Origin of the sequence: Pseudomonas sp. IT-P253 (genome assembly GCF_949768125.1) — a bacterium.
Lineage (GTDB): Bacteria > Pseudomonadota > Gammaproteobacteria > Pseudomonadales > Pseudomonadaceae > Aquipseudomonas.
The window spans coordinates 1-57,229 of the sequence record NZ_CATKPT010000018.1 but is presented as its reverse complement, the minus strand read 5'-3'; the positions used below and the strand labels follow the sequence as shown (position 1 = coordinate 57,229).

Below are 57,229 nucleotides of genomic sequence, written 5' to 3'. Positions count from 1 at the left end.
TGGTGAACCCCTGATCGTAAAGAAGCGCGCGGATCTGCCGGATCATCAGCACGTCTTGTCGCTGATAATACCGGCGGTTTCCGCGGCGTTTCACGGGGTTGAGTTGAGGAAACTCCTGCTCCCAATAGCGCAGCACGTGCGGTTTTACGGCACACAGCTCGCTGACTTCACCAATGGTGAAGTAGCGTTTGCCTGGGATGACGGGTAGCTCGTCGTTATGACTTGGTTCCAGCATAAGCCTCAACTCGGGCCTTCAACTTCTGCCCTGGACGAAAGGTGACCACACGGCGAGCCGTGATCGGGATTTCTTCACCCGTTTTCGGATTGCGGCCAGGCCGCTGGCGTTTGTCCCGAAGGTCGAAATTGCCGAAACCGGACAATTTGACTTGTTCGTTGTCCTCAAGAGCGTGCCTGATTTCCTCAAAAAACAGTTCGACCAATTCCTTGGCCTCCCGTTTATTCAGGCCCAGCTCTTCATACAGACGTTCCGCCATCTCAGCTTTCGTCAGAGCCCCCATACGTCACTTCCTTAACGTGGCGTTCAACCTTTGTTCGAGCGAGGTGAGGATGTTTTGCGTCGTGGTATTCACCTCATCGTCATTAAGAGTGCGCGATGGATGCTGCCAGGTCAAGCCAACTGCAAGGCTTTTTCTATGCGGATCAATACCTTTACCCTGATACACGTCAAATAGCCTGAGGTCTGTCAGCCATTCACCTGCATTTTCACGGATTACGTCCAGTACCGCACTGGCTGCAACGCCTGTATCGGCCAGCAGGGCCAGGTCACGACGCACTTCAGGAAAGCGCGATAACTCCTGGAATTTAGGCATTTTGCCCAATGCCACTTCGGCCAGAACCATCTCGAAAACGAAGACCGGACGGTCGAGACCGAGGGTTTTCGATAGTTCAGGGTGGATTGCGCCGACGAAACCGACCAAGCGGCCTTCACGCTCGATGCGTGCGGTTTGCCCCGGGTGCAACGCAGGGTGTTTGCCCGGCACAAACGTGAACGAATCCAGTGCACCGGCGAAGCCCAGCACCGCTTCCACGTCAGCTTTGACGTCGAAGAAGTCCACGACATCGCGACCTTGCGCCCAACCTTCCGGCAGACGGCTACCGCAAACAACGCCCGCCAGCATCGGCTCTTGCTTCAGGCCTTCCAACTGACCGACGAAGCGCAGGCCGCTTTCGAACAGACGGACGCGATCTTGCTGACGGTTCAGGTTGTGCTGAAGTGCCTTCACCAGGCCCGGCCACAAGGACGAGCGCATGGCCGCCATGTCGTTCGAAATCGGGTTGGCCAGTAGCAGCGGTTCAACACCTGGATTAAACAATTCGAACTGTTTCGGATCGATGAAGCTGTAGGTAATCGCTTCCTGGTAACCCCGAGCCACCAGCAGACGGCGCAGTTCAGGCAGATCGCTACGGGCTTCAGCCTTGGCTTGCGGCGCCAGACGGGCTTGCGGGTAGCGAACCGGCAGACGGTTGTAACCGTACAAACGGGCCAGCTCTTCGATCAGGTCGACTTCCAGGCTGATGTCGAAGCGATGGCTTGGCACTTCTACGCGCCATTGCCCTGCCCCATCGGCCGAAACAGTCAGACCCAAAGCGTTGAGCAGACGCTCGACTTCGGCCGAATCCATTTCCATGCCCAGCATCTGGGTGATGCGTTGCGCACGCAGCGTTACCGGCGCGATTTTTGGCAGATGCTGCTCGCTCACGGTTTCGATGATCGGGCCGGCTTCGCCGCCAGTGATTTCCAGCAGCAGGCCAGTGGCGCGCTCCATGGCTTCGCGGGCCAGTTGCCAGTCCACGCCACGCTCGTAGCGGTGCGAAGCGTCGGTGTGCAGACCATAGGAACGCGCCTTGCCAGCGACAGCAATCTGATCGAAGAACGCGCTTTCCAGGAAGATATCGCGAGTGGTCGCGGTGTTGACGCCACTGTGCTCGCCACCCATCACGCCGGCGATTGCCAGGGCGCGAGTGTGGTCGGCGATCACCAGCGTATCGCTACGCAGACTGACTTCCTGACCGTCGAGCAGCACCAGCTTCTCGCCTTCTTCAGCCATGCGTACGCGGATGCCGCCGTTGATTTCGGCGAGATCGAACGCGTGCAGCGGCTGACCCAGCTCCAGCATCACGTAGTTGGTGATGTCGACGGCAGCGTCGATGCTGCGCACGTCAGCACGACGCAGGCGCTCGACCATCCACAACGGGGTCGGTTTGGACAGGTCGACGTTACGGATTACACGACCCAGGTAACGTGGGCAAGCGGCTGGCGCCAGCACTTCAACCGAACGCACTTCATCGTGCGCGGCTGGAACGGCAGCAACGACCGGGCGGGTAACTTTAGCGGCGTACAGCGCGCCGACTTCGCGAGCCAGACCCGCCAGGGACAGGCAGTCGCCGCGGTTCGGGGTCAGGTCGACCTCGATGCTGGCGTCGTCCAGGTTCAGGTATTCGCGAATGTCCTGACCGACCGGCGCATCGGCCGGCAATTCCATCAGGCCATCGTTGCCCTCACCGACTTGCAGCTCGGCTTGCGAGCACAGCATGCCGTTGGACTCAACGCCACGCAGCTTGGCTTTCTTGATTTTGAAGTCGCCTGGAAGCTCGGCACCGATCATGGCGAACGGGATCTTCAGGCCCGGGCGCACGTTTGGCGCGCCGCAGACTACCTGGAAGGTCTCCGAGCCATTGCTGACCTGGCAAACACGCAGCTTGTCAGCGTCCGGGTGCTGCTCGGTGCTCATCACCTCGCCCACGACCACGCCACTGAATTCACCGGCGGCCGGCGTAACGCTATCGACCTCAAGACCGGCCATCGACAGACGAGCAACCAGCTCGTCGCGACTTACCTGCGGGCTTACCCAGCCACGCAGCCATTGTTCACTGAATTTCATCCTGCTCTCCTAAGAATTCGTTACGACTAGCGAAATTGCGCGAGGAACCGCAAGTCGTTGTCGAAGAACAGACGCAAGTCGTTCACGCCGTAACGCAGCATGGCCAGACGCTCAACGCCCATGCCGAAGGCAAAGCCCGAAAACTCTTCCGGGTCGATCCCGGACATACGCAGCACGTTCGGGTGAACCATGCCGCAGCCCATGACTTCCAGCCAGCCAGTCTGCTTGCAGACACGGCAGCCTTTACCGCTGCACATCACGCATTCCATGTCGACTTCGGCGGATGGCTCGGTGAACGGGAAGTACGAAGGACGAAAACGCACGGCCAGTTCTTTTTCGAAGAACACCCGCAGGAACTCTTCGATGGTCCCTTTCAGGTCGGCGAAATTGATGTCGCGATCGACCAGCAGGCCTTCGACCTGGTGGAACATCGGCGAGTGGGTAATATCGGAGTCGCTACGGTACACACGGCCTGGGCAGACGATGCGGATCGGCGGCTGTTTCGATTCCATGGTGCGGACCTGTACCGGCGAGGTATGGGTGCGCAGCAGCATGTTCGCATTGAAATAGAAGGTGTCATGCATCGACCGGGCCGGGTGATGACCTGGGATGTTGAGTGCTTCGAAGTTATGGTAGTCGTCTTCGACCTCAGGGCCTTCGGCAATGCCGTAGCCGATGTGGGTGAAGAACTGTTCGATACGTTCCAGAGTGCGGGTAACCGGATGCAGACCACCCGAGCTCTGGCCACGGCCAGGCAGGGTCACGTCAATGGACTCGGCAGACAGTTTGGCGGCCAGGTCGGCCTCTTCAAACAGCGCCTTGCGGGCATTGAGAACCTCTGTGACACGCTCCTTGGCAACGTTGATCAGCGCACCGACTTGCGGACGCTCTTCTGCCGGCAAATTCCCCAGGGTCTTCATCACCTGAGTCAATTCACCCTTTTTGCCAAGGTAGTGAACCCGGATTTGCTCCAGGGCATTGATATCTTCAGCGCTTTGCACAGCCTCTAGTGCTTGAGAGACGAGCGCATCCAGGTTTTCCATGTACAGACTCCAGATACAAAATAGGGGAAGAGCTTGAAGGCTCTTCCCCTATTTATGACGTTTAACACCTGGCCCCACAGAGGTGAGGCCGGGTGACTGTCGGGGGTACTTAAGCCAAGGTGGCTTTAGCTTTCTCGACAATCGCAGCAAACGCCGCTTTTTCGTTCACTGCCAGATCAGCCAGAACCTTACGGTCGATCTCGATGGACGCTTTTTTCAGGCCGGCGATGAAACGGCTGTAGGACAGGCCGTTGATACGTGCACCAGCGTTGATACGAGCGATCCACAGAGCGCGGAACTGACGTTTTTTCTGACGACGGTCACGGTAGGCGTATTGGCCTGCCTTGATTACCGCTTGCTTGGCAACACGGAATACGCGCGAGCGAGCGCCGTAGTAGCCTTTAGCAAGTTTCAGAATTTTTTTGTGACGTTTACGGGCAATGACGCCACGCTTTACACGAGCCATGAGTTACTTCCTCTATTCTTGACTAAATTAACGAAGGCGCAGCATGCGCTCGACTTTTGCCACGTCACACGGTGCCAGCAAGCTGCTACCGCGCAGTTGACGCTTACGCTTGGTCGACATTTTAGTCAGGATGTGGCTCTTGAAAGCGTGCTTGTGCTTGATACCGTTAGCAGTTTTCAAAAACCGCTTAGCAGCACCACTTTTAGTTTTCATTTTTGGCATGTTCGGATACTCCGCATTCAGTTGATAAACATAATCAGAAGGCCTGCCGTGCCCTATTGATTACTTCTTCTTTTTCGGGGCGATGACCATGATCAGCTGGCGTCCTTCCATCTTAGGATGCTGTTCGACCGAACCGTACTCGAGCAAGTCACCTTCAACTCGCTTGAGGAGTTCCATCCCCAGCTCCTGGTGGGCCATCTCACGGCCGCGGAATCGCAAGGATACCTTGGCCCTGTCCCCATCACTCAGGAAACGTACCAGGTTGCGCAGTTTTACCTGGTAATCCCCTTCCTCCGTCCCTGGACGAAACTTGATTTCTTTAACCTGGATCTGCTTCTGGTTTTTCTTGGCCGCGGCAATCTGCTTCTTCTTTTCGAAGATCGATTTGCCGTAGTCCATCAGTTTGCAAACAGGGGGTACTGCATCAGCGGAAATTTCCACCAGATCCAGTTTGGCCTCTTCAGCCTTAAGAAGCGCGTCTTCAATTGACACAATCCCAAGCTGTTCACCTTCAGCCCCAATTAACCGAACCTCGCGTGCCGAGATATTCTCGTTGATCGGGGCCTTCGGTGCAGCTCGTTTATCTTGTCTCATTTCACGCTTAATAGTAATTACTCCGAATCTGGGCGACCACGCCGGGAAACCGCTTGAGCGAGGAACTCGGCGAACTGGGCGACGGGCATCGAGCCCAGGTCAGCACCTTCACGAGTACGCACAGCGACAGTCTGCATCTCGACTTCCCGATCTCCGATAACCAAGAGATAAGGAACCTTGAGCAAAGTATGCTCGCGGATTTTAAAGCCGATCTTTTCATTTCTCAAGTCAGACTTGGCACGAAATCCGCTTTCGTTGAGGGTTTTTTCAACCTCAGCGGCGAAATCTGCCTGTTTATCAGTGATATTCATGATCACTGCCTGGGTCGGAGCCAGCCACGCAGGGAATGCACCCTCGTAGTGCTCGATCAGGATTCCGACGAAACGCTCGAAGGATCCAAGGATCGCCCGGTGCAACATTACCGGGTGCTTGCGACTGTTGTCTTCGGAGACGTATTCGGCTCCCAGACGGATAGGCAGGTTAAAATCGAGCTGCAGGGTACCACACTGCCAGACGCGGCCAAGGCAATCTTTCAGCGAGAACTCGATCTTCGGACCGTAGAACGCACCCTCGCCCGGCTGTAAATCGTACGGCAGGCCAGCGCTATCAAGGGCTGCAGCCAAAGCAGCTTCGGCGCGATCCCACAGCTCGTCGGAACCGACGCGTTTTTCCGGACGAGTGGACAGCTTCATCTCGACGTCTTTAAAGCCGAAGTCGGCATAAACGTCCATGGTCAGCTTGATAAACGCAGCGGACTCGGCCTGCATCTGCTCTTCGGTGCAGAAGATGTGGGCGTCGTCCTGAGTGAATGCCCGCACGCGCATGATGCCGTGCAACGCACCCGACGGCTCGTTACGGTGGCAAGCACCGAACTCGGCCAGACGCATCGGCAGTTCGCGGTAGCTCTTCAGGCCTTGATTGAACACCTGCACGTGGCAAGGGCAGTTCATCGGCTTGATGGCGTAGTCGCGGTTTTCCGACTGCGTGGTGAACATGTTGTCGGCGTAGTTGGCCCAGTGCCCGGATTTCTCCCACAGGCTGCGGTCAACGACTTGCGGAGTCTTGATCTCCAGATAGCCATTGTCGCGCTGAACCTTGCGCATGTACTGCTCGAGCACTTGATACAGGGTCCAGCCGTTCGGATGCCAGAACACCATGCCCGGCGACTCTTCCTGGGTGTGGAACAGGCCCAGGCGCTTGCCGATCTTGCGGTGATCGCGCTTTTCAGCTTCTTCGATGCGCTGGATGTAAGCCGCCAGCTGCTTCTTGTCAGCCCATGCTGTGCCATAAACGCGCTGCAACTGCTCGTTTTTGGCATCGCCACGCCAGTAGGCGCCGGACAACTTGGTCAGCTTGAAGGATTTCAGGAAGCGTGTGTTCGGCACATGCGGACCACGGCACATGTCGACGTATTCTTCGTGATAGTACAGGCCCATGGCCTGCTCGTTCGGCATGTCTTCGACCAGGCGCAACTTGTAGTCTTCGCCGCGAGTCTTGAATACTTCGATCACTTCGGCACGCGGAGTGACTTTCTTGATCACGTCGTAATCTTTTTCGATCAGCTGCTGCATGCGCTGTTCGATGGCCGCCAGGTCGTCCGGAGTGAAAGGACGTTCGAAGGCGATGTCGTAATAGAAGCCTTCGTCGATAACCGGACCAATGACCATTTTAGCGGTCGGGTACAGCTGCTTGACCGCATGGCCAACCAGGTGGGCGCAAGAGTGGCGAATGATCTCCAGCCCCTCTTCATCCTTTGGCGTAATGATTTGCAGCGTGGAATCGCTGTCGATGATGTCGCTGGCGTCGACCAGCTTGCCATTGACCTTGCCGGCCACGGTGGCTTTGGCCAGACCGGCACCAATGGATGCGGCGACCTCGGCTACGGAAACCGGGTGATCGAATGAACGTTGACTGCCGTCGGGAAGAGTAATAGTTGGCATGGCGCCTCCTCTCCTAGTGGTGACCCCTACCAAAGGTCACGTGGGTTGGGATGAGCCAGTACAAGATCCGGTCCAGGCCATTCAATAACGAACGCCTGCCTTACAGCGGCAGGAGCCTTGCGGCCAACCGGAAAACCGAACCAGAGTGACTGGGATTCAAATCAGGGTTATTCGTGCGTTTGCCGCTACCGGGACTGAAGGTCTTCCGGAGTCTGCAAAAGCACGAGCGAAGAATCCTAGCACAGATGAACGGTCATCGACGCTCAAGGATGCGGACTGTGAATATTTCTGCGTTTTTGCGGCGCATAGTGAACTTGAGATATACGCACTGCCTCAAATAGGCTGAGAATTGCCACAGAATTATCGACCCGAAGGAGTTCCAGTCATGCGTCTTATCCGTCTTATCGCCCTTGCCGCCCCGCTGGCCATGCTGTTGCCGCTGAGCGCACAGGCCGCCTGGCCAGCCGGTGTGAAAGCCAAATACATGCAAGATTGTACGATCGCTGCCAGCAAGAGCGTGAACCCGTCTGAAGCCCAGAAGCACTGTGCGTGCGGCGCCGATGTCCTGGAGAAGAAATTCACCACGCAGGAAATCTCGCAGCTGATGGATCCTAACAACCCTCCAACACAAGCATTGGGTCAGCGGGCACTGCAAGAAATCTCGGTGTGCAAAACCCAGAAATAGGGTATCGAGGCGCTGATTTGGAGTGTTTCGAACAGCAAAAACAGGCAAAAAACCACTGATTTGTATTATTTACGCAGCTTTTACGGCTTTTTTTAATCCCCTTTTTTTAAGCGCAAAGCCGCTGAAACCGGGGCTTTCAGCCATGCAAGGCTGCGAAAAATACGCAATATGAGAGCAAACAATCCCTCCGGGGGGCTCCCAAACCGAACATTTCGACTATGATAGTCCCGTGTGCCCAGTTGGCCTGAGCAGCACAGTACTACTGAAAATATATGTTTCTTGGAGATACACCATGTCTAATCGCCAAACCGGCACCGTTAAATGGTTCAACGATGAAAAAGGCTTCGGCTTCATCACTCCTCAAGGTGGCGGTGACGACCTGTTCGTACACTTCAAAGCTATCGAAAGCGACGGTTTCAAAAGCCTGAAAGAAGGCCAAACCGTTTCCTTCGTGGCTGAGAAAGGCCAAAAGGGTATGCAAGCTGCTCAAGTTCGCCCAGAGTAATTTCCAGGCGCACTAAAAAAACCCCGTCCATGTGACGGGGTTTTTTATGGGTGAAACAAAAGCCTGAGGTCAGCCGCAGTTAACGCGGGTGACAACCCGATTGGCATCGGTGTTCAAATTCAGGCGATCGGAGCGGTACTCCAGCGTCACCATGTCGTCAGGCATCAGGAAACGGGCATTCTGTGCACCTGCACGGGTACGCGCCTGCTCCAGCAGTTCGGGCGAAGCGGCTTTACCCAAGGTGAATTCAGCTGCCTTTGCATCACAACGGCTGTGGCCAGTGTCAGTCGTCGTAACAGGGTCTGTTGCCGATTCCGAAGTCGTACTGCTGCAACCGGCCAGCAGAGTGACGGCAAACAAAGTACCCAATGACGCGAGCTTCCAAGGCATGAAGCCTCCTTTTTTCAATAGTTAAGCAGAGATCTTGCGACCGCCAATCTGAAGTTTGGTTTCAAGGTGCAAGCCATCACCCTGCCCTCGATCCGCACAAGCGGCGAGTTTGCCTGAGCATCGCCTGCCGTTCATCACGCAATCGTGACTGAATATGAACAACACTCAATAGACATCGATGTAGTCGAACGGCGGAGTCGGCCAGTTCTCTGTCAGTGCATTGAAAATCTGCATGACCCAGACCTCATCGCTGGCCGCGACCAATCCTACATAACCGGAACCCTTGGCCCACGTCTCCAGACGAAACAGCAGCCCATTGATATCGGTCCCTCCGACGATGCCTGACGAAATGTAGGCAATGCCGCCCTTGGTCACCCGCAATTGGGTGTGTTCATCGTCGCTGGCGGAGGCCAGCAACTGACGTACCGCCTCAAGCGTTAAACCGTCAGGCGTGTTCAAATCGATCTGCACAGGGCGATCCTTGATAAATCGTTAAAGTCCAAGTGTCGCATAGCCCTCCCCTCATGCCTAAGTCGGAGTGCCAAACGTCGCGCAAAATGGTTAACTCGACATTCAGACTTTCCCGACTGCACGAGCACCATCATGACCACCGTAAGTATCGACGCCGACATCAAAGCCAAGTGGCCAGAAGGCCATAGCTCCTACAGCCCTGGCAGTGCGGAGGAGTTGGCGATCATCAGTATCGATATCCTGGTCAAGGAACTGGGAACCGAAGCCGCCCAGACCTTCATCAAACAGATATTCGAGAAATATCCGGCAGGGCTCAAATGCGCAGTGGATACCGAGAGGACGTAAAAACCCACAGGCTGGCACCTGCGGGCTTGCCGATTACTTCAGACGAGCCAGGCACTGGGTCAGTAAGTCGAAGAATCCCTGGGCGTCGCCGCTCTCGACCCAGAAGGCATTTTTGGGTGCCTTCAGGCTGTCATGCCAGTCGACAATGGTTTGACCAAAGGTCGGACCTTCGCGACTATCAACCACCACGCTGACCGAACGACCACTGAACAGCTCCGGTTTCAGCAGATAAGCGATGACCGTGGCGTCATGCACAGGCCCACCCGGAATGCCATAGTGCTCCATGTCGCCCTTGATGTATTCATTGAGAATATCGCCTACCAGCTTGCTGGCATTGTTGTTCAGTGCGGCAATTTGCTTCAGGCGCCTATCGCTGGTGAGGATCTTGTGGGTCACGTCCAACGGCAGGTAGGTCAGCTTCACACCACTGTTGAGCACTACTTCAGCCGCCTGCGGGTCAGCGAACAGGTTGAACTCGGCCACCGGGGTGATGTTGCCACCATTGAAGTGCGCCCCACCCATGACGACCACTTCCTTGATGCCCTGAGCGATTCCAGGTTCCTGGATTAGCGCCAGCGCCAGGTTGGTCTGTGGCCCCAGCATGGCGATAGTGATGCTGTGTGGCTTGGCAGCTTTCAAGGTATCGATCAGGTAATTGACTGCATCCCCCTTGGCCAGGCCCTTCTTGGGCTCGTGGACGGCGACGCCTGACAAGCCTTCCGTGCCATGAATGTCCTCGGCATAGATCGGCGTGCGCATCAGCGGTTTCGGGGCGCCCGCATAAACCGGTACCTCTTCGCGCCCTGCCCACTCTCGAGCCAGCCGCGCATTACGCGAGGTTTTGTCCAGGCGCACATTGCCGGCGACGGTGGTCAACGCGCGAATATTCAGTTCTTCAGGCGATGCCAGGGCGAATAGCAAGGCAACCACGTCGTCGGCGCCTGGATCAGTGTCGATGATCAAGTCGATTCTTTGCGCCGCTTGGGCGTTTGTTGCGCTAATCAGGGACAAAAGCAGCAGGCTCCGGAGCAGGTGGTGCAGTTTCTGAGCATAGCGGTACATGGCACACTCCTTGTGCGTGGAACAGTAAAGAGACAACAGAGAATTAAAACGTTACCCCCGCCACCAACACAATGTTGCAGTACGGCTGGCATTCGCCTGTACGAACAATCGCCCGTGCCTGTCGGCAGAGGACTTTGAATTGGTCATGGCTGAGCAGCTCACGCTGACCCAGCACACCGTCGGCATCCAACTCATTCAGTGTTGTCAACACCGACGGTTTTTTGTCCAGGATCTCCCTGGCGAGCACATGGCTTTCAACTTGCATTTCACTGAGCACGACTTTCAAGGTGCTGACGAAATCGGGTATGCCTTGGGTCAGGGCCAGGTCAATCAATTCAACGCCTGGCGGCACGGGTAGACCGGCATCGCCGATCACCACTATGTCTCCATGGCCAAGGGATGCGATTAGCCGCGACAGGGCAACGTTGAGCAAAGGTGTCTTTTTCATGGTGCTTTAAAGGCCTGGACGTCGGACAAGGTAGGAATCGAAGGTTGCGCGCCAGCACGGGTGACTGACAGCGCGGCGGCGATCTGGCCGAACCGGATGGCCTGGGCTTCGCTCTCGCCAGCTGCCAGGGCCGCGGCGAAACCACCGACAAAGGTGTCGCCCGCCCCCGTGGTGTCGACAGCCTTCACTTTCAACGCCGGGAAATGCTCGAAGCTTTTGCCGTTGGCAAAAAGCGACCCTTGGGCGCCGAGGGTAATGATCACCTTGCCGGCGCCCATACCGATCAACCGAGTTGCGGCAGTTTTGGCGGCTTCCACAGAGTCCACTGGCACTCCGCTCAGGGCCTCGGCTTCGCTTTCGTTGGGAATCAGGTAATCGATGGACGCATACCAATCCGCCGGCAATGGGCGACTGGCCGGTGCCGGATTGAGAATCACGATCTTGCCCAGTGCACGACCACGCGCAAGCGCATGGCCGACAGTGGCATCCGGCACTTCCAGCTGACAGATAATCACGTCCGCGGCCTGCAATACCGAGTCGAAACGGTCGATGACCTCTGACGTCAGCGCACCGTTGGCACCAGCGACGATCACGATTGCGTTCTGGCTGTTGTCATCGACAACGATCAATGCCACGCCACTTGAGCCATCAACCGTGCTGACCGCCTGACAATCGATCTGCTCGGCCAACAGCGCCCCCCGCAGTTCTTCGCCATAGGCATCGCGGCCTACGCAACCGACCATCGATACCTGCGCACCCAGCCTTGCGGCGGCGACCGCCTGGTTCGCGCCCTTGCCTCCGTGGACCGTCGCAAACGACTCACCGATCAGCGTTTCGCCACCACGTGGCAACCTTGGTGCGCGAGTCACCAGGTCCATGTTCATGCTGCCTATCACCACTACTTTCGCTGGCATACGTCCCCACTCATCAATTCTGTTTCAGCGGTGCTTTTGGTTCAGCGGCTATCTCTTTTCAACGGAACTGAGCGAACACGCCGGCCAGAGGCGCGGTCGACTCTCGCAGGACAATACTGGGCGTCACAATCCTTTGATCGATGACCCTATCCGGCGTGGCGATCCGTCTTAACAGTACTGCCGCCGCCATCTCCCCCAGTTGCAGGATCGATTGGCCAACCGTGGTCAGCGCCGGATAGACGTAACGGCTCATCTGGATATCGTCGAAGCCGATCACCGACAGCTCGGTCGGCACCCGAATATTGCGCTCGGCGGCGGCCCGCAGCACGCCGATGCCGATCATGTCATTGCCGGCAAAAATAGCGCTGGGCGGGTTCTTTTCCAGCAGGATTGCGGCGGCGCTGTAACCGCCGGTGCTGGTAAAGTCACTTTCCAGCATCCGCTCGCGAGGCACTTCGACACCCGCCTCCTTCAAGGCTCGGCAATAACCGGACAGGCGCATCTGTGCCACGCTGGTACTTGCCGGACCGCCAATGGTGGCGATATCCCGATGCCCCAACTCCAGAAGGTGGCGGGTCGCCAGATAAGCGCCATATTCGTGATCGATTCGCACCAGGTCGGCATTCACGCCGTCCAGTCCACGGTCGACGATTACCATCGGCGTGCGCACGCCGGCCAGGCCTTCCGCCAACCCTGCGTCGCCACCGGCCGATGCCACGATCAGCCCGTCGATACGTTTCTCAAGCAATACGCGCAGGTAGCTGCGTTGCTTGTCCGGGTTGTCGTCGGAGTTACAGAGGATCACGCAGTAGCCGTGACGCTCGCAGTAATCCTCGATGCCGCGAGCCAGTTCCGCGAAGTACGGGTTGAGGCTGTTAGGCACCAGCAAGCCAATGGTGGCAGTGGTTTTGGCTTTTAACGAGCGGGCTACGGCGCTGGGCACGTAGTCGAGGCTTTTGATGGCCGCTTCGACCTTGATCCGCACTTCTTCACTGACCGGCCGGGTCTTGTTCACCACGTGGGAAACCGTGGTATAGGAAATTCCCGCGAGGGCCGCTACATCCTTGATTGTTGCCATGACTCAGGTCCGCCGGCTTGCGCGCTGACTGCGATAAGTATCAAGCACCACCGCCACCACGATCACCGCGCCAGTGATAATGCGTTTGGTCGGTTCGGTCGCGCCGATCTGCGCCAGACCGGCTGCCAATATGGAAATGATCAAGACGCCAAAGAAGGTGCTGATGACCGAACCACGACCGCCCATCAAACTCGTGCCGCCAATCACCACCGCGGCGATCACTTGCAGCTCCAGACCGGAACCGGCATTCGGATCCGCCGCTTCCAGGCGAGAAATCTGAAACAGCGCAGCAATACCGGCCAGCAACCCCATCAGACTGAACACCAGGATCTTGTAGGGTTTTGGGTTGATCCCCGCCAGACGCACCGCCTCTTCGTTGGTGCCAATACCAATCAGGTAGCGACCGAACACCGTCCGGGTCAATACGGCCTGGGCAATGAAGATGATCAGCAAGGCAATAATGAACGAGGGCGAAATGCCGAACGCTATCGGATTGGACAGCCACGCGAAAGCATCACCGATATAGGCCGTGCGTGAACCGGTCATCTGATACGCCACGCCGCGAGCCATTTCCAGCACGCCGAGGGACACAATGAACGAAGGAATCCGCCACGCCACGGTGATCGAGCCGGTAATGGTGCCGGCCAATGCCGCTACAGCCATGCCTAGCAGCGCTGCGGGCAATACGCTCCAGCCCCAGCCAAGTATCGCCACGCTGACCGTCGACGCTGCGAGCGCCAATACCGAGCCCACCGACAGGTCGATACCGCCGATGATCAACACGAACGTCATGCCGACCGCCAGGACCATCAAATCCGGAATCTGGTTGGCCAGGGTGCTGAAGGTGTCGTAAGACAGGAAATGGCTGCTCAGGACCGAGAACAGCGCGACCATCGCCAGCAAGGCACCGGCCAGGCCCAGATAGGTGCCGAGGCCGTAAAAATTGCCACTACGTTTGCCAGCAAGCGTTGCAGTTTTCATGGGAGATCCCTAGGCGCTGCTTCATTGAGCAGCGCATCACGTTTTTGGTAGCCGGCGAAAGCGGCAGCCAGCAAATCATCCTGCGTCCAGCTGTTGCGTTCGAAGGTGTCGATCAGACGCCCTGCCGACAGCACGCCGATCCGGTCGCAGATCAACATCAGTTCACGCAAGTCGCTGGACACCACCACCAGCGCTTTGCCCTGGCGGGTGAGCTCACCGAGCAGTGCATAGATGTCGAACTTGGCACCAACGTCGATGCCGCGGGTCGGCTCGTCAAACAGCAGCACCGCGCAATCGCGCTCCAGCCAGCGACCGATCACGACTTTCTGCTGGTTGCCACCGGACAGTTCCGACACCCGTTGCGTCGGACTGGAACTGCGGATGTGCATGGCGTCGATCTGACGCTGAGCCAGGGCCATCTCGTCAGCGTTGTTGACGAAGCCACCACTGGAAATCACCGGCATGTTGCCCAACGCAATGTTGGCGCTGATCGATTGGCTCAACAGCAAGCCTTCACCCTTGCGGTCTTCGGTAATCAGGGCGATGCCATGACCGACCGCATCGGCCGGTGAACGAATACTCACCACTTGAGCCGGCGAACCCAGCGCAACCGTACCGCTGTCTGCGACATCGGCGCCGAAAATCAGGCGCAGCAACTCGGTGCGCCCTGCTCCGATCAATCCTGAAATCCCGAAAATCTCGCCGGCGCGCACTTCGAAAGACACGTCGCGGACCTTGTCGGAGCGGGTCAGTCCTTTGACCGTCAACGCCGGAGCGCCAATCTTGCGCCGGCCCATGTCGATGTGTTCGCCGAGCTCGCGACCGACCATCAATGTCACCAATTGCTCGCTGTTGTAATCGGCCATCGGCTCGACGCAGACCAGGTGGCCGTCGCGCAGTACCGCAATGCGTTGAGCGACCCGCGCGAGTTCTTCGAGGCGGTGCGAGATATAGATGATCGAGACGCCGCGAGCTTGCAGGCGAGTGATCTGCTCGAACAGCATCTCGACTTCACGGGCCGTCAGCATCGCGGTGGGTTCGTCGAGGATCAGTACACGGCAATCGCCAATCAGGTTGCGGGCGATTTCGACCATTTGCTGGTGACCGATGCCCAGCTCGCCGACCAGGATATCCGGGTTGATCGCGTCGAGCCCGACCTGAGCCATGGCCTCGATCGCGACCTTGCGCAGTTGCTTGCGGCTGATCCAGCCACCCTTGCTCGGCAGATTGTCGAGAAACAGGTTTTCCGCCACCGACAGGGTCGGCAACAGGTTAAGTTCCTGCATGACCATGCGGATGCCCAGGTCTTCAGCCTGGGTCCGGCTGCCGGGGCGGTAATCCTGCCCCTGAAACTGCATGTGGCCGGTGGTCGGCGTGACCAGGCCGCCAATGATTTTCGACAGCGTGCTTTTGCCGGCACCGTTCTCGCCGGTCAGGGCGAGCACTTCGCCACGCATGAGCGTCAGGTCGATGCCGGTCAGGACCGGTTGGGCGTAGGTCTTACCGATACCGCTGACCGAGAGGACAGCGTTCGGGGCGCAAACTGACATAAAAAACTCTCCATGTGCTCGCCCGGACGGGCAAGCACCTTGTGTCGCCAGAAGGACTACTTGGTCACCAGCTCTACTGGAGTTTCGATTACGCCGTTGATGCCGCTATCGACCTTCCCACCTTTGATGATTTTCAGTGCAGTCTCAATGCCGAATACGGCTTGCTTGGCTGCAAACTGGTCAGCGGTGGCCAGAACGCGGCCATCCTTGAGCATCGGCTTGATGGCGTTGATGTTGTCGTAGCCGACCACTTGCACCTTGCCCGCCTTGCCCGCCGCACGCACGGCAGAAACGACCCCGACGGCCATGCTGTCGTTGCCGGCCAACAGGGCCTTGATGTTCGGGTATTCGCTCAGCATCGAAGCGGCGACTTTATTACCCTTGTCGATTTCCCAGTCGCCAGACTGGACGGAAACGACCTTGATTTGCGCAGCCTCCATCGCGTCCTTGAAGCCAGCGGTGCGGGCCTGTGCGTTGGTGGTGGTGGAAACGCCTTCAATAATGCCGACTTCATCCCCGGCCTTCAGCTGCCTGGCCAAGTAGTCACCCACCAGACGCGCGCCTTTGCGGTTATCCGGGCCTACAAACGGGACGGTGATGTTTTTGCTTTTGACGACACCTGGGTCCAGCTGGTTATCAATGTTGATCACGGTGATACCGGCATCGACGGCTTTCTTGATCACCGGCACCATGGCCTTGGAATCAGCCGGTGCGATGACCAGTGCATTGACCTTGGACACGATCATCTGCTCGACGATACGGATCTGGTTGGCGGTGTCTGTTTCGTCCTTGATGCCGTTGGAAATCAGTTCGAATTGGTCGGAGTGGTCTTTCTGGTAAGCCTTGGCGCCATCTTCCATGGTCAGGAAGAACTCGTTGGCCAGCGATTTCATGACCAGCGCGACTTTGGGCTTTTCAGGCGTATCGGCGAAGGCCGAAGAGACAGGCAACGCGGCGGATGCGGCAGCCAGCATAGCGACAGCGAGAAGACGTCCAGCGAATGGCAGCTTCATGGGTTCACTCCGATCTTATGATTATTATGAGCAACGCTTGCACTGGCATAGGTTTCATCGGGTTGCCGATGGATTGAGCCACTGACAGAGCCTCGCAAACGTTTGCGTTGACCAAACTATGCGAACCCGGCCGACATTGTCAACGGCCGGAAAGTTTCGTTTTGCGTTTAAACGGTCAAAAAACAGGACACTACGCGGTGGTGCTGATCAGCCCGCCAGAACTGGCATTCTTGACTAATTCCTTGACCAGACTGCCAGCTACCTGTGCCAGCGCGGCACTGGTTTCGGCGATCTGCGACTGGATCGACATCACAGCGGTTGCCTTGGCTTCCGGTGTCGGATAAGACGCGACTTGAGCCGCCACGAGCTGCTGCTGTTGCTCGCGAAGTTGCTTTTGAAGCTCTTGCATACGCTTGAGCAGCATCTTCACCGCAATACTTTGATTGCTGCCTGTCTCGGATGTCGCTGCGTCTTGAGCACCACCACCTGCCTTGACCCTGTTATCGCCACTCTCTTCCTTGCCCGGCAAAGGCGCGCCTGTCTCCGACGCCCCGTCACTCAAGGTGCCGACAGTCGCGGGCGACTTGCCACCGATCATGATTGCAGCGGCATTAGGAAAACCGACGGTTAACGACATGTGAACTCCCTTTAAAAAAGATCCTTTAAGGAAGCATCGACCTGCGCCCGGATTTCTTTAGCGCGGTTTTACGATCTTACAAGACGACTAGTTCAACAGAAGCTGTAGTCCTTTTCGGAGAGCCGAACGCGAATGCAATACATATTCGGAAACCCGGACAACAACCTGTTTAAACCGCATCTGGTGCAACGCTAATAATTGATATAAATCATCATGTTAGAGATTTTTTTTCAACACTAGACATGGCTGGTACGGATCCTGCTCCTTCTCACTCACCCCAAGCGTTCAGATCGTCCTGGGGCGTATCTAGATGAACCTGCATCAGCACTGTCTCACTACTAGAGAGAAAAATAATGACATCTGCTTTCAAGACCTTAGTTCCGGGCGCTTTGGCCCTGCTGCTCCTCCTGCCTACCGCCCTTCAGGCAAAAGAAGTCGAAACCAAACAAAAACTGGCGAACGTGGTGATCCTGGCCACTGGTGGCACCATCGCCGGCGCGGGCGCCAGCGCCGCCAACAGTGCAACCTATCAAGCGGCGAAAGTCGGCATCGACCAATTGATCGCCGGTGTTCCGCAACTGAGTCAATTAGCTAACGTTCGTGGCGAACAGGTTATGCAGATTGCGTCCGAAAGCATCACCAACGACAACCTGCTGCAATTGGGTCGTCGTGTGGCTGAACTGGCCGACAGCAAAGACGTCGACGGTATCGTCATCACTCACGGCACCGACACCCTGGAAGAAACCGCCTACTTCCTGAACCTGGTGGAAAAAACCGACAAGCCGATCATCGTCGTTGGCTCGATGCGCCCAGGCACCGCAATGTCGGCTGACGGCATGCTGAACCTGTACAACGCCGTGGCTGTGGCCAGCAGCCAGGATGCACGCGGCAAAGGCGTGCTGGTGACCATGAACGATGAAATCCAGTCGGGTCGTGATGTCAGCAAAATGATCAACATCAAGACCGAGGCGTTTAAAAGTGCCTGGGGCCCGCTCGGTATGGTGGTCGAAGGCAAATCCTACTGGTTCCGCCTGCCGGCCAAGCGTCACACCATGGATTCGGAATTCGACATCAAGAACATCAAGAGCCTGCCAGACGTCGAAATCGCTTACTCCTATGGCAATGTCAGCGACACCGCCTACAAAGCGCTGGCTCAGTCAGGCGCCAAAGCCATCATCCACGCCGGCACCGGCAATGGCTCGGTCTCTTCGCGGGTCGTTCCAGCGCTGCAAGCCCTGCGCAAGGATGGCGTGCAAATCATTCGCTCTTCCCACGTCAACGCCGGTGGTTTCGTACTGCGTAACGCTGAACAGCCTGACGATAAGTACGACTGGGTCGTCGCGCATGACCTGAACCCACAGAAGGCTCGCATCCTGGCGATGGTCGCTCTGACCAAGACCAACGACAGCAAAGAGCTGCAACGGATGTTCTGGGAATACTGATTCGCCCTCGCCCCGGTCGACTCCGACCGGGCTCCGCGGTTACCACTCGCCATCATTGGTGAGTGGTTCGCGCTTTTCATCTGACAACAACACTCCTTTCTTCCTGCACAAAACGGAAAAAACAGATGTCAGAGGATTTTCTGGAATTTTAAGCAGTTGCGAAAATGCTTACAGTTAAATACTGTATGCACGTACAGCTTAATAAGGATAATCCCGTGGCATCCACCCCTGTCTCTGCTGGCACCTATGAACGCATGGGCCTGCGCGTTCAGAAAATCATCAATTCCCCCTCCGCTCAGAAAGCCAAAGCCGCACTGATCTTCCGGCTGCCGGACGAACCCGTGGATGAGTGGGAACAGTTGCTCGAAGAAATCGATGAGAACGACAACGTCACCCTCGCCTATCGCGATGACGGCGGCGTGCAGATTTTCTGGGTTGTGCCGACGGAAGATTGATTCAATGAGTGCCCGTTGTTTTGCTTTGCTGTTCCTGTTCTTCGCCATGGGCGCACAGGCCGATGCCCCACGCACCTTCGACGAAGCCAAGAAAGTCGCCTGGAAGCTGTATGCGCCGCAATCCACCGAGTTCTATTGCGGGTGCAAATACACCGGCAACAAGGTGAACCTGTCAGCCTGCGGCTATGTGCCGCGCAAAAATGCCACGCGTGCCTCCCGCATTGAGTGGGAACACATTGTCCCGGCCTGGCAGATTGGCCATCAGCGTCAATGCTGGCAAGCAGGCGGGCGCAAGAACTGCACGCGCTACGACCCGGTCTATCAAAAGGCCGAGGCCGACCTGCATAACCTGGTGCCGAGCATTGGTGAGGTGAACGGCGATCGCAATAACTTCAATTTCGGTTGGCTGCCGGTGCAGTCGGGTCAATATGGCTCATGCCTGACCCAGGTCGACTTCAAGGCGAAGAAGGTCATGCCCCGCCCTTCCATTCGCGGCATGATCGCCCGGACTTACTTTTACATGAGCAAGCAGTACGGCTTGAGCTTGACGAAACAGGATCGCCAACTGTACGAAGCGTGGAACAAGACCTATCCGGTACAAGCCTGGGAGCGTCAGCGTAATCAGAGCGTGGCGTGCGTCATGGGACGCGGCAACGATTTTGTCGGCCCGGTGGACATGGAAGCCTGCGGTTGAACGCTCGCTGAAACACAAAGGCCTCGGGCGTGATACCCGAGGCCTTTGTTCGTTTCAAATCGCTTTATTCGAGCACCTACCGGGCAGCAGGATGCTCGAGGACCAGCAATTGAATGTTCTGTTTCTTCGCCCGAACGAGCGCTGCGTCGACCTCTGCCTGTTTGGCCTCGGCCTCGGCTTTCGTATTGAATGGCCCCATCAGGATACGAGACTTGCCATTTTCCATGACAACGTTCGAAATAAAGCTGTGTTCGATCAACCAGCCGCTCAGGTCGCTGACCGCCTGTGTGGTTTCGCCTCGCACTTCGAGATCCCATTGCGGCCCGGTTGTTGCCGCCGCCGATGCCGACGTTGAAACGATCGCCGGTTTCGGCCTTTGAGCGTCTACACCCTTGCCCTCACCGCATCCCGCCAACGCCAGTACCGCGATTACCAAGACCATTTTGCACACAACGCGTCCCTCTGAAGGCTTAAAGCAACGATTTTAACATTCATGAATACTTCCCGAGTGCCGCAAAATCGGCTGAAAACAACGAGAATGATGGTTGCGGCCTCTGTATAGTTACGCCTTGGGAATTAATGCAGCATCTGCGCGTCAGAAAGAGGCACCCAAACTGTGAGACTTCGCACTAATCTATACATACCACCGACCTCTGCACTGTTCGAATCAGGTGCCCTACAAAGCAATCAAGGAGAAGACCATGCTGATACTCACCCGCAAAGTCGGTGAAAGCATAAACATAGGTGACGATATTACGATCACCATTCTGGGCGTTAGCGGCCAACAAGTCAGGATTGGCATCAACGCTCCGAAAGACGTTGCAGTGCACCGCGAAGAAATTTATCAACGTATTCAGGCCGGTCTGACCGCTCCGGACAAGCCGCAAACTCCCTGAATCCTGTTGCAGTCAGTAGCCAGCCCGTTCGTTTTGGAATCACGGCTGGCTAAAGATTCAAGCGCCGCATCGCCCATCATTTCTGTGTCTCTGTGTCTCGAGAGGTCACGGCCTTCTTTGTGATGACGTCAGTTTCCGAAGCCGAGACTACCGACAAGCCTCAGGTGACGGTCAGACGTTTCGGGTTAACCCCGAGACTAACCAAACACCACTCCACGCGCCATGCCTGTGGCCGCCACCATGATTAGCAACACCAGCAACGCTTCGGTATGACTGATCCGCGCGAACAGCTTCGCACGGCCGGCATCTATAGCCGCACCCCGCCCCAGCGCAATCCGCCATTTGATCAGCGTCATCATCGGTGCAACCTCAAGCAACAGGATGCAGACGAACAGCGCCATCTTCAGATGGAACAGCGGCTGATGAAGATAGTAATCAGCGCCCTTTTCATACCCACCAAAAGCGCGCATCCCGCCAGTGATCAGGAGAATGACTGCAGAGATCCCCCATAGGTTATCCGCGATCAATACGCTGCGAGGCTCCCCCGTTCCGGCTGCCAGGCGCCGAAACGCCGTACCGCGAGTGAGCACGGCCCAAAAAGCCAGGGCAAAAGCTAACAGGTGAACCGCCGCAAAAAACCAGTGAACCAGCATCGAGATACTCCTGTCAGGACGAAGTTGAGTCAGCCCGTCAGTAGTAGCCCATGAAATGAAGGCTTGCATCGCCAAGGGATAACGTTGCCCAACGTCTAGACTCCCTACCAGTGCTGAAGACTCCTCAACGCACTAGCCCCCCAACCGCAGTCACTCCACGCAACCAACCTGAGTACACAAGATCATGTGTAAATCATGTGATTCAAACCCACTTGAAAACGCGAGTGGTCGTCGTAGATTCCTCCGGCTTGCCGGACTGGGCGCCGGCGCGCTGCTACTGGCCGGTGCGCTGCCCGACAATATCATCCAGGCGGCAGAGAAAACGGCCCCACCCCCGAAACCCCAAAACTCAATCAGCCCTGAAATGGCCCTCAAAAGGCTTATGGCGGGAAATAAACGGTATGTTACCGGCACCTCCAAGACACACAATTTCATGGATGAGCGGGAAGCCCTGGTCTCCGGGCAGAACCCGTTCGTCGCGGTACTGAGTTGCTCGGATTCCCGCATCGCCCCTGAGTACGCTTTTGACACCGCACGTGGCGATCTTTTCGCCATACGCGTCGCTGGCAATTTCGTCACCGATGAAGGGTTGGCCAGCCTCGAATACGCTGTTGCAGTGCTCGGGGCACCCCTGATCCTCGTACTCGGCCATGAGAGTTGCGGCGCTATTAGTGCAGGAATAAAGGCAGTCAAAGACCACACCGTTTTCCCTGGACAGATCCCGAAATTGACTGACGCACTCAAGCCAGCTATCGAAAAAGTGCTTTCTGAGCCTGGGAACCTCATGGAAAACGCGACCGCACAAAATGTCAAAGACTCGGTCAAGCGCCTTGAAAATGCCTCACCGCTGCTGACTGATGCGCTCGGCAAAGGAACATTGAAAATAGTGGGGGGCGTCTATCGCCTGGCTACCGGCAAAGTAGAGTTGATTGCCTGACTCAAAGGATTTTTTCATCAGGAAATGCGGCATCGCGCCGAGCCCCAGATGCAAAGAGCCCAGCGCAATGGCTGGGCTCTGGCGCCCTAGCCTCACGTATGAAAAAAGACCGGCCAACTAAGGCATTGCCCTATAGACAGCGGATTCCCAGGGGCTTATTTTCGCTCACCGGCAGGGACGCACCACAACCACTCACGCCCAGGGCAACCGAATGGTGCGTTATCTAGTCTTCATCGTCATAGCTATAATCATTTCGACTCTTGGTCTAGCGCTGTATGGCTGGTATCGCCACCTTCGAGACGACGATGACATTTTTTAGCCTGCACGCTATTTGTTTGCAACCATCGCTTTCGCCCGACAACCCTATCGACTTAACTTTTGCGCTTACACCAAGCCCCGGCAAATGCCAAGGCTCATAGAACTGTAGAAAAGCAAAAAGCCCGACTCAATGGCCAGCTCCGCTGTCACTCTTGAGTTGGAATACCAGCCCGCAGTCCAGTGTGAACGAACCCCATACTTTGTGAACGTTCCGCATGAAATCCAAGAATCGAGTAGGAGGCGGATTTACATCCGCCGTCCTCTCACACCACCGTACGTACGGTTCCGTATACGGCGGTTCAGGTTATGCGGCTAAGCCGGTTTATCGTATCCAGTATTGAGACCAGTCCGAGGTTGTCCCAAAGCCTCTTCGGTAGCGCCTGATTAATATGGGAAGCTCCCGAGTTCCACCATGGACCTCGACCATTGAACGCGGAGTTGCAGGCTCGGTATGCGGTTTTCCCCAACACTATTGCAGAGTTTATATCGCCAACCTCGGGAAGCTGGGCTACCTCTCGCCAGAGGACGCTCAGTTGGTTGCGAGCTTCTATCAATACGTCGAAAGCGACGTACGGGACGTCACAGAAGGCGGAATCATCTACGAAGGGACGAATGGACCCAGAAGCTTTTACAGAGGCTGCAAACGCCCTCAAATTCGCGTTAGACGTTGCACAACCCCACCTGCTCGCCTGCCTGTACAACAAAGTGAATACGCTTCAGTCAGTAGCTGATTGCCTCAACTCCAAAGGCTTGCGTACAGCTCCTGGCAGCGAGTTCACACCAACGGCAGTACGTCGCTTGATGCTCGCCTTCAACGTCTCGTTCTGAGGCTGTAAGAGCTCCCAGCAGCCTAGTGTTATTTTGTGATTTGTCAGCTTTCTGGTTGAGCCACTCGTGCAATGCTAAGTGCCTGGGCCACGCCGACCGTTTTCAGAATGGAGGGGGGTGCCTCCCAAACGCGAGGCCATTATTTTTCGCGGGATTTTGGGAGTTCACATCAGAAGTGCTATCCCGATTTTCGCGGGATTTGGAAATCGCCACAGCTATAGAAAAGCTGCGTCGAAATTATCTATAGCCGAAACCAGATGGCCAGATATGAAAAACCCCACCGGAGTGGGGCCTAAAGCCTTTTACTTCTGGAACCGCAACAACCCCTCTAAGAGAGGGTTTGTTGCGCTCTTCTTCCACTCGACTGGCGGAGCTTCACTAACTGATACGAAAGCTTCGTAGGTGGAAATCCCTGCGGACGCAGCAGCATCAATACTTTCTCGAACGTAATTTTCGGCCCACGCCCTCGAAGTGCCGGGCGTAAACGTAACCGTCCAAAGCGTTGTGAGTTTGTGCTTCGTAAACTTCTTTTTCTTCAGCTCTTCGTTGAATTTGCTACGAGCTGTCGAGCTTACGAAGTTATCCAAATCAACTGTCGCGGATGCATGAAGGGAAATGATTCACTCCCCCCGTGCTTTGTTGGCTTGGGAGACAACAGACGCAGCGAGGGCCTTTGTTTCCTCACTGTATTTGTCGCTCTGGAGAACCTTGCCCGCAACCGTTTCCATTTCAGCACTTGTCTGTTTTGCGGAGTGGGTTTGAGCTAACGCCGAAGCGGCGAGGCGTTTAGCAATCGCGGATGCGTTCGAGTTACTGAGGGTTTCGGAGGCCAATTTGGCCACCTTGGATGAGGTCTTCTTACTATTGATGGTCATGCGGTGATACTCCAAATTTAGGTTTTGTGTCAGCCCTAATGGAGTACCGGCCAGCAGAGAACCGTTGACGATCCCGTCAATGTTTGGCTCAATGCAATCCCCCTAGGGCTAACGTAATCGCTACTGTTTAGCTTTAGTTGGTGCGGGTGGTTGTGATCTAAGTTGTCCAGACCGAACACGACCACTCGCAGACTTTTCTAAGCACCTCGTTCGAGGTCAGCAGCTAACGGAAATCCCTACATGTAGGGTTTTTTCGCCGTCGGAATACAAGATAATGGGTTTTACGGGGTGTTGCAACGTACCACCTGTGGATAAACCTGTGCGTAATTTGTGTGTGAAAGGTGGAACGAGCGTGTAGGCCGCGACCTAGCTGGAGCGCACCATTTTTCACTGATTTTCAGCGATTGAAAACAGTCATTCGGATTTTTAAGGGCGCGAACCCTATCTCAAAATTCCGCTGTATATAGTTGCGAGCCAAGACCCTTTTAGAACCACCGTTTACCGCTCAACCTGATGATGGCAAAGTGACCCCACTCTAACCACGCAGGAAGCAAAGACAATGAAAGACATCGTGATTACCGTAGTGAATTTCTTCGCTTGGGCAGGAATCATCGTTGCAACGGTTGTGGGTTACTTCGCGATGAAAGGCAACTATGAGTACATCGGCGCCCTGATTGGCTTCGCCGCTGGGTGCCTAGGTTCTGGAGTGTGGTTTGTACTCTCAGCAATCCATCAGAATATCCAGACTATCCGAGACATTGCCATCAAGCAGTCGCAAGGCTGATCACTACTTTCAACACCCGCCCCAACCACATCGACGCAGAGCAGAACCCCACCCAAGAATGAGCTGATATCGGCGTTCACATTGCCCAGTGTGAACGAACCCGATATTTTGTGAACGTTCTGCATGAAATCCACAGCACAAAAAAGGGCCCACCTTTCGGTGAGCCCTTCTAGACCGCCCAGCAGAGCGGATTTTGTTTGGTAGGCGCGATTGGACTCGAACCAACGACCCCCACCATGTCAAGGTGGTGCTCTAACCAACTGAGCTACGTGCCTGCTGTGAGGCGGCATTCTACGGAATTCCGGAGGGGTGTCAACACCTTTTTTCGAGCTAACCCTATGAATATGCAAAATATTTAATTTCGCAGCTGCAAAGAAGATTTTCCGGTGGCTGGCGGTCGATTTTTAACTCGGGTAGGATCGACGCACTCGTAAAATATATTAAACAGAGGCGGCAGGATGGCGAACACACCTTACCCAGAGTCCTATTACGCCGCATCGGCCAATGCGGTTCCGCCGCGCCCGGCCTTGCTGGATGACGTAGAGACTGATGTCTGTGTAATCGGCGCCGGTTACACGGGTCTGTCCTCTGCCCTGTTTCTGCTGGAGAACGGTTTTCGGGTGACGGTCCTGGAAGCGGCCAAGGTGGGTTTTGGTGCGTCGGGGCGCAATGGCGGCCAGATCGTCAACAGCTATAGCCGTGATATCGATGTGATCGAACGCAGTGTCGGTCCAAAGCAGGCTCAGCTGCTGGGGCAGATGGCGTTCGAGGGTGGGCGGATCATTCGGGAGCGGGTTGCCAAATATAATATCCAGTGCGATTTGAAGGACGGCGGCGTGTTCGCCGCCATCACCGCCAAGCAGATGGGCCATCTGGAATCGCAAAAACGACTGTGGGAGCGTTTTGGTCACACGCAACTTGAGCTGATGGATCAACGCCGCATCCGTGAAGTGGTGGGCTGCGATCAATACGTCGGCGGCATGCTCGACATGAGCGGCGGCCATATTCACCCGCTGAACCTGGCGCTCGGTGAAGCGGCGGCCGTGGAGTTGTTGGGCGGCACGATCTATGAGCAGTCGCCGGCGGTGCGCATCGAACGGGGTGCGAACCCGGTCGTGCACACGCCACAAGGCAAGGTCAGGGCCAAGTTCATCATCGTTGCCGGCAACGCCTACCTGGGCAATCTGGTGCCGGAGCTGGCAGCCAAGTCGATGCCGTGCGGGACTCAGGTGATAGCTACCGAGCCGTTGGGGGAGGCGTTGGCGAAAAGCTTGCTGCCGCAGGATTACTGCGTCGAAGACTGCAACTACCTGCTCGACTATTACCGCCTGACCGGCGACAAGCGCCTGATTTTCGGCGGTGGCGTGGTGTATGGCGCGCGGGACCCGGAGAACATCGAGGCGATCATTCGACCGAAAATGCTCAAGGCCTTCCCACAGCTCAAGGACGTGAAAATCGACTACGCCTGGACCGGCAATTTCCTGCTGACACTGTCGCGTCTTCCTCAGGTCGGACGGCTGGGCGACAACATCTACTATTCCCAGGGTTGCAGCGGCCATGGCGTGACCTACACGCACCTGGCGGGCAAGGTGCTGGCTGAAGCGTTGTGTGGCCAGGCTGAGCGTTTTGATGCGTTTGCCGATTTGCCGCACTACCCGTTCCCGGGTGGGCAATTGCTGCGCACGCCGTTTGCGGCGTTGGGCGCCTGGTACTACGGGTTGCGAGACAAGCTCGGGTACTGACAGACACCGAAAATCTTTGCGGGAGCGAGCCTGCTCGCGAAGGCAGCGAAACAGTCAACATGGATGTTGACTGTGCCGACCTCTTCGCGAGCAGGCTCGCTCCCACAAAGGAGTAACGTTAGAGCCGATCTCGCGCAATGCCGCTGCGGATCCGCAGGATATCGGCGAGTACCGCCAGGGCGATTTCCGCGGGAGTCTTGCTGCCCAGGTTCAGACCGATTGGCGCATGGATCCGCGCCAGCTCGGCATCACCCAAACCACCAATTCTTCGCAGTCGCTCGAAACGCTTCTGCGAGGTCTGCATCGACCCCATCACACCGATGTAAAACGCATCGGTGCGCACCGCTTCCATCATCGCCAGATCATCGATGCGAGGATCGTGGGTCAACGCCACTACCGCCGTATCGCGGTGACAGCCGCCGTCAGCAATGAATACTGACGGTAACTGACGACGAATCTCGACGTTTTCCAGGACCACGCCTTCCAGCACTTCGTCGCGAGGATCACAGAGAATGACCTCGAACCCCAAACCAACAGCAAACTCCGCACAGGCCTGAGCGACGCTGGAATACCCTGCCAGCAACAAGCGCTGAGCCGCCCCGACGCGCACACGTACGCGGTCGATCTCACGCTCGATGCGCACGCCTTGCTCGCTGTCAGTGAACAAACGGCGCACGCCGCTGGCCAGATCGATTTCCCGGATCAAGCGACACTGCCCCAACAGCGCCGACTCCAGTTCTCGCAAGTGAGCTTGAACCTCGCAATCGGAATCAAGCTTCTCCACCAGCACATCGAGCACGCCGCCACAGGGCAGGCTTACCCGCGAACGTGGATCGTCGCCCTCTCCGTAACGAACCACGCTGACCGCATCCAGAAACGCGCCCTCGGCGACACGCTCGAGAAAATCCTCCTCGACGCAGCCGCCGGACAGCGAACCGATCCATTGCCCTTCAGCATTTACCGCCAGCAATGAGCCCGGCGCACGCGGCGCCGAGCCATAGGTGGCAAGCACCGTGCACAGCCAAATGCGCTGACCGGCCATCGACCATTCCAGCGCCCGTCGCACGACTTGCAGATCGAGATGCTGCATGTCAGTGCGCCTTGTGCTCGAGCGGCGGTGCATCGGCCCGTACTTTCTGCACGTCGTTTACCGCCAGATCACCCGACTGACCACCCCAGCCCTGACGCAGGTAGTTGAGCAGATCAGTGAGTTGCTCGTGGCTGAGTTTTTCGGCGAATCCCGGCATTGGTTGCAGGTGTTCGAAACCGGAAAACTTCTGCTCACCGATACCGTCGTCGATCACCCGAACCAGGTTGCGCGGATCTTCCAGGCGCAGCGTGGTGTTGCCGCGCATGGCCACGGCGATGTGCGGCTTGCCTTCGCCACCAACCGCATGGCAACCGGCGCAGACATTCAGGTATTCCTGACGGCCGCGCTGGGCGCTGGCACTGAGCTTGTCCAACGGCATGTCGTTGAGGATCTTCGCCGCCGGCGGCTGATCGCCAAGCAGGAACGTCGCCATCGCCGCCAGATCCGGGTCATTGAGACCTTGAGTGCTGTTGTGGAACACCGGAAACATCTCGCTGAACATCGTGCCTTGGGCGCTCATGCCGTGCTTGAGGAACGAGCTCAAGTCCTGATGATTCCAGCCGCGAGCGGCCAGGTCATTGGCCAGCAGGCCTGGTGCCAGATAGCCGTTGAGCAGGCCACCGGTCAGGCGCTTGTCCTGCTGCATCGCACCCGGCAAACCACGAGGGGTGTGGCATTCGCCGCAGTGACCGAGCACGTCGACCAGGTACTGGCCGCGCTTGAAGGCTTCGCTTTTGCCTTCGGTCGGCGCGAGTTCCACGTCTTTGCCGTAGAGCATGTTCCAGCCCATCAGGCCCAGGCGCACGTTGAACGGAAAGCTCAGGCGGGTGATCGGCGCCGCACGCTCGATCGGCTCGACGGTCTTCAGGTACGCATGAATCGCGTCCGAGTCTTCACGGGGCATCAGGTGATACGAGGTGTAAGGCATCGCCGGATACAGGTTCGCGCCATCGCGGCGCTTGCCTTCGGTGAGCGCGGCGAAGAATTCGTCATCGTTGTACAGGCCAATGCCGTGCTCTTTGCTCGGGGTGATGTTGGTGCCATAAATCGTCCCGAACGGCGAGACAATCGGCAGGCCGCCCGCAAACGGTGCGCCACCCGGTGCGGTATGGCACGCCATGCAGTCGGCGGCGCGAGCGAGGTAATCGCCGCGCTTGACCTGATCGTCCGCGTGAGCCATTAACGCCGGCGCAGCCAGACCAACCACCAATGCCAGGCGGGAAAGTAGAGGCTTCATGCTTAACCCTCCTTGACCAGGCCGAGATCGGTCAGCACGTTGCGCGTGGCGCTGTAATAGCGGACGTAGCCAGTGCAGCGGCAGATATGGTGACCGAGACTGTCCTCGATGACTTTCTCCAGCTGACTTTTAACGATCGGCTGACGCTGAAGTTTTTCCACCAGCACCGTCGCGGCATTCACAAACCCCGGCGCGCAGTAGCTGCACTGGAACGCGAACTCATCGACGAAACGTTGCTGGATCGGGTTCAACTGAGTGACCTTGCCCTGCTCATCGCGGGTCGCGTGACCTTCGATGGTCCGCACTTTCTTGCCTTCGAAGTAATGCGCGCCGGTGATGCAGGTGCGCACTTCTTCGCTGGTGCCGTCCGGGTTATCGACGATCACCACGCACGCGTGGCAGATGCCCTGACCGCAACCCAGGCGCGAGCCAGTGAGGTTTTTGTATTCGTGCAGGTAGTCGATCATCGGCAGATCATCAGGGATGTCCACTGGGCCGACAGATTGACCGTTGAGGGTCAGTTGAAGCGGACGGTTAGCCATTGAGGGCCTCCTTGATGCGTGCAGACGTGATAGGCAGGTCGCGAACCCGTTTGCCGATGGCATGTGCCACGGCGTTACCGATGGCACCCACCACCGGGATCATCACCACTTCAGCAATGCCCTTCGATGGATCGCTTGGCGACAGTGGCGGCAAAATCTCGGCCGTCTGCTTCCAGACCGCAACGTGTCGCGCCATGGGCAGGCGATAACGGTTGAAGTTCCAGTCACCCTCCCCCGGCCCGCCTTCGTACAACGGCATCTCTTCCATCAGCGCATGACCGATGCCCATTGCGATCCCGCCTTCGACTTGTCCTTTGACCAGCTCTTCCACCAGTACCCGACCGCACTCAACCCACGAGTGGTGATTGAGGACCTGAACTTCGGCCGAACCTTTGTTCACTTTCAGTTCCACCAACGTCGCCACCGGGCTGTAATAGGTCACTGCCGCGTTGTTCAACTGGGTGTCCGGGTAATGCACGTTCTGTCGATCCAGCAGATGGAAACCAGCGCTGTTCATCTGCGCCTTTTTCACACTCGGAGCGCCGTCGCCGTACTTGACTGCCAGACCGTCGAGCGGCAGGCGTTCACGCACGCCGTCGATGCTGAACTCGGCGTCGGCCCAGCTCCAGCGGTTGAAACCGTGCACGGTCGCACCGGTGACCAGACCACGCTCGTGAGCGTGTTTGGCCAGCTGTTCGAAGCTCAACGGTTGCATGCCGTTGGCGGTCAGTTTGCCATCGACCCAATGCGCATCTTCACGACGCACCACGTACGGGTTGGCTTGGCCGCCATATGGGCCCTGGCCCCAGATCTGCAACGCCGCCGGCCACAAACCGTGATTGAACAGTACGCGCGCCGCTTCACGGGTGGCGTGGCTGAAGTAATACGCGGAGTTGGTCGCTGACGACGCCGAGGCCAATTTGCCGACCCAGCGCGGATTGCGCAGCAAGCTGTCCTGTTCGGCCTGACTCATGATGTACGGGTTGCCGCCGCTGATGAGTTGCAACTCTTTCCATTCGGTCTGGCCGGTCTTCACTTCAGTCGCCGGAACGCCAAGGAAATCCGCCACGACCAAGGCTTGCGAAGTCGACATACCGGTGCCGATTTCGATACCAATGTGGCGCAGGGTAATGTGCCCTTGCGCGGTGAATTCGATGCTCGCCATCGGTGCTTCGGAACCCGTGCCGAAATCTTTCTGGCAGATGGCGAAACCGATGCCGTACCAGTTGTCCGGGTCTTCGGATTCGCGTTGCTTTTTGATCGCGTCGCGATTTTTCCAGACCTCATGCACGGCGGCCTTGTCGAGAATCTCGTGCAGGCGCAACGCACCTGCCGGCACTGCGCCCTGGGTGTTTTTCATACCCGAGACCATGGCGTTTTTCTTGCGCAAGTCGATGGCATCGATGCCGAGACGACCGGCAATCTCATCCACCATCATCTCGGTGGAAGCCATGCTTTGCAGGGTGCCGTAACCGCGCATCGATCCGGCTTCAACAGCGCGGGAATGATAGGCGGTGACCTGCAAATCGTTCTGCGGCATGTAGTAGATCGACTGCGCCGCCGTGGCGCCAACCGCCGCCACAGACGGGCTGTAGTTGACTCGTCCACCGCCGTCGACGCTCATCTCGGCGCGGAAAATCTTGAAACTGTGATCGGTCTTGTCCACTGCCAGTTGGTAGCGGATGTCGAACGGGTGACGTTTGATCCCGCTCTGAAATTGCTCGTAGCGATCATTGGCCAAACGCACCGGCACACCGGCGCCGTACAGCGCCGCGAGGGCCGCGTAGTAGACGAAAATGTTGTGGTCTTTGGAACCGTAACCCACGGTGTAGCCAGGGTGCATGTTCAAGTTGGCCAGGCCGAAACGCGACGGTGCGATCATCTTCGCGGTTTCGGTCGCCGCTTCCAGTGGGCACTGAGTCGCCACCACGAAATGCAGGGTTTTGGTCGACGGATCGTACCAGCCGTTGCCGTTGTCCGGCTCCATGGCGGCCGGTTCAATGGACGGGGTTTTGTAGTGTTCGTCGAACACCAGCCAGTTGTCTGGCGGCGCGTCGATCTGCTGCTTCATGCGTTCAGCGTAAAACAGCCCGCGCTCGGTCAGATTGCCGTGCAGGTTCGGCTGGGAATTCCATACCGGACGGCGGTTGCGCAGCATCGGGAACAGGATCGAATCCTTGAGGCTGGCGAACTCATCTTCGTCCGCCGAGGTCGCACCGCCGACCCGCACGTAGCGGAAGCTGCCATAGGGATCGCCTTCGTAGAACGGCACTTGGGCGCCGTAACGAATCGCTTTGTCATTGAATTTGAGTTTGGCCTTGGCCTGACGGAAGCGCTCGAAATCGTTCCAGATCAGGATCGCCACCGGGTGACCGATGAACATCGGCACCTTGCCTTCCGGCAGCAGCGGATCAGGCGCGTGCTCCTCCGGAAAGACGATGCCGTCCTTGTCCAGGTCGGCGGCGGTGACGATGCGGTCGGGTTGCAACTCGGCACCAAGCCACGACAGGTCATAGCCGGCGTAGATGCGGTCGGCCTTGATGGTTTTCAGCAGCATGGCGTGGCCTTGCTGCTGGGGCCAGCCCGGCATGTCCTTGGCGCGGATGTCGCGGGCAAAGACCTTGCTGCCGCAGACCTTCGACAAGGCATCGTTACGCGAGCGCGCCTTACCGTTGTTACCAAGCCATTGCTCGGACGGCACGGTCACGCTGTTTTCCATCAAGGCGGCCAGCGCCTGGGTGCTGAGCGGTGTAAGCGTCACGCTCACACCCGCCACCAGCCCGCCCTGCAGGAACGAGCGCCGGGATATATCACGGTTGGACATGGATCATCCTTTGGGCGGTTAGGGACCCGCCCTTCTGAATTATGTACTGGAAATCTCGAGTCTTGCAGAAACCCTTTCTGACGATACAAAGGGCTGTAGTGACAGTGCAAAGCTGACCGAAAGGTTAACTTTAAAGGTTTATGCGCTCGCCGCAAACAACCCGCTGCAAAAAAATTGACTAAAGAATCAATTTATTGCGACTTTTCTGTCTATTGAGCGTATCGCGGCGGCGCTGAGTACACCCATTCGCATGCGGTGGTGCTTATGCCGCTTTCGCGAGCAAGCTCGCTCCCACAGGGGGTTTGCGTTGTTGTGCAGATGGAGTGAACGGCAAAAGCCCACTGTGTGAGCGAGCCTGCTCGCGAAGGCGTCTTCGTAACCGAGTAATTCAGTACCGCGACAGGAAAGGAGGAGCAGCCAAATTTCAGACACAAAAAACCCCGGTCTTTCGACCAGGGTCTTTGCTATCGACTCGAATAAGCCAGTGGCTTTCTTCGTAGCTCCAAGGCGTTCAGTGGGCCTTGAGGCAGATATGGCGCAGCGGACGGGACTCGAACCCGCGACCCCCGGCGTGACAGGCCGGTATTCTAACCGACTGAACTACCGCTGCGTATCGCTTTGAGCTGACGCTCAATTAACTGGTCTGATTGAAAGCTCCGAGACTTTTCAATCTCTCTTTCAATCTCGAATCAGGGCAAGCCTGACTCGGTAAATATGGCGCAGCGGACGGGACTCGAACCCGCGACCCCCGGCGTGACAGGCCGGTATTCTAACCGACTGAACTACCGCTGCGCGTCGGTGGAGGCTTTTAAAGGCTTCCATCTTGCTTTCACAAGACTCTCGGAAGTGGTGGGTGATGACGGGATCGAACCGCCGACATTCTGCTTGTAAGGCAGACGCTCTCCCAGCTGAGCTAATCACCCGTTTGCATCTCCGAGGCCGCGAAATTTACGCAGGTAGCGAACCTAAGTCAATAGCAGGATTGAAGTTTTTCTGAAAAAGACAAAATCGTGTCATTCCGGTCAACGCCAGCAATAGTCAAACCGCCTTCACGAGCGAGCTCGCTCCCACACTGGATATGCGTCGTACACACGGCAATCAACTGTGTACGAGCCTGCTCGCGAAGGCGGCAGCACATCCAACTTCAATGCTGGCCAGCTCGATGCGGTTTACTCGCTGTAAATCATCTTCTTGGTCATGCCGCCATCGACCACAAACTCCTGGCCCGTGACGAACCCGGCGTTCTTCGACAGCAACCACGCGACCATTGCTGCAACGTCCTCGACCGTCCCTACCCTGCCCGCCGGATGCTGGGCATGGTCAGCCTCGGTCAGCGGTTCGGCGCGCCGTACAGCGGGGTCCCGCGTATCGATCCAGCCAGGACTGACCGCATTCACCCGGATTTCCGGCCCAAGGCTGATCGCCAAGGCATGAGTCAGGGCCAACAGACCGCCCTTGCTCGCCGCATAGGCCTCTGTGTCGGGTTCCGATTGACCGGCGCGGGTCGAGACCAGATTGACGATCGCCCCGCTGTGAGCCCGCAGGTACGGCGCACAGTGCTTGGCCAACAGCATCGGCCCACTGAGGTTGACCGCCAGCACCCGATTCCAGTACGCCAGATCGAGGCTTTCCAGGGTGATGTTGTGCGGATCGGCCACCGCGGCGTTGCACACCAGCGCATCCAGACGCCCGAACTGCCCCAGCACTTCGGCGACACCCAACGCCACCTGCCCTTCATTCGAGACATCCATGGCGATGAACCAGGCGTTATCGCCGAGCACCTTCGCCACTTTCGAACCGCGCACGCGGTCCAGATCCGTCAGCACCACCTGCCAGCCTTCACTGATCAGCCAGGCCGCAATCCCCAGACCAATACCCCGCGCAGCACCGGTCACCAGTGCGACACGGCCATTGGTGCCGGTGCTCGGCGCGGACAACGCGATCACAAGGCCGCCAAGCCACGCGCCAGATCGGCTTGCAGGTCTGCCACGTCTTCCAGGCCGACCGCGATGCGGATCAAGCTGTCACGAATGCCTGCCGCCTCACGCTCTTGTGGCGCCAGACGGCCGTGAGAGGTGGTGCCCGGGTGGGTGATGGTGGTCTTGGTGTCGCCCAGGTTGGCAGTGATGGAAATCAGACGCGTAGCATCGATAAAGCGCCAGGCGCCCTCTTTGCCGCCCTTGACCTCAAAACTCACGACCGCACCGAAGCCCTTCTGCTGACGCTGAGCCAGTTCGTGCTGCGGATGGCTCTTGAGACCGGCGTAATGGACTTTCTCGATGCCGTCCTGCTGCTCCAGCCACTCAGCCAATTGCTGGGTGTTGGCGCAATGTGCCTTCATGCGCAGGCCCAGGGTTTCGAGGCCCTTGAGGAAGATCCAGGCATTGAAAGGGCTGAGGGTCGGCCCGGCAGTACGCAGGAACCCGACCACTTCTTTCATCTGCTCGCTACGACCGGCCACTACGCCGCCCATGCAACGGCCCTGGCCGTCGATGAACTTGGTTGCCGAGTGCACGACGACGTCCGCACCCAGTTTTAATGGCTGCTGCAACGCAGGCGTGCAGAAGCAGTTGTCGACCACCAGCATCGCGCCTTTGGCGTGAGCAATTTCCGACAGCGCAGCGATGTCCACCAGCTCGGCTAATGGATTGGACGGCGACTCGACGAACAGCAATTTGGTGTTGGACTTGATGGCCGCATCCCAGCCGGACAAATCCGCCAGAGGCACGTAATCGACCTCGACGCCGAAGCGCTTGAAGTATTTCTCGAACAGGCTGATGGTCGAGCCGAACACGCTGCGCGACACCAAGACGTGATCGCCAGCACTGCACAGGCTCATCACCACGGCCATGATCGCAGCCATGCCGGTGGCCGTGGCGACAGCTTGCTCGGCGCCTTCCAGCGCGGCAATGCGCTCTTCGAACGCGCGCACGGTCGGGTTGGTGTAACGCGAATAAACGTTGCCTGGCACTTCGCCGGCAAAGCGTGCCGCCGCATCGGCGGCAGTACGGAATACGTAGCTGGAGGTGAAGAACATCGGATCACCGTGTTCGCCTTCCGGCGTACGGTGCTGACCGGCGCGTACGGCCAGGGTATCGAACGCTACGCCGTCGAGGTCGCTGTCCAGCCGACCGGCATCCCAATCCTGACTCATGCTGTCACTCCTTGCCTTGTTCGGTAGTAGATACAAAACCGGCCTGGAGGGGAACACCCGTTACTGTAGGAGCGAGGCTTTGCCCGCGAAGGCGGTGTCATAGGCAACAATGATGTTGAATGTGACGACCTCTTCGCGAGCAAGCCTCGCTCCTACAGAGACAGGCCGGTAGTTACTCAGTTGTTATACAGATCAATGATCGCGCTGACTGCCTGTGTCTTGACCTTGGAGGCATCGTTACGGGCCTGCTCGATCTTGTTCAGATAAGCCTCGTCGACGTCGCCGGTGACGTAATGGCCGTCGAACACCGCGCAATCGAACTTCTCGATCTTGATCTTGCCGCCACCGACCGCTTCGATCAAGTCAGGCAGGTCCTGATAGATCAGCCAGTCAGCGCCGATCAGATCCGCCACATCCTGAGTCGAACGGTTATGAGCGATCAGTTCGTGGGCGCTTGGCATGTCGATACCGTAGACGTTCGGGTAGCGAACGGCCGGTGCCGCGGAGCAGAAGTAGACGTTTTTGGCGCCGGCTTCACGGGCCATCTGGATGATCTGCTTACAAGTGGTACCGCGTACGATCGAGTCGTCCACCAGCATCACGTTCTTGCCGCGGAACTCCAGTTCGATGGCGTTGAGCTTCTGGCGTACGGATTTTTTCCGAGCGGCCTGCCCCGGCATGATGAATGTCCGGCCGATATAGCGGTTCTTCACGAAGCCTTCGCGGAACTTGACGCCCAAGTGGTTCGCCAGCTCCAGGGCCGCGGTGCGGCTGGTGTCCGGAATCGGGATGACCACGTCGATGTCGTGCTCTGGGCGCTCGCGCAGGATTTTCTCGGCCAGCTTCTCGCCCATGCGCAGACGGGCCTTGTAGACCGATACGCCGTCGATGATCGAGTCCGGACGCGCCAGGTACACGTGTTCGAAGATGCATGGGGTCAGGGACGGGTTGGTTGCGCACTGACGGGTGTGCAGCTTGCCGTCTTCAGTGATGTAGACCGCCTCGCCCGGTGCCAGGTCGCGAATCAGGGTGAAACCGAGCACGTCCAGGGAGACGCTTTCGGAGGCGATCATGTACTCGACGCCTTCGTCGGTGTGACGCTGGCCGAAGACGATCGGGCGGATGCCGTGCGGGTCGCGGAAACCGACGATGCCGTAGCCGGTCACCATCGCTACGACCGCGTAACCACCGACGCAACGGTTGTGCACGTCGGTGACGGCCGCGAATACGTCTTCTTCGGTTGGCTGCAACTTGCCGCGCTGGGCCAGTTCGTGCGCGAACACGTTGAGCAGCACTTCCGAATCGGAGTTGGTGTTGACGTGGCGCAGGTCAGATTCGTAAATCTCCTTCGCCAGCTGTTCAACGTTGGTCAGGTTGCCGTTATGCGCCAGGGTGATGCCATAAGGCGAGTTGACGTAAAACGGTTGAGCTTCGGCCGAGGTCGAACTGCCCGCGGTCGGATAACGCACATGGCCAATGCCCATGTGCCCGACCAGGCGCTGCATGTGACGCTGATGGAACACGTCACGCACCAGACCATTGTCCTTGCGCAGGAATAACCGGCCATCATGGCTGGTGACAATACCGGCAGCGTCCTGGCCGCGGTGCTGGAGGACGGTTAGCGCGTCATACAGCGCCTGATTGACGTTCGACTTACCGACGATACCGACGATGCCACACATGCGACGCAACCCCTACTTAATGGATCTGAACTGAACACAACTTACTGAGGTGTTTTGACCATCGGCAAGAGGTGCTCCTTGAACGGTATCTCAGCGGGTACGCTGATACCGCTGGCAAGCCACTGACTGCTCCACCCGAGGATCAGGTTTTTGGACCAGTCTGCAACCAATAGAAATTTTGGCACGAGCTGTGACTGTTGCCACCACCCGTCCTGCTGTACCGGCCCCAGGCTCAACAGCCCGACCGCCACGACCACCAGCAACACGCCACGCGCTGCGCCGAAGGCCATGCCGAGGAATCGATCGGTCCCGGATAGCCCGGTGACGCGTACCAACTCGCCGATAAGATAATTGATCATTGCGCCCACGATTAAGGTGGCGACAAACATGATGGCACAGCCCGTGATCACACGAGCCGATGGCGTTTCTATGTAACCGCCGAGGTACTCGGACAATGAACCACCGAACATCCAGGCGACAACCCCTGCGATGATCCAGGTCACCAGCGATAGTGCTTCCTTGACGAAGCCGCGGCTCAAACTGATCAATGCGGAGATGGCGACGATTGCAACGATCGCCCAGTCAACCCAGGTAAATGGCACAGTGCAGCCTACAGACGGATAAGGCGGCGCATTTTAGCAGAGCCCATGCTTATCGGTAAGCTGCGATTGTCAGTGCATTTCAAATAGAGGCAATAGCATACGCCCCTGTAGCAGCTGGCGAAGCCTGCGTCAGGCTGCGCAGCAGCCGTAAAATCGGGCTCCGCGGTGCATCAGGTATACCACGCAAGCCAGATTTACGACGGCATTCGTCCGAATGCGGCCCGCACCGAACGCAGCCTCGCAGGCTCGGCAGCTGCTACAAAGACCGGAGCATCGGCGTTAACCGCGCTCTGGCTGAAAGCGCACCACAAAACCCTTGAGGTTCTGTTGGCGGCTCAACAAGTCACGCAAGCGATCGGCTTCCGCACGCTCGATCAGCGGCCCGACAAATACCCGGTTCTTGCCATCGGCGGCACGGATGTACGCGTTATAACCCTGGCTACGCAGGGTTTTCTGCAGACTTTCTGCACTTTCACGACTCGACAGGCTCGCCAGTTGCACCGACCAGCTGACCGACAAGCCATTGGCATCGACGCGACTTTGCGTGGTGTCCGGCTTGCCCGGTGCAGCCGTAATGGGCTGGGCTGGCGGCGTGGCAGGCTTGGCGGGCTTGGCGACAGGAGGCGGCGTGACCGCTTTGGCGAGAGGCGCACTCGGCGTCAACTTCGCCAACGGCGCTTCTTGCTGAGCGATCTCGTCATCACTCGGCACCGGCTCTTGCGGCAACGCTTGCGGCTCAGGCACCACCACAGGCTCGACCTGGACCTGCGGCATCGAAGGCGCTTGCGGCGCAGCCGGGGCCTGGACCGTCACCTGACGCTGTTCATCCTGACGGGAAAACAGCATAGGCAGGAAAATCACTGCCAGCGCCACCAGAACCAGGGCGCCGACCATGCGCTGCTTGTATGCCTTATCCAGCAATGCCATTTGCCGCTTCCTCCGTGGAGCGCCGAGCCAGCCAATCGAGGGCCTCGGCGACACAATAAAATGATCCGAACAACAGAATCTCGTCGTCGCTCGTCGCCAGCGCGCACTGCCCTTCCAGGGCCGCGGCGACGCTGTCATAAGCTGTTACCGAAGCGCCAAGAGACTGCAACGCAGCCTGCAGATCCGCGACTGGGCGCGCCCGCGGCGAATCCAGCGGCGCAACAGCCCAGTGCTCAACACTAGCATTCAATTCACCGACAACACCATCGAGATCCTTGTCCGCCAGCATGCCGAACACCGCCAGTCGCTTGCCTGCGGGCGGGCGACAGGCCAGACGGCGCACCAGATACTCTGCCGCATGCGGGTTATGCCCCACATCCAGCAACACGCTAAGACGCTTGCCCTGCCAGTCGAACTGACGGCGATCAAGACGACCGACCACCCGAGTCGCTTTCAGGGCATCAATAATCTGCGCAGCCTCCCAAGGCAAGCCGAGCAACAGATAAGCCTGCAGCGCCAGCGCGGCGTTTTCCATCGGCAGATCGAGCAACGGCAGATCATGCAACTCGACCACACGCCCCTGAGCGTCCTGACCGCGCCATTGCCAGTTGTGATCGGTCATACCGAGGTCAAAGTCGCGTCCACGCAGGTAAAACGGGCAGGCCAGCTCGCGCGCTTTATCCAGCAGAGGTTGCGGAGGATTCAGGTCACCGCAGAGCGCTGGCGCGCCTTGGCGGAAGATGCCTGCTTTCTCAAAAGCCACGGATTCACGGGTATTGCCCAGATAGTCCGCATGATCGACGCCAATACTGGTGACCAGCGCCATGTCGGCGTCCACCACGTTAACCGTGTCCAGACGTCCGCCCAGCCCGACTTCCAGCACCACCGCATCAAGCCCTGCCTGCTGAAACAGCCAGAACGCTGCCAGGGTGCCCATCTCGAAGTACGTCAGGGACGTGTCGCCACGCCCCGCCTCAACCGCTGCGAAGGCTTCGCACAGTTCGGCGTCAGTGGCTTCGACACCATTGACCTGCACCCGCTCGTTGTAACGCAGCAGGTGCGGAGAATTGTAGACCCCGACATTCAGGCCCTGCGCCCGCAGCAACGACGCCACGAATGCACAGGTAGACCCTTTGCCGTTGGTGCCGGTGACCGTAATCACCCGAGGCGCCGGCTTGCCCAGCCCCATGCGGGACGCTACCTGTTGCGAGCGCTCCAGCCCCATGTCGATGGCCGAAGGGTGCAACTGCTCAAGGTAGGCGAGCCACTCGCCAAGGGTACGTTGGGTCATAGGTTGGCAGGTACCGGTGGAACTACGACAGGTTCGATTGGCGCGGCAACGAATTTCGGCGTCGGCAGGCCCATCATTTGCGCCAGCAGGTTGCCCAGACGTGGACGCAGCTCCTGACGGTGAATGATCATGTCGATTGCGCCGTGTTCCAGCAGGAACTCGCTGCGCTGGAAGCCTTCCGGCAGTTTTTCACGCACGGTTTGCTCGATCACACGCGGACCGGCGAAGCCGATCAGGGCTTTCGGTTCACCGACAATCACATCGCCCAGCATCGCCAGACTGGCGGAAACACCGCCGTACACCGGATCTGTCAGCACGGAGATGAACGGAATGCCTTCTTCACGCAGACGCGCCAGCACCGCGGAGGTCTTGGCCATTTGCATCAGGGAGATCAGCGCTTCCTGCATCCGCGCACCACCGGAAGCGGCGAAGCAGATCATCGGGCATTTGTTTTCCAGTGCGTAGTTGGCGGCGCGAACAAAACGCTCCCCAACGATGGCACCCATCGATCCACCCATGAAGGAGAATTCGAAGGCCGAGACCACAACCGGCATGCCCAGCAAGGTGCCGCTCATGGAAATCAGTGCGTCTTTTTCGCCCGTCTGCTTCTGAGCAGCGGTCAGGCGATCCTTGTACTTCTTGCCGTCGCGGAACTTCAGACGGTCAACCGGCTCCAGGTCCGCACCCAGTTCGGCACGACCTTCAGCGTCGAGGAAGATGTCGATGCGCGCGCGTGCGCCGATACGCATGTGGTGGTTGCACTTGGGGCAAACGTCCAGGGTTTTTTCCAGCTCCGGACGATACAGCACAGCCTCGCAAGACGGGCATTTGTGCCACAAACCTTCAGGCACCGAGCTCTTCTTGACCTCGGAACGCATGATCGAAGGGATCAGTTTGTCTACTAACCAGTTGCTCATGCTTTCTTTCTCCAGTACCGGCGGCCCGAACGCTTTGGTTCGCAGCCCCGCGTATGCCCTTGAGCTAAATTCATGTGTGCGGCGATGATTGACGGGGTGCCGGATCAGCTAAACGCGACCTGCGTACACCCCAAAAACCCTCAGCCATGCCTGTGGACGGCGGCAGTGTGCCAGCCGTCACATCTACAAGCTCCTACGTACTGCTTTGATGAATGCTTGAATCTTGGCGTGATCCTTGATCCCCTTGCTTGCCTCTACCCCACCACTGACGTCCACGGCATAAGGCCGAACCCGGGCAATCGCCTCGGCGACGTTATCCGGGGTCAAGCCGCCCGCCAGGATAATCGGCTTGCTCAAGCCTTGCGGTATCAGTGACCAGTCGAACGCTTCGCCAGTTCCGCCCGGCACGCCTTCAACATAAGCATCGAGCAGAATACCGCTGGCGCCTGGAAACGCGTCGCACACCGCCGCGATGTCATCCCCGGCCTTGACCCGCAGGGCCTTGATGTACGGCCGATGCCAGCTTTCGCACTCGGCGGCGCTTTCATCACCGTGAAATTGCAACAGGTCGAGCGGCACGGCGTCGAGGATTTCGCCCAGCTCGCAGCGACTGGCATTGACGAACAAACCCACGGTGGTCACGAATGGCGGCAAGGCCTGAATGATCGCCCTCGCCTGCTGAAACGTCACCGCCCGCGGGCTTTTGGCGTAAAACACAAATCCGATGGCATCGGCCCCCGCCTCGACCGCCGCCAACGCATCTTCTATGCGGGTAATCCCGCAAATTTTGCTGCGAACGACCGACATGTCGATAGAACCTCAAGGCAAATACGAGAAAGTCCCGGATGGTAACAAAAGCGTTCGAAGGCGTCAGCCGTCAAGTTCCGTGAAACCGGTCAGGAAGTGTGGGCCGATGTAACGCTGGGGCAATTCGAACTCATCACGGTATTCGACCTGCACCAGATACAGGCCGAACGGATGCGCCGTCACCCCGCCAGAACGGCGAATGCGACTTTCCAGCACTTCTTTCATCCACTCCACCGGGCGCTCGCCAGCACCGATAGTCATCAGCACACCCGCTATGTTGCGCACCATATGGTGCAGGAACGCGCTGGCGCGGATATCCAGCACGATCATCTTGCCGTGGCGAGTAACCCGCAGGTGATGCAGCTCCTTGATCGGCGACTTGGCCTGGCACTGGCCGGCGCGGAAAGCACTGAAATCGTGGGTGCCGACCAGATACTGGGCAGCCTCGGCCATGCGCTCGACGTCCAGCGGACGGTGGTTCCAGGTGATTTCCTCGTTCAGGTGCGCGGGACGGATCTGATCGTTGTAGATCACGTAGCGATAACGCCGGGCAATGGCCTTGAACCGCGCATGAAAATGCGCCGGCATGACCTTGGCCCAACTGACGCTCACATCATGGGGCAAATTGATGTTCGCGCCCATGACCCAGGCTTTCATCGAACGCTCGACCTGTGTGTCGAAATGCACCACCTGTGCGCAGGCATGTACGCCGGCGTCAGTGCGCCCGGCGCAGAGCAGCGACACAGGTGAGTCGGCGACTTTCGACAAAGCCTTTTCCAGGGTTTCCTGCACGGTGAGCACGCCGCAGGCCTGGCGCTGCCAGCCGCGGTAACGCGAACCTTTGTATTCAACGCCCAACGCGATCCGGAAAAAGCCGTCGGCCGCCTGTTCGGCGGACGGGTTATCTATATTTGCCAAGGAGTGACAGCCTGCTGATGTACGCAAAGGCGGGCATTATAAGGCCGCCAGACGGGGATGCCAGTGCAACAGCCAATACTGTGTTGAATGTGATGACCTCTTCGCGAGCAGGCTCGCTCCCACATGGATCTCCAGTGTTCATAAAACCCTGTGTGCGAGCCTGCTCCGGGCGGCGTTCCGACGAAGGCGATCCCACAGACACCATCGCACCACCGCTAAAACAAAAACGGCAGCCTTGACGGGCTGCCGTTTTGTTTACTCCGTGTCGATGACTCAAGCCAGACGCAAAAGCATTTCCCTGGCTTCGCTCTTCTGGCCGGCATCACCCTCAGTCACTACCTCATTGAGGATATCCCGGGCGCCATCGCTATCGCCCATGTCGATGTAGGCCTGGGCCAGATCGAGCTTGGTGGCAACTTCGTCGGTACCGGAAAGGAAATCGAATTCCAGCTCGTCGTCCGCAGAAGCCGAAGCGTCTTGCGCAGTGAAGCTCGGCTCGCCGATGCTACCGGACAAGCTCTCCAGCTCGGCGTTGACATCGTTCAGCTCGGCAGTGAACGCATCCGGCGCGTCGAGAGCGCCCATTTCGTCGGCCAGCGACAGGTCGAAATCGCCCAGCAGGTCCAGATCGTCCGGCACGGCAGCAGCAACCGGCGCTTTAGCAGCAGGCATGTCCTTGAGGTCTTCATCCAGGCTCAGCAGGAAATCGTCTTCGGCCAGGGTCGCTGGCGAGGCATCACCACCGAGGTCCATGTCCAGATCGAAGTCCGACAGGTCATCAAGGTTGTCCTTGATTTCTGTGTGCTGCTGCAACACCGACTCAAAGCTCAAATCATCGTCCTGCGGAAACTCACCCAGTTCGGCAGCCGCTTCTGGCTCGGGTTCCGGGGCAACCACCGCAGGCGAGGCAGCTTCCAGATCATCCAGACTCAGATCGAAGGCACTGTCGAAATCGTCATCGGCCAAGGCCGGTTCCGCCGCTTGCGGCTCGTCCTGCAACAGGTCTTTAACGTATTGCGCGTCCAGTTCGGCCGCGACGGCGGCGGCAGCGATGCCACCGGCCGCTACGAGAACCATGGCCGGGAAGCGGCTTTTCAGCTGTTCGACTTGAGCGTAGTTGTCACCGTTGGCGACCAGTTGGCGCTCCTGGGCGACGAATGCATCGCGATCGCCCTGCTGACCGTAGACTTCCATCAGTTTCAGGCGCAGATCACTGCGTTGCGGTTCTTGCTTGATGCCGTCTTCAAGCAACGCCGACGCCTGATTCAATCGACCGGCGGCAATATGCGAATGGGCCTTGCTCAGTACGTCGTCATCACGCTCGGCCGCAGGCGATACCAGTGGCGCGGCGATCGGTGGCGTGACCACGACCGGGGCAATCACCGGTGCGGGCGCAGGTACTGGCGCGGGCGTCGGCGCGGTAGCGAGTTTCACGCTCGGTGGCGGAACTTCCAGACCTTCGAAGCTGCTCTCCGGCAGGTCCTGGTCTACAGAAAATTCCTGCTCCTCAGACAAGGCCCGGGCCATGCGCAGATGCTTCTCGGCTTCTTGCTGGGCTTTGCGGCGACGGGCCAGCAACAGCAACAAAAGCAACAGAATCACCGCACCGCCGCCTGCCAGCCCCAGCAGGTACGGATTGGTCAGCAGGTCGTTGTATTTTTGCTCGTCGGACGCGACCGGTGTCGGCTCGACTGGCTTGTCGACCGGGGCTGGCGCACCCTCAGACGCGGTTGCTGCAGCGGCTGGCGCTGTCGCAGGGCTGGCCACCAGTTCGGCCGATATCGGTGCCGCAGGCTGGGCAGTCGCAGCGGGTGCCGTTGCGCTCCCTTCTGCCTGCAACTTGGCCAATTGATTGTTCTTCAGTTCGATCAGACGCTGCAGCTTGTCCATCTGACTTTGCAGATCGGTCATGCGGCTTTTCAGTTCGGCATTGTCACGACGGGTCGTGTCGAGGCTTTCCTGGGTGACGGCCAGCTTGTTGCTCAGGTTCTTGGCATCGCCCGCGGCGCCCTTGCCAAGGCCCTTGCTAGTGCCGGCAGAGACCAGGCTCAACGTGTCCTTGGCAGCTTTCGACGAAGTGCCTTCACCGCGCGCGCGCTTGGTGGCGTCGAGTTGCTGTTGGCCGGCACCAGGCTTGGCGACATAACGACGCCCCTGACGCCACGCCGTGTTCTGCGCGGCCACTTCAGCGATGGCTTTAGGTTGCGCCAGGTTGGTGCTCTGCGCCTGATCCGGCAGACGCAGCACCTGACCGGTTTTCAGCCGGTTGATGTTGCCGCCGATAAAGGCGTCCGGGTTCAATGCCTGAATGGCCAGCATGGTTTGTTGAACCGAACCACCGTTGCGCGCCTTCGCGGCGATTTCCCACAGGGTATCGCGCGGCGTCGTGGTGTATTGGGCCGGTTTGGTCGCACCGGTGACTGGCGCCGTGACGGTTTGGGTTGGCGCAGGTTGCGCGGCCGCATTGGCGGTTTGCGGCGAGAATTTGGACGGATCAAGCAGCACGCTGTAATCGCGCAGCAGACGACCGTTGGGCCACATCACCTGAACCAGGAATTTCACCATCGGCTCGGTGAGCGGCTTGCTTGAAGTTACACGCAGGATGCTTTTGCCGCTGGCGTTGAGCACCGGGGTAAAGGTCAGGTCATTGAGAAACGCCTGGCGATCGACACCGGCCTTGGCGAAATCATCGGGCGAAGCCAGGCTCGGCACCACTTCGGCAGCGGTGAGGTCCTTGACGTCGAGCAACTCGATTTCCGCCACCAGAGGCTGGTTCAGCGTCGACTTCAGAGTCAGTTCCCCGAGCCCGAGTGCATGCGCCATACCGGAGGACAGCGCCGAGGCGGCCGCAATTGCTAACACCAGTTTGCGAACTTGAACCATAGCCTCATCCTTTGTTTGAACATTCCTCGGCCAGCGAGAAGGTGTTGATAGCCGCTGCCGTAAGGCATTGCGCGCGGCGGCGAAGAGTCGTCGAGCGCGATCATTTCATTCATGCCACGCGAAGCCACACAGGATGGCTCGCCTTCAGCAATCCGGCAGAGCATAACGCTCGACTTGAATCATTCGACAAATTGTTGCCAAGTATCTTTTACACAAGGTCTTTTATCAACAATTCAGCCACCTGCACAGCATTGAGCGCCGCGCCTTTGCGTACGTTATCTGACGTCAGCCACAAATTAAGTTCCGACAGATCGTCGATACCTTGACGAACCCGACCGACGTACACCACATCCTGCCCTACCGCGTCGCCTACCGCCGTCGGGTAATCGCCGGCTTCTACCAGCTCGATACCCGGCGCGTCCTCCAGGGCCACGTTGACTTTCGCCAGGTCGACATCGCGTGCTGACTGCAAGGTCACGCTAAAGCTATCGCCAAAAAACACCGGGGCTTGAATGCAAGTCACGGAAATCTTCAATGAAGGCAACGCCATGACCTGACGCAGTTCGCGCACCAGGCGTTTTTCCAGCAGCGTATGACCTTGGTTATCAGGCTTGCCGACTTGCGCCAGCAAGTTGAAAGCCATCTGCCGATCGAAAAAAGTCGGCTCCAGTGGACGCACATTGAGCAGCTCGGCGGTTTGGCGGGCCAGCTCGGTCACGGCTTCGCGCCCTTGAGCGGATACCGCCAGACAGGCGGTCAGGTTGATGCGTTGCAGATCGAGCAAACCGAGCAATGGCGCCAACACCACCGCCAGTGTGGTGGTCGACGGGCTTGGGCTGCTGACCTGAAATGGTTTTTTCAGACCGGCCAACACCTGCGCATTGGCTTCAGGCACCACTTGCGGTGCTTGATCGGCCGGCAAGGCGCCAGACAGATCGATCAGCGAGCATCCCGCCGCCGTGGCACGCGAGGCAAAACTCAGGGTCACCGCCGGGCCGGCCGCAAAGAAAACCAGCTGGACTTTGCTGAAATCGAACTCATCGACTTCCCGCACACGCACGTTCTTGCCGCGAAACGGTACCGAATGCCCGGCCGATTCGCTGCTGGCCAGCAGATGCAGGTTGCCGACCGGGAAGTCGCGCTCTTCGAGAATCTGCACAAGCGTTTCGCCGACAGTACCGGTGGCGCCGATCACGGCAATATCAAAGGACTGGCTCATGGTTCTACCTCTGGCGAAACGGGGGGAGCGGCACTTTACCGGGTGGTGGGCATGCAGGCAATTCGGCGCGCGAAACCTAGTAGCAGCTGCCGAAGGCTGCGTTCGAGGACGAAGTCCTCGCTTTGGGGATCCCCCAATCATTCAGAAGAGCCGCGCGCTCAGGTTTTACGACTGCTACGCAGCCGAACGCAGGCTTCGCCAGCTGCTACAGGTTTACAAAAAAAACCCGCACATCTTTCAAGGCGCGGGTTTTTCATTGCATCAATCGATCAACGCTCAAGCAAAATCCGCAGCATGCGACGCAGCGGCTCGGCCGCGCCCCACAGCAGTTGGTCGCCGACGGTGAATGCGCCGACGTACTGCGTGCCCATATTCAGCTTGCGCAAACGGCCAACCGGTACGTTCAGGGTGCCGGTGACTTTCGTCGGGCTCAGTTCCTGAATGCTGACTTCGCGCTGGTTCGGCACCAGTTTGACCCAAGGGTTGTGCTGGCTGATCAGCCCTTCGATGTCGGCGATCGGCACGTCTTTGTTCAGCTTGATGGTCAGCGCCTGGCTGTGGCAACGCATAGCGCCGATGCGCACGCAAATACCATCGACCGGGATCGGGCTCTTGAAGCGACCGAGGATCTTGTTGGTCTCGGCCTGGGCTTTCCACTCTTCACGGCTTTGACCGTTTGGCAGTTCCTTGTCGATCCACGGGATCAGGCTGCCAGCCAGGGGCACGCCGAAGTTTTCGGTCGGGTACGCATCGCTGCGCATGGCTTCGGCGACACGGCGGTCGATGTCGAGGATGGCGCTGGCCGGGTCGGCCAGTTGATCCGCGACAGCCGCATGGGTTGCGCCCATCTGCTTGATCAGTTCACGCATGTTCTGCGCGCCGGCACCGGAAGCCGCCTGATACGTCATGGCGCTCATCCACTCCACCAGACCGGCTTCAAACAGGCCGCCCAGGCCCATCAGCATCAGGCTGACGGTGCAGTTGCCGCCGATGTAGTTCTTGGTGCCCGCGTCGAGCTGCTGGTCGATGACCTTGCGGTTCACCGGGTCCAGCACGATCACCGCGTCATCCTGCATGCGCAGGCTGGAAGCGGCGTCGATCCAGTAACCCTGCCAACCCGCCTCGCGCAGCTTCGGGAAGACTTCGCTGGTGTAGTCACCACCCTGGCAGGTCAGAATCACGTCGAGGGTTTTCAGCTCTTCAATGCTGTAAGCGTCCTTGAGCGGAGCAATGTCCTTGCCCACGGACGGGCCTTGGCCACCGACATTGGAAGTGGTGAAAAACACCGGCTCAATAAGATCGAAATCCTGCTCTTCCAGCATCCGCTGCATGAGCACGGAACCGACCATACCGCGCCAACCGATCAGACCTACACGTTTCATCGCAACTACACCTTCTTTAAAAAGTGGGCCGCTGCTTTCGGAGTGGAAAGTCGCAGCGGGCCCGAGAGATTACAGTTTCCGCAGCGCGGCGACTACTGCGTCGCCCATTTCCTGCGTACCGACTTTAGTGCAACCGGCCGACCAGATGTCGCCTGTGCGCAGGCCCTGATCCAGCACCAGGCTCACGGCTTTCTCGATCGCATCCGCCGCTTCCTGCAGATTGAAGCTGTAACGCAACATCATCGACACCGACAAAATGGTCGCCAGCGGGTTGGCGATGCCTTTGCCCGCGATGTCCGGCGCCGAACCGTGGCACGGCTCATACATGCCTTTGTTATTGGTATCCAGGGATGCCGACGGCAGCATGCCGATGGAACCGGTGAGCATCGACGCCTGGTCGGAAAGAATGTCACCGAACATGTTTTCAGTGACGATCACGTCGAATTGCTTCGGCGCGCGCACCAGCTGCATCGCAGCGTTGTCGACGTACATGTGGCTCAGTTCGACTTCCGGGTAATCCTTGGCCACTTGTTCGACGATTTCACGCCACAGCTGGCTGGAAGCCAGGACGTTGGCTTTGTCCACCGAGCACAGCTTCTTGCTGCGCACCATGGCCATGTCGAAACCGACACGGGCGATGCGACGGATTTCGCTTTCGCTGTACGGCAGGGTGTCGTAGGCCTGACGCTCGCCGTTTTCCAGCGTGCGGGTGCCGCGTGGCGCGCCGAAATAGATGCCGCCGGTCAGTTCGCGAACGATCAGAATGTCCAGGCCGGCAACGATTTCGGGTTTCAGGCTCGAAGCCTCGGCCAGTTGCGGGTACAGGATCGCCGGGCGCAGGTTGCCGAACAGGCCCAGTTGCGCACGAATCTTCAGCAGGCCGCGCTCTGGGCGAATGTCACGCTCGATGGCGTCCCATTTCGGGCCGCCCACGGCGCCCAACAGCACAGCATCGGCCGCGCGGGCACGATCCAGGGTTTCGTCAGCCAGTGGCACGCTGTGTTTGTCGATGGCTGCGCCGCCGATGACGTCGTGGCTCAGCTCAAGGCCCAAGCTGTACTTGTCGTTGGCCAACTCCAGCACCTTGACCGCTTCGGCCATGATTTCCGGGCCAATACCGTCACCCGGGAGAATCAGAATCTGCTTGCTCATGCTTTCCTCATGTCATCAGTCGGTGCGCCCTTGGGCACACCCGGAAAAAGTCTATCGCTCGGCGCTTTTCGTTCAGAGCTTATCGTTTAGAGCTCATCGTTCAGCCATCAACACAATGACATCGGTACTGAACGAACCATCGGCCTCAATTTCAAAATATTCGCGTACTTCATTGCCCATCGACTGCTGCAACTCACGGATTGCCGCGCGCATCACCTGGGGTGTGCGCATACGCTCGACCCAGGAGTTGTACTCCAGACGTAGCCGTTGACGCGTGGTACTGCGGGTGTGCAACCCCGCTTCGCTGACCTGGCGCAACCATTCGCCGGCAGAATAATCGCGCACATGGCTGGTGTCGCGCAGCACCTCGACGCTTTGCAGGTAAGTGTCGAACAACGGACTGCCCGGTGACAACACGTCAATGAACGCCGCCACGCCGCCCGGTTTCAGCACCCGACGAACTTCGCGAAGGGCCAGGCCGAGATCGCTCCAATGGTGCGCCGAATAACGGCTGAAGACGAAATCGAATTCGCCATCGGCAAATGGCAGGCGCTCGGCGGCACCGAGTACGGTGGACACATTGCTCAAGCCACGATCGACAGCGGCACCGGCGACCACGTCAAGCATCTGTTGGGACAGGTCGTAAGCCACGACTTCTTTCACCAGCGAGGCCACATGGAAGCTGACATGGCCGGCGCCACAACCCAGGTCCAGCACCCGGGCATCACCCTGCCCTGCCAGTTCGGCTTGTAGCAGTGCGAATTCGGTGCCTTGAGCGTGAACGGCGCTGCTCAGGTAGGCCGAGGCCTGTTCACCAAACTGCTTTTGGACAACCTGACTGTGCTGGGGGGTGCTGGTCATGGGACTTCCTTTTTGGGGGTGAGTCTTGCGGTGTCTGAGCTGCCGTCATCGCGAGCAAGCTCGCTCCCACAGGTTTTGTGGACACCGAAGGTCCGTGTGGGAGCGAGCTTGCTCGCGATGAGGCCGGCTCTGCTTACATCAATCTCGAATCAATCAAGCGTCGCGAAACAACCACGGCTGGCTCGCGCGATGCTTGGCCTCAAACGTCGCAATCGCCTCGTGGTCCTGCAAGGTCAGGCCAATATCGTCAAGGCCATTGAGCAGGCAATGCTTGCGGAACGCGTCGATTTCGAAGCTCAACACCTTGCCATCCGGACGGGTCACGGTCTGGGCTTGCAGATCGACCTGCAACTGGTAGCCAGGCGTAGCTTCAACCTGCTGGAACAACTCATCCACTTCAGCGTCGCTCAAGATGATCGGCAGCAAGCCATTCTTGAAGCTGTTGTTGAAGAAAATATCGGCGTAGCTCGGCGCGATGATGCTGCGGAAACCATATTCTTCAAGTGCCCACGGCGCATGTTCGCGGCTGGAGCCGCAACCGAAGTTTTCACGGGCCAGCAATACGCTGGCACCTTGGTAACGCTCGGCGTTAAGAACGAAATCCTTGTTGAGCGGACGCTTGGAATTGTCCTGATACGGCTGCCCCACATCCAGATAGCGCCACTCATCGAACAGGTTCGGGCCAAAACCGGTGCGCTTGATCGACTTCAAGAACTGCTTCGGAATGATCTGGTCGGTGTCGACGTTGGCACGATCCAAAGGCGCGACAAGACCAGTGTGCTGGGTAAAAGCTTTCATGCTGCGCTCCTTTAGATCAATTCACGGACGTCGACGAAACGACCGTTTACAGCGGCGGCGGCGGCCATGGCCGGGCTGACGAGGTGGGTACGGCCACCAGCGCCCTGACGGCCTTCGAAGTTACGGTTGGAGGTCGATGCACAGTGCTCGCCCGACTCCAAACGGTCCGGGTTCATCGCCAGGCACATTGAGCAACCGGGTTCACGCCACTCGAAACCGGCGTCGAGGAAAATCTTGTCCAGGCCTTCGGACTCCGCCTGAGCCTTCACCAGACCCGACCCCGGCACCACGATGGCTTGCTTGATGGTCGATGCCACTTTGCGGCCCTTGGCAATGACGGCCGCGGCGCGCAGGTCTTCGATCCGCGAGTTGGTGCAGGAACCGATGAATACGCGGTCCAGCTGGATGTCGGTGATCGCCTGATTGGCGGTCAACCCCATGTACTTCAAGGCGCGCTCGATGGAACCGCGTTTAACCAGGTCCATCTCCTGAGCAGGGTCCGGCACGTTCTGATCGACAGCCAACACCATCTCGGGCGATGTGCCCCAACTGACTTGCGGCTTGATCCGGGTCGCATCGAGCTCGACGATGGTGTCGAACTTGGCATCTTTGTCGGAGACCAGGTCTTTCCAGGCTTCGACGGCCAAGTCCCATTCCGCGCCCTTCGGGGCAAATGGACGACCTTTCACGTAGGCCACGGTTTTTTCGTCTGCAGCCACCAGACCTACGCGAGCGCCAGCCTCGATGGACATGTTGCAGATGGTCATGCGGCCTTCAACGGACAAATCGCGAATCGCGCTACCGGCGAACTCGATGGCATGACCGTTACCGCCGGCGGTGCCGATTTTGCCGATGACCGCGAGGACGATGTCCTTGGCGGTCACGCCGAACGGCAGTTTGCCTTCGACCGAGACCAACATATTCTTCATTTTCTGGGCAACCAGGCACTGAGTGGCGAGCACATGCTCGACCTCGGAAGTGCCGATACCGTGAGCCAGGGCACCGAACGCGCCGTGGGTCGAGGTATGGGAGTCGCCGCAGACCACGGTCATGCCCGGCAAGGTCGCGCCCTGCTCCGGACCGATGACGTGAACGATGCCTTGACGCACATCATTCATCTTGAATTCGACAATGCCATATTCATCGCAGTTATCGTCGAGGGTCTGAACCTGCAAACGCGAGACCTGGTCGACAATGGCTTCGATTCCGCCCTTGCGTTCCGGGGTAGTCGGTACGTTGTGGTCCGGGGTCGCGATGTTGGCATCGATGCGCCAAGGCTTGCGCCCGGCCAGGCGCAGGCCTTCAAAGGCTTGCGGCGAGGTCACTTCGTGGATGATGTGACGATCGATGTAAATCAGCGCAGAGCCATCGTCGCGCTGTTTAACCAAATGCGAATCCCAGAGCTTGTCGTAGAGCGTTTTGCCGGCCATCAGACGGTTTCCTCATCAGCTTTTCTATGCCAGAGAGAATCTCAATAACCCCTTGGCTTGTGAGGTCGATCCTAGGGGGTTACATTAAATAACTCAAATTCATATTTTTTATGCTTTGGATAACCAACTGGAATACGACTATGGACCTGGCCAACCTCAACGCTTTTATCGCGATTGCCGAGACCGGGAGCTTCTCCGGTGCAGGCGAACGGCTGCACCTGACCCAGCCAGCCATCAGCAAACGTATCGCCGGGCTCGAGCAGCAATTGAAGGTACGACTGTTTGACCGATTGGGCCGCGAAGTGAGCCTGACGGAGGCGGGTCGCGCCTTGCTGCCACGGGCCTATCAGATTCTGAATGTGCTGGATGACACCCGCCGCGCCCTGACCAATCTCACCGGCGAAGTGACTGGCCGCCTGACCCTGGCCACCAGTCACCACATCGGCCTGCATCGCTTGCCGCCCTTACTACGGGAGTTCACCCGACGTTACCCACAGGTGGCACTGGATATTCAGTTCCTGGATTCGGAAGTGGCCTACGAAGAAATCCTCCATGGCCGCGCCGAACTGGCGGTGATTACCCTGGCGCCGGAGCCCCATACGCTGGTCAAGGCCACGCCGGTGTGGGACGACCCGCTGGATTTCGTGGTCGCCCCCGAGCATTCACTGATCAGCAACGGTGCGGTCAGCCTGGCAGATATCGCCCTGCACCCGGCCGTGTTCCCCGGCGGCAACACCTTCACCCACCATATCGTCCAGCGCCTGTTCGAGGCTCAGGGCCTGACGCCGAACATCGCCATGAGTACGAATTATCTGGAAACCATCAAAATGATGGTCTCGATCGGCCTGGCCTGGAGCGTATTGCCGCGCACCATGCTCGACGATCAGGTTGCGCGAATACCTTTGCCGGGCATACAACTCACTCGCCAGCTAGGCTATATCCTGCACACAGAACGGACACTGTCGAACGCGGCACGGGCCTTTATGGCTCTGCTGGATGCACAAATCGATCGGCCAGGGAAACAAGGCTAAGGTGTGCTACTGCTATAGAGCCGCGAAACCCTGTGCTTAACGCCCCTTTCTGCCCAAGGCTTGCCAATGCCGAAATCTGTTGATCGTATTCCGCCGATGCCGCATATACAGGCGCTTGACCCGAAACGGTCCGAGCAAAGCTGGGAAAGCGCGCCACAATTGCTCGCCGCCCTCAACGGCGCACGTTTGGGCGCGTGGTACTGGGACATCGAACGTGGGCAGATCAGCTGGTCCCGCGGCACCCAGGCGTTGTTCGGTTTCGATCCCCGGCAACCTTTGCCGGCCGATCTGGAATACCTCGATTTGGTGCCCCCCGAGGATCGGGCGAAGACCGTTCGCGCCTTCCACGCGGTGATCGCCGGCGCGCCGCTGGAACAAGCGATGCACCACCGTATCCGTTGGCCCGACGGCAGCCTGCACTGGTTGGAGATCAACGGCAGCCTGCTACCGGACAAAAACGGTCGGCCCAGAATGATCGGGGTGATCCGCGAAATCACCCACCAGCGTCAGCGCGAACAAGCGCTGAGCAGCTCGGAAAAACGCTTCGCGACGCTGTTTCACCTGTGCCCGAACATGGTGCTACTGACCCGCCAGGAGGATGGCCTGATTACCGAGGCCAACCAGTATTTCGAAAGCCTGTTCGGTTGGCCTGTGCAGAATGCCATCGGTCGTACCACCCTTGAACTGGGCCTGTGGGTGCACCCGGATCAACGAGAAAAACTGGTCAAGGCCACCAAGGCCAAAGGCGAGTTGATCAGCATGGAGGTGCAGTTTCGCGCCAGCAATGGCCAGATTCACGACGGTATCCTCAGCGCGCAAAAGGTCGAGCTCGAGGGCCAGCCTTATCTGCTGAGTACCTTCCTCGATACCACCGAACGCAAAGCCGCCGAGCAAGCCCTCAAAGACAGCCAGGAGCGTCTCGACCTGGCCCTGGATTCGGCGCAACTCGGCACCTGGGACTGGCACATTCCCAGCGGCATGCTTTACGGCTCGGCGCGCGCGGCCCAGTTGCACGGACTGGAGGCCAAACCCTTCCATGAATCCTTCGACGAGTTTTTCGAAGGCGTGCCCGTCGAAGAACGCGGCACCATGCGCGACGCCTACCGCAGCCTGCGCGAGGGCCCGGCCGGCAACTATCAACTGACCTACCGCGTGCAGCTGCCGGACGGCAGTTCGTGCTACCTGGAAAGCCGCGCCCGCCTCTATCGCGATGAAAACGGCCTCCCACTGCGCATGGCGGGCACCTTGCTTGACATCACCGATCAGGTAGAACGCGAAGAGCGACTGGTGGCGTCTGAAGAGAAGTTCGCCACGCTGTTCCAGGTCAGTCCGGACCCGATCTGCGTGACCCGTCAGGACTCGGGCCAGTTCATCGAGATCAATTCCAGCTTCACGCAGACGTTCGGCTGGAGCGCCGCCGATGTAATTGGCCATAGCGCCGACGAAATCGGCCTGTGGGATGCCTCGGCGAAAAGCCTGCAACGGATCGAGCAGGTCATCCGCGAACAGGGCCTGAATAATGTCGCGATCCAGGTTCAGCACAAAGACGGACAGTCCCTGACCTGCGTGATTTCGAGCCGTCAGATCAGCGTCGGCGATCAACCGTGCATCGTCACTACCTTGCGCGACATCACCCAACAGCAACGTTCGGAAGCGGCGCTCAAGGCCAGCGAAGAGAAGTTCGCCAAGGCGTTCCACTCCAGCCCCGACGCGATCACCATCACCGAGCGCGACACCGGGCGTTATCTGGAGGTCAACGACGGCTTCTGCCGCCTGACGGGTTACCGCGCCGATGAAGTGATCGGCCGTACGGTGTACCAGGTTGGCATCTGGGCCGAAGAGAAACAACGCTCGGCGCTGCTGGCCGAGCTACAGATCAAGGGCCGGGTGCATCATCTGGAAATGCTCGGGCGCAATAAACGCGGCGACTTCCTGACCGTTGAAGTCTCGGTTGAACCCATCACCCTGAATGAAACGGCGTGCCTGCTGCTGACCGCACGAGACGTCAGCCTGTTGAAAAACGCCGAAGCACAAATCCGCCACCTGGCCTACCACGACCCACTGACCAACCTGCCCAACCGCGCATTGCTGATGGATCGCCTGAGCCAGCAGATCGCCCTGCTCAAGCGCCACAACCTGCGCGGCGCCTTGATGTTTCTCGACCTTGATCACTTCAAGCACATCAATGATTCGCTGGGTCATCCGGTCGGCGATACCGTACTGAAAATCATCACCGCGCGGCTTGAGGCCAGCGTGCGCATGGAAGACACCGTGGCGCGGCTGGGCGGTGATGAGTTCGTCGTGCTGCTGAGCGGCCTGGAAGGTTCGCGCAACGAAGTCAGCGCACAAGTTCGGGAACTGGCGGACACCTTGCGCGAACTGCTGTCCGAGCCGATGTTCCTTGATGGACAGCGCCTGCAAGTGACGCCAAGCATCGGCATTGCGCTGATTCCCGATCACGGCTCCACGCCCACTGACCTGCTCAAACGCGCCGATATCGCCCTCTACCGGGCCAAGGATTCGGGTCGCAACACCACGCAGATGTACCACAACACCATGCAGAAGGCCGCCAGCGAACGCTTGCGCATGGAAACCGACCTGCGCCTGGCGCTTTCACGGGGCGAATTTCGCGTGCATTACCAACCTCAGGTGGATGCCCGTAACAATCGCATCGTCGGCGCCGAAGCGCTGGTGCGCTGGAATCATCCGGAGCTCGGCGCGCAATCGCCGACTGAGTTCATCAAGGTACTGGAAGACAGCGGGCTGATTCTGGAGGTTGGCACCTGGATCGTCGATGAAGCCTGCGGGGCATTCAAACAATTGATGAAGCAGGGTTTGATAGACCCGCTCGACTTCAGCCTGTGCGTCAACATCAGCCCACGACAGTTCCGTCAGAACGACTTCGTCGAACGCATCGAATACAGCCTCGTCAGCCACGGCCTGCCCTGCTCGTTGCTGAAACTGGAAATCACTGAAGGCATCGTCATCCAGAACCTGGAAGACACCATCAGCAAAATGCGCCGGCTGAAAAAACTCGGTGTGAGCTTTGCCATGGACGACTTCGGTACCGGTTATTCCTCTCTGACCTACCTCAAGCGCCTACCGGTCGATACGTTGAAAATCGATCAGTCGTTCATCCGCGACGCCACCACCGACCCCAACGATGCAGAGATCATCCGCGCCATCGTGGCCATGGCTCGCAGCCTGGAATTGAAAGTGATCGCCGAAGGCGTTGAGACGCCTGAGCAGCTTGAGTTTTTGCTGGGGCTGGGTTGCCATTTTTACCAAGGGTATTTACACAGTCGGCCGCTGCCGGTGGCGGAGTTTCTGAAACTCCTGAAATAACACCTCCTGTGTAGGAGCGAGCTTGAACTGGTCCAGTAATTTCGGACATTCTTTTCGGTTCTCACGCCGCTAGCTTTTCTGCCGCTACCGGTGAGTGGTAACCGTAGCAGCTGGCGAAGCCTGCGTCCGGCTGCGCAGCAGTCGTAAAGTCAGACAATGCGGTGCGTCAGATTCACCGCGCACTCAGGGTTTTCGACTGCTGCGCAGCCGGACGCAGGCTTCGCCAGCTGCTACGGATCGCGTTATGGCTTAACTGATCGGCATTA

Annotated in this window: 54 protein-coding genes and 4 tRNA genes (1 of these 58 cut by a window edge); 13 read left to right on the top strand and 45 right to left on the bottom strand. The window is 58.3% G+C overall.

Going from position 1 to position 57,229, the window contains the following annotated elements:
* The 8 genes from ACM6IR_RS11650 to thrS all read right to left on the bottom strand — a co-directional run.
* On the bottom strand, positions 1–235 hold the 5' portion of the coding sequence (locus ACM6IR_RS11650) for a MerR family transcriptional regulator (RefSeq protein WP_003179985.1). The gene continues 122 nt to the left of window position 1, outside the view; 235 of the gene's 357 nt are visible here — the first part of the coding sequence; the start codon lies at positions 233–235; the stop codon falls past the left edge of the window.
* Entirely contained in the window at positions 216–518 is a 303-nt protein-coding gene (gene ihfA / locus ACM6IR_RS11645) for an integration host factor subunit alpha (protein ID WP_002553164.1), read from the bottom strand. Before ihfA ends, ACM6IR_RS11650 begins: the two co-directional genes overlap by 20 nt.
* 3 nt (positions 519–521) lie before the next feature.
* A complete protein-coding gene (gene pheT, locus ACM6IR_RS11640) occupies positions 522–2,903 on the bottom strand; it encodes a phenylalanine--tRNA ligase subunit beta (protein ID WP_414907833.1) in 2,382 nt (793 codons plus the stop codon).
* A 26-nt stretch (positions 2,904–2,929) separates the two neighbouring features.
* Positions 2,930–3,946: a phenylalanine--tRNA ligase subunit alpha gene (pheS, locus tag ACM6IR_RS11635; protein WP_059404377.1), complete on the bottom strand. Its 1,017-nt coding sequence runs from the start codon at positions 3,944–3,946 to the stop codon at positions 2,930–2,932.
* A 109-nt stretch (positions 3,947–4,055) separates the two neighbouring features.
* A complete protein-coding gene (gene rplT, locus ACM6IR_RS11630) occupies positions 4,056–4,412 on the bottom strand; it encodes a 50S ribosomal protein L20 (protein ID WP_007905879.1) in 357 nt (118 codons plus the stop codon).
* 27 nt (positions 4,413–4,439) lie between these two features.
* The gene (rpmI, locus tag ACM6IR_RS11625) at positions 4,440–4,634 is read right to left on the bottom strand and encodes a 50S ribosomal protein L35 (protein WP_008145659.1); all 195 of its coding nucleotides are present in this window, start codon (positions 4,632–4,634) and stop codon (positions 4,440–4,442) included.
* Positions 4,635–4,694: 60 nt separating this feature from the next.
* Positions 4,695–5,246, bottom strand: coding sequence for a translation initiation factor IF-3 (infC, locus tag ACM6IR_RS11620; protein WP_169857083.1), 552 nt, complete (start codon positions 5,244–5,246; stop codon positions 4,695–4,697).
* Positions 5,246–7,168 carry a threonine--tRNA ligase gene (gene thrS, locus ACM6IR_RS11615; RefSeq protein ID WP_414907832.1) on the bottom strand — a complete coding sequence of 641 codons (1,923 nt, stop codon included), beginning with the start codon at positions 7,166–7,168 and terminating at the stop codon, positions 5,246–5,248. The genes infC and thrS overlap by 1 nt, the downstream gene beginning before the upstream one ends.
* Before the next feature lie 385 nt (positions 7,169–7,553).
* Here thrS and ACM6IR_RS11610 point away from each other — a divergent pair, with 385 nt between their 5' ends.
* Together ACM6IR_RS11610 and ACM6IR_RS11605 are read left to right on the top strand one after the other, a co-directional pair.
* Positions 7,554–7,853 carry a hypothetical protein gene (locus ACM6IR_RS11610; protein WP_414907831.1) on the top strand — a complete coding sequence of 100 codons (300 nt, stop codon included), beginning with the start codon at positions 7,554–7,556 and terminating at the stop codon, positions 7,851–7,853.
* A 292-nt stretch (positions 7,854–8,145) separates the two neighbouring features.
* Entirely contained in the window at positions 8,146–8,358 is a 213-nt protein-coding gene (locus ACM6IR_RS11605) for a cold-shock protein (RefSeq protein WP_003179963.1), read from the top strand.
* A 69-nt stretch (positions 8,359–8,427) separates the two neighbouring features.
* On the opposite strand, the gene ACM6IR_RS11600 is transcribed toward ACM6IR_RS11605, so the two are convergent.
* Together ACM6IR_RS11600 and ACM6IR_RS11595 are read right to left on the bottom strand one after the other, a co-directional pair.
* On the bottom strand, positions 8,428–8,748 hold the full coding sequence (locus tag ACM6IR_RS11600) for an I78 family peptidase inhibitor (RefSeq protein WP_414907830.1): 321 nt from the start codon (positions 8,746–8,748) through the stop codon (positions 8,428–8,430).
* Between the two features lie 165 nt (positions 8,749–8,913).
* A complete protein-coding gene (locus ACM6IR_RS11595; protein WP_414907829.1) occupies positions 8,914–9,219 on the bottom strand; it encodes a hypothetical protein in 306 nt (101 codons plus the stop codon).
* Between the two features lie 132 nt (positions 9,220–9,351).
* Between ACM6IR_RS11595 and ACM6IR_RS11590 the strand changes: the two genes are divergently transcribed.
* Positions 9,352–9,564 carry a hypothetical protein gene (locus tag ACM6IR_RS11590; RefSeq protein ID WP_414907828.1) on the top strand — a complete coding sequence of 71 codons (213 nt, stop codon included), beginning with the start codon at positions 9,352–9,354 and terminating at the stop codon, positions 9,562–9,564.
* A 33-nt stretch (positions 9,565–9,597) separates the two neighbouring features.
* Here ACM6IR_RS11590 and ACM6IR_RS11585 read toward each other — a convergent pair whose 3' ends face one another.
* The 8 genes from ACM6IR_RS11585 to ACM6IR_RS11550 all read right to left on the bottom strand — a co-directional run bounded on the left by ACM6IR_RS11585 (position 9,598) and on the right by ACM6IR_RS11550 (position 17,247).
* Positions 9,598–10,626: a nucleoside hydrolase gene (locus ACM6IR_RS11585; RefSeq protein WP_414907827.1), complete on the bottom strand. Its 1,029-nt coding sequence runs from the start codon at positions 10,624–10,626 to the stop codon at positions 9,598–9,600.
* 43 nt (positions 10,627–10,669) lie between these two features.
* On the bottom strand, positions 10,670–11,074 hold the full coding sequence (gene rbsD, locus ACM6IR_RS11580) for a D-ribose pyranase (RefSeq protein WP_414907826.1): 405 nt from the start codon (positions 11,072–11,074) through the stop codon (positions 10,670–10,672).
* On the bottom strand, positions 11,071–11,988 hold the full coding sequence (rbsK, locus tag ACM6IR_RS11575) for a ribokinase (protein ID WP_414907825.1): 918 nt from the start codon (positions 11,986–11,988) through the stop codon (positions 11,071–11,073). The genes rbsD and rbsK overlap by 4 nt, the downstream gene beginning before the upstream one ends.
* A 58-nt stretch (positions 11,989–12,046) precedes the next feature.
* Positions 12,047–13,066, bottom strand: a complete 1,020-nt coding sequence (locus tag ACM6IR_RS11570; protein WP_414907824.1) for a LacI family DNA-binding transcriptional regulator — start codon at positions 13,064–13,066, stop codon at positions 12,047–12,049.
* Between the two features lie 3 nt (positions 13,067–13,069).
* Complete coding sequence (locus ACM6IR_RS11565) at positions 13,070–14,047, bottom strand: ABC transporter permease (RefSeq protein ID WP_414907823.1); 978 nt, start codon at positions 14,045–14,047, stop codon at positions 13,070–13,072.
* A complete protein-coding gene (locus tag ACM6IR_RS11560; protein WP_414907822.1) occupies positions 14,044–15,597 on the bottom strand; it encodes a sugar ABC transporter ATP-binding protein in 1,554 nt (517 codons plus the stop codon). Before ACM6IR_RS11560 ends, ACM6IR_RS11565 begins: the two co-directional genes overlap by 4 nt.
* Positions 15,598–15,653: 56 nt before the next feature.
* Positions 15,654–16,610 carry a sugar ABC transporter substrate-binding protein gene (locus ACM6IR_RS11555; protein ID WP_414907821.1) on the bottom strand — a complete coding sequence of 319 codons (957 nt, stop codon included), beginning with the start codon at positions 16,608–16,610 and terminating at the stop codon, positions 15,654–15,656.
* A 190-nt stretch (positions 16,611–16,800) separates the two neighbouring features.
* Complete coding sequence (locus tag ACM6IR_RS11550; RefSeq protein ID WP_414907820.1) at positions 16,801–17,247, bottom strand: hypothetical protein; 447 nt, start codon at positions 17,245–17,247, stop codon at positions 16,801–16,803.
* A gap of 353 nt (positions 17,248–17,600) precedes the next feature.
* Between ACM6IR_RS11550 and ACM6IR_RS11545 the strand changes: the two genes are divergently transcribed.
* The 3 genes from ACM6IR_RS11545 to ACM6IR_RS11535 all read left to right on the top strand — a co-directional run bounded on the left by ACM6IR_RS11545 (position 17,601) and on the right by ACM6IR_RS11535 (position 19,838).
* Positions 17,601–18,689 (top strand): asparaginase, encoded by a 1,089-nt coding sequence (locus ACM6IR_RS11545; protein WP_414907819.1) that lies wholly within the window; start codon positions 17,601–17,603, stop codon positions 18,687–18,689.
* A 164-nt stretch (positions 18,690–18,853) separates the two neighbouring features.
* Positions 18,854–19,144 (top strand): DUF1654 domain-containing protein, encoded by a 291-nt coding sequence (locus tag ACM6IR_RS11540; RefSeq protein WP_414907818.1) that lies wholly within the window; start codon positions 18,854–18,856, stop codon positions 19,142–19,144.
* Between the two features lie 4 nt (positions 19,145–19,148).
* Positions 19,149–19,838 (top strand): endonuclease, encoded by a 690-nt coding sequence (locus ACM6IR_RS11535; protein WP_414907817.1) that lies wholly within the window; start codon positions 19,149–19,151, stop codon positions 19,836–19,838.
* A 76-nt stretch (positions 19,839–19,914) separates the two neighbouring features.
* On the opposite strand, the gene ACM6IR_RS11530 is transcribed toward ACM6IR_RS11535, so the two are convergent.
* Positions 19,915–20,289, bottom strand: a complete 375-nt coding sequence (locus ACM6IR_RS11530) for an SPOR domain-containing protein (protein WP_414907816.1) — start codon at positions 20,287–20,289, stop codon at positions 19,915–19,917.
* 250 nt (positions 20,290–20,539) lie between these two features.
* Between ACM6IR_RS11530 and csrA the strand changes: the two genes are divergently transcribed.
* Positions 20,540–20,734, top strand: coding sequence for a carbon storage regulator CsrA (gene csrA / locus ACM6IR_RS11525; protein ID WP_007938114.1), 195 nt, complete (start codon positions 20,540–20,542; stop codon positions 20,732–20,734).
* Positions 20,735–20,931: 197 nt separating this feature from the next.
* Here csrA and ACM6IR_RS11520 read toward each other — a convergent pair whose 3' ends face one another.
* A complete protein-coding gene (locus ACM6IR_RS11520) occupies positions 20,932–21,387 on the bottom strand; it encodes a DUF2214 family protein (RefSeq protein ID WP_414907854.1) in 456 nt (151 codons plus the stop codon).
* A 184-nt stretch (positions 21,388–21,571) separates the two neighbouring features.
* Between ACM6IR_RS11520 and ACM6IR_RS11515 the strand changes: the two genes are divergently transcribed.
* Together ACM6IR_RS11515 and ACM6IR_RS11510 are read left to right on the top strand one after the other, a co-directional pair.
* The gene (locus tag ACM6IR_RS11515; RefSeq protein WP_414907815.1) at positions 21,572–22,324 is read left to right on the top strand and encodes a carbonic anhydrase; all 753 of its coding nucleotides are present in this window, start codon (positions 21,572–21,574) and stop codon (positions 22,322–22,324) included.
* A 930-nt stretch (positions 22,325–23,254) separates the two neighbouring features.
* Positions 23,255–23,470 (top strand): hypothetical protein, encoded by a 216-nt coding sequence (locus tag ACM6IR_RS11510; RefSeq protein WP_414907814.1) that lies wholly within the window; start codon positions 23,255–23,257, stop codon positions 23,468–23,470.
* A gap of 620 nt (positions 23,471–24,090) precedes the next feature.
* On the opposite strand, the gene ACM6IR_RS11505 is transcribed toward ACM6IR_RS11510, so the two are convergent.
* The gene (locus ACM6IR_RS11505) at positions 24,091–24,345 is read right to left on the bottom strand and encodes a hypothetical protein (protein WP_414907813.1); all 255 of its coding nucleotides are present in this window, start codon (positions 24,343–24,345) and stop codon (positions 24,091–24,093) included.
* Positions 24,346–24,904: 559 nt separating this feature from the next.
* Here ACM6IR_RS11505 and ACM6IR_RS11500 point away from each other — a divergent pair.
* Positions 24,905–25,129 (top strand): hypothetical protein, encoded by a 225-nt coding sequence (locus tag ACM6IR_RS11500; RefSeq protein WP_414907812.1) that lies wholly within the window; start codon positions 24,905–24,907, stop codon positions 25,127–25,129.
* A 198-nt stretch (positions 25,130–25,327) separates the two neighbouring features.
* On the opposite strand, the gene ACM6IR_RS11495 is transcribed toward ACM6IR_RS11500, so the two are convergent.
* Positions 25,328–25,404 (bottom strand) — tRNA-Val (locus ACM6IR_RS11495).
* Between the two features lie 183 nt (positions 25,405–25,587).
* On the opposite strand from ACM6IR_RS11495, the gene ACM6IR_RS11490 reads away from it, so the two are divergent.
* Positions 25,588–26,871 carry an NAD(P)/FAD-dependent oxidoreductase gene (locus tag ACM6IR_RS11490; RefSeq protein WP_414907811.1) on the top strand — a complete coding sequence of 428 codons (1,284 nt, stop codon included), beginning with the start codon at positions 25,588–25,590 and terminating at the stop codon, positions 26,869–26,871.
* 118 nt (positions 26,872–26,989) lie between these two features.
* Here ACM6IR_RS11490 and ACM6IR_RS11485 read toward each other — a convergent pair whose 3' ends face one another.
* The 23 genes from ACM6IR_RS11485 to leuC form a co-directional block, all read right to left on the bottom strand.
* Positions 26,990–27,961 carry an XdhC family protein gene (locus ACM6IR_RS11485; RefSeq protein WP_414907810.1) on the bottom strand — a complete coding sequence of 324 codons (972 nt, stop codon included), beginning with the start codon at positions 27,959–27,961 and terminating at the stop codon, positions 26,990–26,992.
* Position 27,962: 1 nt separating this feature from the next.
* The gene (locus ACM6IR_RS11480; protein WP_414907809.1) at positions 27,963–29,198 is read right to left on the bottom strand and encodes a c-type cytochrome; all 1,236 of its coding nucleotides are present in this window, start codon (positions 29,196–29,198) and stop codon (positions 27,963–27,965) included.
* Positions 29,199–29,200: 2 nt separating this feature from the next.
* Entirely contained in the window at positions 29,201–29,740 is a 540-nt protein-coding gene (locus tag ACM6IR_RS11475; protein ID WP_414907808.1) for a (2Fe-2S)-binding protein, read from the bottom strand.
* Positions 29,733–32,564, bottom strand: a complete 2,832-nt coding sequence (locus ACM6IR_RS11470; RefSeq protein ID WP_414907807.1) for a xanthine dehydrogenase family protein molybdopterin-binding subunit — start codon at positions 32,562–32,564, stop codon at positions 29,733–29,735. Before ACM6IR_RS11470 ends, ACM6IR_RS11475 begins: the two co-directional genes overlap by 8 nt.
* Positions 32,565–33,097: 533 nt before the next feature.
* Positions 33,098–33,174 (bottom strand) — tRNA-Asp (locus tag ACM6IR_RS11465).
* Positions 33,175–33,279: 105 nt separating this feature from the next.
* Positions 33,280–33,356 (bottom strand) — tRNA-Asp (locus ACM6IR_RS11460).
* Between the two features lie 55 nt (positions 33,357–33,411).
* Positions 33,412–33,487, bottom strand: a tRNA-Val gene (locus ACM6IR_RS11455).
* Between the two features lie 246 nt (positions 33,488–33,733).
* Positions 33,734–34,510: an SDR family oxidoreductase gene (locus tag ACM6IR_RS11450; protein WP_414907806.1), complete on the bottom strand. Its 777-nt coding sequence runs from the start codon at positions 34,508–34,510 to the stop codon at positions 33,734–33,736.
* Positions 34,507–35,718, bottom strand: coding sequence for an O-succinylhomoserine sulfhydrylase (locus ACM6IR_RS11445; protein WP_414907805.1), 1,212 nt, complete (start codon positions 35,716–35,718; stop codon positions 34,507–34,509). The genes ACM6IR_RS11450 and ACM6IR_RS11445 overlap by 4 nt, the downstream gene beginning before the upstream one ends.
* A gap of 176 nt (positions 35,719–35,894) precedes the next feature.
* On the bottom strand, positions 35,895–37,400 hold the full coding sequence (gene purF / locus ACM6IR_RS11440) for an amidophosphoribosyltransferase (protein ID WP_414907804.1): 1,506 nt from the start codon (positions 37,398–37,400) through the stop codon (positions 35,895–35,897).
* A 41-nt stretch (positions 37,401–37,441) separates the two neighbouring features.
* Complete coding sequence (locus ACM6IR_RS11435; protein ID WP_414907803.1) at positions 37,442–38,002, bottom strand: CvpA family protein; 561 nt, start codon at positions 38,000–38,002, stop codon at positions 37,442–37,444.
* 279 nt (positions 38,003–38,281) lie between these two features.
* Positions 38,282–38,929, bottom strand: coding sequence for an SPOR domain-containing protein (locus ACM6IR_RS11430; RefSeq protein WP_414907802.1), 648 nt, complete (start codon positions 38,927–38,929; stop codon positions 38,282–38,284).
* Positions 38,913–40,220, bottom strand: coding sequence for a bifunctional tetrahydrofolate synthase/dihydrofolate synthase (gene folC / locus ACM6IR_RS11425; protein WP_414907801.1), 1,308 nt, complete (start codon positions 40,218–40,220; stop codon positions 38,913–38,915). The genes ACM6IR_RS11430 and folC overlap by 17 nt, the downstream gene beginning before the upstream one ends.
* Entirely contained in the window at positions 40,217–41,137 is a 921-nt protein-coding gene (gene accD / locus ACM6IR_RS11420; protein ID WP_414907800.1) for an acetyl-CoA carboxylase, carboxyltransferase subunit beta, read from the bottom strand. The genes folC and accD overlap by 4 nt, the downstream gene beginning before the upstream one ends.
* Before the next feature lie 183 nt (positions 41,138–41,320).
* A complete protein-coding gene (locus tag ACM6IR_RS11415; protein WP_414907799.1) occupies positions 41,321–41,944 on the bottom strand; it encodes a phosphoribosylanthranilate isomerase in 624 nt (207 codons plus the stop codon).
* Between the two features lie 63 nt (positions 41,945–42,007).
* Entirely contained in the window at positions 42,008–42,862 is an 855-nt protein-coding gene (gene truA / locus ACM6IR_RS11410; protein ID WP_414907798.1) for a tRNA pseudouridine(38-40) synthase TruA, read from the bottom strand.
* A 273-nt stretch (positions 42,863–43,135) separates the two neighbouring features.
* On the bottom strand, positions 43,136–45,745 hold the full coding sequence (locus tag ACM6IR_RS11405) for a FimV/HubP family polar landmark protein (protein WP_414907797.1): 2,610 nt from the start codon (positions 45,743–45,745) through the stop codon (positions 43,136–43,138).
* A 208-nt stretch (positions 45,746–45,953) separates the two neighbouring features.
* Positions 45,954–46,964, bottom strand: coding sequence for an aspartate-semialdehyde dehydrogenase (locus tag ACM6IR_RS11400; protein ID WP_414907796.1), 1,011 nt, complete (start codon positions 46,962–46,964; stop codon positions 45,954–45,956).
* A 269-nt stretch (positions 46,965–47,233) separates the two neighbouring features.
* Positions 47,234–48,346, bottom strand: a complete 1,113-nt coding sequence (gene asd, locus ACM6IR_RS11395; protein ID WP_201113013.1) for an aspartate-semialdehyde dehydrogenase — start codon at positions 48,344–48,346, stop codon at positions 47,234–47,236.
* Between the two features lie 69 nt (positions 48,347–48,415).
* The gene (gene leuB / locus ACM6IR_RS11390; protein WP_414907795.1) at positions 48,416–49,498 is read right to left on the bottom strand and encodes a 3-isopropylmalate dehydrogenase; all 1,083 of its coding nucleotides are present in this window, start codon (positions 49,496–49,498) and stop codon (positions 48,416–48,418) included.
* Between the two features lie 93 nt (positions 49,499–49,591).
* Positions 49,592–50,359, bottom strand: a complete 768-nt coding sequence (locus ACM6IR_RS11385; protein ID WP_414907794.1) for a class I SAM-dependent methyltransferase — start codon at positions 50,357–50,359, stop codon at positions 49,592–49,594.
* 153 nt (positions 50,360–50,512) lie between these two features.
* The gene (leuD, locus tag ACM6IR_RS11380; RefSeq protein WP_007905962.1) at positions 50,513–51,157 is read right to left on the bottom strand and encodes a 3-isopropylmalate dehydratase small subunit; all 645 of its coding nucleotides are present in this window, start codon (positions 51,155–51,157) and stop codon (positions 50,513–50,515) included.
* An 11-nt stretch (positions 51,158–51,168) separates the two neighbouring features.
* The gene (leuC, locus tag ACM6IR_RS11375; RefSeq protein ID WP_414907793.1) at positions 51,169–52,587 is read right to left on the bottom strand and encodes a 3-isopropylmalate dehydratase large subunit; all 1,419 of its coding nucleotides are present in this window, start codon (positions 52,585–52,587) and stop codon (positions 51,169–51,171) included.
* A 140-nt stretch (positions 52,588–52,727) separates the two neighbouring features.
* On the opposite strand from leuC, the gene ACM6IR_RS11370 reads away from it, so the two are divergent.
* Together ACM6IR_RS11370 and ACM6IR_RS11365 are read left to right on the top strand one after the other, a co-directional pair.
* Positions 52,728–53,618, top strand: a complete 891-nt coding sequence (locus ACM6IR_RS11370; protein WP_414907792.1) for a LysR family transcriptional regulator — start codon at positions 52,728–52,730, stop codon at positions 53,616–53,618.
* 66 nt (positions 53,619–53,684) lie between these two features.
* On the top strand, positions 53,685–56,963 hold the full coding sequence (locus tag ACM6IR_RS11365; RefSeq protein ID WP_414907791.1) for a PAS domain S-box protein: 3,279 nt from the start codon (positions 53,685–53,687) through the stop codon (positions 56,961–56,963).
* Positions 56,964–57,229: the final 266 nt, after the last annotated feature.

Coding starts and splice junctions, on each gene's coding strand:
- ihfA (WP_002553164.1), bottom strand. CDS start 518: ATGGGGGCTCTGACGAAAGCTGAGATGGCGGAACGTCTGTATGAAGAG.
- pheT (WP_414907833.1), bottom strand. CDS start 2,903: ATGAAATTCAGTGAACAATGGCTGCGTGGCTGGGTAAGCCCGCAGGTA.
- pheS (WP_059404377.1), bottom strand. CDS start 3,946: ATGGAAAACCTGGATGCGCTCGTCTCTCAAGCACTAGAGGCTGTGCAA.
- rplT (WP_007905879.1), bottom strand. CDS start 4,412: ATGGCTCGTGTAAAGCGTGGCGTCATTGCCCGTAAACGTCACAAAAAA.
- rpmI (WP_008145659.1), bottom strand. CDS start 4,634: ATGCCAAAAATGAAAACTAAAAGTGGTGCTGCTAAGCGGTTTTTGAAA.
- thrS (WP_414907832.1), bottom strand. CDS start 7,168: ATGCCAACTATTACTCTTCCCGACGGCAGTCAACGTTCATTCGATCAC.
- ACM6IR_RS11610 (WP_414907831.1), top strand. CDS start 7,554: ATGCGTCTTATCCGTCTTATCGCCCTTGCCGCCCCGCTGGCCATGCTG.
- ACM6IR_RS11605 (WP_003179963.1), top strand. CDS start 8,146: ATGTCTAATCGCCAAACCGGCACCGTTAAATGGTTCAACGATGAAAAA.
- ACM6IR_RS11600 (WP_414907830.1), bottom strand. CDS start 8,748: ATGCCTTGGAAGCTCGCGTCATTGGGTACTTTGTTTGCCGTCACTCTG.
- ACM6IR_RS11590 (WP_414907828.1), top strand. CDS start 9,352: ATGACCACCGTAAGTATCGACGCCGACATCAAAGCCAAGTGGCCAGAA.
- ACM6IR_RS11585 (WP_414907827.1), bottom strand. CDS start 10,626: ATGTACCGCTATGCTCAGAAACTGCACCACCTGCTCCGGAGCCTGCTG.
- rbsD (WP_414907826.1), bottom strand. CDS start 11,074: ATGAAAAAGACACCTTTGCTCAACGTTGCCCTGTCGCGGCTAATCGCA.
- rbsK (WP_414907825.1), bottom strand. CDS start 11,988: ATGCCAGCGAAAGTAGTGGTGATAGGCAGCATGAACATGGACCTGGTG.
- ACM6IR_RS11570 (WP_414907824.1), bottom strand. CDS start 13,066: ATGGCAACAATCAAGGATGTAGCGGCCCTCGCGGGAATTTCCTATACC.
- ACM6IR_RS11565 (WP_414907823.1), bottom strand. CDS start 14,047: ATGAAAACTGCAACGCTTGCTGGCAAACGTAGTGGCAATTTTTACGGC.
- ACM6IR_RS11560 (WP_414907822.1), bottom strand. CDS start 15,597: ATGTCAGTTTGCGCCCCGAACGCTGTCCTCTCGGTCAGCGGTATCGGT.
- ACM6IR_RS11555 (WP_414907821.1), bottom strand. CDS start 16,610: ATGAAGCTGCCATTCGCTGGACGTCTTCTCGCTGTCGCTATGCTGGCT.
- ACM6IR_RS11550 (WP_414907820.1), bottom strand. CDS start 17,247: ATGTCGTTAACCGTCGGTTTTCCTAATGCCGCTGCAATCATGATCGGT.
- ACM6IR_RS11545 (WP_414907819.1), top strand. CDS start 17,601: ATGACATCTGCTTTCAAGACCTTAGTTCCGGGCGCTTTGGCCCTGCTG.
- ACM6IR_RS11540 (WP_414907818.1), top strand. CDS start 18,854: ATGCTTACAGTTAAATACTGTATGCACGTACAGCTTAATAAGGATAAT.
- ACM6IR_RS11535 (WP_414907817.1), top strand. CDS start 19,149: ATGAGTGCCCGTTGTTTTGCTTTGCTGTTCCTGTTCTTCGCCATGGGC.
- csrA (WP_007938114.1), top strand. CDS start 20,540: ATGCTGATACTCACCCGCAAAGTCGGTGAAAGCATAAACATAGGTGAC.
- ACM6IR_RS11520 (WP_414907854.1), bottom strand. CDS start 21,387: ATGCTGGTTCACTGGTTTTTTGCGGCGGTTCACCTGTTAGCTTTTGCC.
- ACM6IR_RS11515 (WP_414907815.1), top strand. CDS start 21,572: ATGTGTAAATCATGTGATTCAAACCCACTTGAAAACGCGAGTGGTCGT.
- ACM6IR_RS11510 (WP_414907814.1), top strand. CDS start 23,255: ATGGACCCAGAAGCTTTTACAGAGGCTGCAAACGCCCTCAAATTCGCG.
- ACM6IR_RS11505 (WP_414907813.1), bottom strand. CDS start 24,345: ATGACCATCAATAGTAAGAAGACCTCATCCAAGGTGGCCAAATTGGCC.
- ACM6IR_RS11500 (WP_414907812.1), top strand. CDS start 24,905: ATGAAAGACATCGTGATTACCGTAGTGAATTTCTTCGCTTGGGCAGGA.
- ACM6IR_RS11490 (WP_414907811.1), top strand. CDS start 25,588: ATGGCGAACACACCTTACCCAGAGTCCTATTACGCCGCATCGGCCAAT.
- ACM6IR_RS11485 (WP_414907810.1), bottom strand. CDS start 27,961: ATGCAGCATCTCGATCTGCAAGTCGTGCGACGGGCGCTGGAATGGTCG.
- ACM6IR_RS11480 (WP_414907809.1), bottom strand. CDS start 29,198: ATGAAGCCTCTACTTTCCCGCCTGGCATTGGTGGTTGGTCTGGCTGCG.
- ACM6IR_RS11475 (WP_414907808.1), bottom strand. CDS start 29,740: ATGGCTAACCGTCCGCTTCAACTGACCCTCAACGGTCAATCTGTCGGC.
- ACM6IR_RS11470 (WP_414907807.1), bottom strand. CDS start 32,564: ATGTCCAACCGTGATATATCCCGGCGCTCGTTCCTGCAGGGCGGGCTG.
- ACM6IR_RS11445 (WP_414907805.1), bottom strand. CDS start 35,718: ATGAGTCAGGATTGGGATGCCGGTCGGCTGGACAGCGACCTCGACGGC.
- purF (WP_414907804.1), bottom strand. CDS start 37,400: ATGTGTGGCATCGTCGGTATCGTCGGTAAGTCGAACGTCAATCAGGCG.
- ACM6IR_RS11430 (WP_414907802.1), bottom strand. CDS start 38,929: ATGGCATTGCTGGATAAGGCATACAAGCAGCGCATGGTCGGCGCCCTG.
- folC (WP_414907801.1), bottom strand. CDS start 40,220: ATGACCCAACGTACCCTTGGCGAGTGGCTCGCCTACCTTGAGCAGTTG.
- accD (WP_414907800.1), bottom strand. CDS start 41,137: ATGAGCAACTGGTTAGTAGACAAACTGATCCCTTCGATCATGCGTTCC.
- ACM6IR_RS11415 (WP_414907799.1), bottom strand. CDS start 41,944: ATGTCGGTCGTTCGCAGCAAAATTTGCGGGATTACCCGCATAGAAGAT.
- ACM6IR_RS11405 (WP_414907797.1), bottom strand. CDS start 45,745: ATGGTTCAAGTTCGCAAACTGGTGTTAGCAATTGCGGCCGCCTCGGCG.
- ACM6IR_RS11400 (WP_414907796.1), bottom strand. CDS start 46,964: ATGAGCCAGTCCTTTGATATTGCCGTGATCGGCGCCACCGGTACTGTC.
- asd (WP_201113013.1), bottom strand. CDS start 48,346: ATGAAACGTGTAGGTCTGATCGGTTGGCGCGGTATGGTCGGTTCCGTG.
- leuB (WP_414907795.1), bottom strand. CDS start 49,498: ATGAGCAAGCAGATTCTGATTCTCCCGGGTGACGGTATTGGCCCGGAA.
- ACM6IR_RS11385 (WP_414907794.1), bottom strand. CDS start 50,359: ATGACCAGCACCCCCCAGCACAGTCAGGTTGTCCAAAAGCAGTTTGGT.
- leuD (WP_007905962.1), bottom strand. CDS start 51,157: ATGAAAGCTTTTACCCAGCACACTGGTCTTGTCGCGCCTTTGGATCGT.
- leuC (WP_414907793.1), bottom strand. CDS start 52,587: ATGGCCGGCAAAACGCTCTACGACAAGCTCTGGGATTCGCATTTGGTT.
- ACM6IR_RS11370 (WP_414907792.1), top strand. CDS start 52,728: ATGGACCTGGCCAACCTCAACGCTTTTATCGCGATTGCCGAGACCGGG.
- ACM6IR_RS11365 (WP_414907791.1), top strand. CDS start 53,685: ATGCCGAAATCTGTTGATCGTATTCCGCCGATGCCGCATATACAGGCG.